General features: G+C 64.1%; 51 protein-coding genes (2 of these 51 running past the window's edge). 26 read left to right on the plus strand and 25 right to left on the minus strand.

Features of this window, described 5'->3' with window-relative positions; all coding sequences use genetic code 11:
- Window positions 1-226, minus strand: the beginning of a protein-coding gene (locus tag I6F37_RS23770; protein ID WP_036021046.1) for an LLM class flavin-dependent oxidoreductase. The gene continues 1154 nt to the left of window position 1, outside the view; 226 of the gene's 1380 nt are visible here — the first part of the coding sequence; its start codon is at window positions 224-226; its stop codon lies off the left edge, out of view.
- Window positions 227-535: 309 nt separating this feature from the next.
- Here I6F37_RS23770 and I6F37_RS23775 point away from each other — a divergent pair, with 309 nt between their 5' ends.
- From I6F37_RS23775 to I6F37_RS23800, 6 genes are all read left to right on the plus strand, one after another.
- A complete protein-coding gene (locus I6F37_RS23775) occupies window positions 536-1933 on the plus strand; it encodes a M20 family metallopeptidase (protein WP_035997274.1) in 1398 nt (465 codons plus the stop codon).
- Window positions 1934-2020: 87 nt separating this feature from the next.
- A complete protein-coding gene (locus tag I6F37_RS23780; RefSeq protein WP_035997336.1) occupies window positions 2021-2932 on the plus strand; it encodes an amino acid ABC transporter substrate-binding protein in 912 nt (303 codons plus the stop codon).
- Window positions 2933-3061: 129 nt separating this feature from the next.
- A complete protein-coding gene (locus I6F37_RS23785) occupies window positions 3062-3793 on the plus strand; it encodes an amino acid ABC transporter permease (RefSeq protein ID WP_035997279.1) in 732 nt (243 codons plus the stop codon).
- A gap of 3 nt (window positions 3794-3796) precedes the next feature.
- The gene (locus I6F37_RS23790) at window positions 3797-4489 is read left to right on the plus strand and encodes an amino acid ABC transporter permease (RefSeq protein ID WP_035997282.1); all 693 of its coding nucleotides are present in this window, start codon (window positions 3797-3799) and stop codon (window positions 4487-4489) included.
- A gap of 12 nt (window positions 4490-4501) precedes the next feature.
- Window positions 4502-5233: an amino acid ABC transporter ATP-binding protein gene (locus I6F37_RS23795; RefSeq protein WP_035997285.1), complete on the plus strand. Its 732-nt coding sequence runs from the start codon at window positions 4502-4504 to the stop codon at window positions 5231-5233.
- Between the two features lie 186 nt (window positions 5234-5419).
- A complete protein-coding gene (locus I6F37_RS23800; RefSeq protein ID WP_035997288.1) occupies window positions 5420-6280 on the plus strand; it encodes a D-amino-acid transaminase in 861 nt (286 codons plus the stop codon).
- A 132-nt stretch (window positions 6281-6412) separates the two neighbouring features.
- Here the strand turns inward: I6F37_RS23800 and I6F37_RS23805 are convergent, their stop codons facing one another.
- The 3 genes from I6F37_RS23805 to I6F37_RS23815 form a co-directional block, all read right to left on the minus strand.
- Window positions 6413-6874 (minus strand): carboxymuconolactone decarboxylase family protein, encoded by a 462-nt coding sequence (locus I6F37_RS23805; RefSeq protein ID WP_035997291.1) that lies wholly within the window; start codon window positions 6872-6874, stop codon window positions 6413-6415.
- 25 nt (window positions 6875-6899) lie between these two features.
- The gene (locus I6F37_RS23810; RefSeq protein WP_035997294.1) at window positions 6900-8507 is read right to left on the minus strand and encodes a DHA2 family efflux MFS transporter permease subunit; all 1608 of its coding nucleotides are present in this window, start codon (window positions 8505-8507) and stop codon (window positions 6900-6902) included.
- Between the two features lie 117 nt (window positions 8508-8624).
- Complete coding sequence (locus tag I6F37_RS23815; protein ID WP_035997296.1) at window positions 8625-9806, minus strand: HlyD family secretion protein; 1182 nt, start codon at window positions 9804-9806, stop codon at window positions 8625-8627.
- A gap of 204 nt (window positions 9807-10010) precedes the next feature.
- Between I6F37_RS23815 and I6F37_RS23820 the strand changes: the two genes are divergently transcribed.
- The gene (locus tag I6F37_RS23820; RefSeq protein WP_035997299.1) at window positions 10011-10922 is read left to right on the plus strand and encodes a LysR family transcriptional regulator; all 912 of its coding nucleotides are present in this window, start codon (window positions 10011-10013) and stop codon (window positions 10920-10922) included.
- Here I6F37_RS23820 and I6F37_RS23825 read toward each other — a convergent pair.
- The gene (locus I6F37_RS23825) at window positions 10906-11142 is read right to left on the minus strand and encodes a hypothetical protein (RefSeq protein ID WP_225152852.1); all 237 of its coding nucleotides are present in this window, start codon (window positions 11140-11142) and stop codon (window positions 10906-10908) included. The two genes, I6F37_RS23820 and I6F37_RS23825, sit on opposite strands and share 17 nt — an antisense overlap.
- A 100-nt stretch (window positions 11143-11242) precedes the next feature.
- Between I6F37_RS23825 and I6F37_RS23830 the strand changes: the two genes are divergently transcribed.
- Window positions 11243-12262 carry a DUF3616 domain-containing protein gene (locus I6F37_RS23830; protein ID WP_157783951.1) on the plus strand — a complete coding sequence of 340 codons (1020 nt, stop codon included), beginning with the start codon at window positions 11243-11245 and terminating at the stop codon, window positions 12260-12262.
- An 81-nt stretch (window positions 12263-12343) separates the two neighbouring features.
- On the opposite strand, the gene iaaH is transcribed toward I6F37_RS23830, so the two are convergent.
- Entirely contained in the window at window positions 12344-13765 is a 1422-nt protein-coding gene (gene iaaH, locus I6F37_RS23835) for an indoleacetamide hydrolase (RefSeq protein WP_035997304.1), read from the minus strand.
- A gap of 75 nt (window positions 13766-13840) precedes the next feature.
- Complete coding sequence (locus I6F37_RS23840; RefSeq protein WP_225152854.1) at window positions 13841-17290, minus strand: indolepyruvate ferredoxin oxidoreductase family protein; 3450 nt, start codon at window positions 17288-17290, stop codon at window positions 13841-13843.
- Window positions 17291-17442: 152 nt separating this feature from the next.
- On the opposite strand from I6F37_RS23840, the gene I6F37_RS23845 reads away from it, so the two are divergent.
- Complete coding sequence (locus I6F37_RS23845; RefSeq protein ID WP_035997339.1) at window positions 17443-17898, plus strand: Lrp/AsnC family transcriptional regulator; 456 nt, start codon at window positions 17443-17445, stop codon at window positions 17896-17898.
- 244 nt (window positions 17899-18142) lie between these two features.
- A complete protein-coding gene (locus I6F37_RS23850) occupies window positions 18143-22249 on the plus strand; it encodes a GAF domain-containing protein (protein ID WP_225152855.1) in 4107 nt (1368 codons plus the stop codon).
- Here I6F37_RS23850 and I6F37_RS23855 read toward each other — a convergent pair.
- The 5 genes from I6F37_RS23855 to I6F37_RS23875 all read right to left on the minus strand — a co-directional run bounded on the left by I6F37_RS23855 (window position 22223) and on the right by I6F37_RS23875 (window position 28064).
- Window positions 22223-22564, minus strand: a complete 342-nt coding sequence (locus tag I6F37_RS23855) for a hypothetical protein (protein WP_035997356.1) — start codon at window positions 22562-22564, stop codon at window positions 22223-22225. The genes I6F37_RS23850 and I6F37_RS23855 overlap by 27 nt on opposite strands.
- Window positions 22565-22788: 224 nt before the next feature.
- Window positions 22789-23781, minus strand: coding sequence for a UDP-glucose 4-epimerase GalE (gene galE, locus I6F37_RS23860; RefSeq protein WP_035997363.1), 993 nt, complete (start codon window positions 23779-23781; stop codon window positions 22789-22791).
- A 19-nt stretch (window positions 23782-23800) separates the two neighbouring features.
- Entirely contained in the window at window positions 23801-24604 is an 804-nt protein-coding gene (locus I6F37_RS23865) for a WecB/TagA/CpsF family glycosyltransferase (protein WP_035997366.1), read from the minus strand.
- Window positions 24597-26972 carry a Wzz/FepE/Etk N-terminal domain-containing protein gene (locus tag I6F37_RS23870; RefSeq protein ID WP_225152859.1) on the minus strand — a complete coding sequence of 792 codons (2376 nt, stop codon included), beginning with the start codon at window positions 26970-26972 and terminating at the stop codon, window positions 24597-24599. The genes I6F37_RS23865 and I6F37_RS23870 overlap by 8 nt, the downstream gene beginning before the upstream one ends.
- Window positions 26973-27263: 291 nt before the next feature.
- Window positions 27264-28064: a bifunctional 2-polyprenyl-6-hydroxyphenol methylase/3-demethylubiquinol 3-O-methyltransferase UbiG gene (locus tag I6F37_RS23875; RefSeq protein WP_109142329.1), complete on the minus strand. Its 801-nt coding sequence runs from the start codon at window positions 28062-28064 to the stop codon at window positions 27264-27266.
- A 322-nt stretch (window positions 28065-28386) separates the two neighbouring features.
- On the opposite strand from I6F37_RS23875, the gene I6F37_RS23880 reads away from it, so the two are divergent.
- Window positions 28387-29415 (plus strand): glycosyltransferase family 2 protein, encoded by a 1029-nt coding sequence (locus I6F37_RS23880; RefSeq protein ID WP_035997377.1) that lies wholly within the window; start codon window positions 28387-28389, stop codon window positions 29413-29415.
- 11 nt (window positions 29416-29426) lie between these two features.
- Here the strand turns inward: I6F37_RS23880 and I6F37_RS23885 are convergent, their stop codons facing one another.
- Window positions 29427-30413, minus strand: a complete 987-nt coding sequence (locus tag I6F37_RS23885) for a glycosyltransferase (RefSeq protein ID WP_225152861.1) — start codon at window positions 30411-30413, stop codon at window positions 29427-29429.
- Window positions 30414-30663: 250 nt separating this feature from the next.
- Here I6F37_RS23885 and I6F37_RS23890 point away from each other — a divergent pair, with 250 nt between their 5' ends.
- From I6F37_RS23890 to I6F37_RS23900, 3 genes are read left to right on the plus strand one after another with little or no spacing between them, the layout of a single operon-like run.
- Window positions 30664-31767: a glycosyltransferase family 1 protein gene (locus I6F37_RS23890; protein ID WP_225152863.1), complete on the plus strand. Its 1104-nt coding sequence runs from the start codon at window positions 30664-30666 to the stop codon at window positions 31765-31767.
- A gap of 3 nt (window positions 31768-31770) precedes the next feature.
- A complete protein-coding gene (locus tag I6F37_RS23895) occupies window positions 31771-33123 on the plus strand; it encodes an O-antigen ligase (protein ID WP_225152864.1) in 1353 nt (450 codons plus the stop codon).
- The gene (locus I6F37_RS23900; protein ID WP_225152866.1) at window positions 33120-34265 is read left to right on the plus strand and encodes a GNAT family N-acetyltransferase; all 1146 of its coding nucleotides are present in this window, start codon (window positions 33120-33122) and stop codon (window positions 34263-34265) included. The genes I6F37_RS23895 and I6F37_RS23900 overlap by 4 nt, the downstream gene beginning before the upstream one ends.
- Before the next feature lie 21 nt (window positions 34266-34286).
- On the opposite strand, the gene I6F37_RS23905 is transcribed toward I6F37_RS23900, so the two are convergent.
- Window positions 34287-34826, minus strand: coding sequence for an alpha/beta hydrolase (locus I6F37_RS23905; protein WP_225152868.1), 540 nt, complete (start codon window positions 34824-34826; stop codon window positions 34287-34289).
- Window positions 34827-34949: 123 nt separating this feature from the next.
- On the opposite strand from I6F37_RS23905, the gene I6F37_RS23910 reads away from it, so the two are divergent.
- On the plus strand, window positions 34950-35426 hold the full coding sequence (locus tag I6F37_RS23910) for an Lrp/AsnC family transcriptional regulator (protein ID WP_225152870.1): 477 nt from the start codon (window positions 34950-34952) through the stop codon (window positions 35424-35426).
- Between the two features lie 102 nt (window positions 35427-35528).
- Complete coding sequence (locus I6F37_RS23915; protein WP_225152872.1) at window positions 35529-36413, plus strand: protein-L-isoaspartate O-methyltransferase; 885 nt, start codon at window positions 35529-35531, stop codon at window positions 36411-36413.
- A gap of 66 nt (window positions 36414-36479) precedes the next feature.
- Here the strand turns inward: I6F37_RS23915 and wrbA are convergent, their stop codons facing one another.
- Both wrbA and I6F37_RS23925 read right to left on the minus strand, forming a co-directional pair.
- On the minus strand, window positions 36480-37079 hold the full coding sequence (gene wrbA, locus I6F37_RS23920; RefSeq protein ID WP_225152873.1) for an NAD(P)H:quinone oxidoreductase: 600 nt from the start codon (window positions 37077-37079) through the stop codon (window positions 36480-36482).
- A gap of 46 nt (window positions 37080-37125) precedes the next feature.
- A complete protein-coding gene (locus I6F37_RS23925) occupies window positions 37126-37824 on the minus strand; it encodes a pirin family protein (protein WP_225111576.1) in 699 nt (232 codons plus the stop codon).
- Between the two features lie 115 nt (window positions 37825-37939).
- Here I6F37_RS23925 and I6F37_RS23930 point away from each other — a divergent pair, with 115 nt between their 5' ends.
- Window positions 37940-38875: a LysR family transcriptional regulator gene (locus tag I6F37_RS23930; RefSeq protein WP_035997402.1), complete on the plus strand. Its 936-nt coding sequence runs from the start codon at window positions 37940-37942 to the stop codon at window positions 38873-38875.
- A 114-nt stretch (window positions 38876-38989) separates the two neighbouring features.
- On the opposite strand, the gene I6F37_RS23935 is transcribed toward I6F37_RS23930, so the two are convergent.
- Entirely contained in the window at window positions 38990-39247 is a 258-nt protein-coding gene (locus tag I6F37_RS23935; RefSeq protein WP_036021169.1) for a hypothetical protein, read from the minus strand.
- A gap of 255 nt (window positions 39248-39502) precedes the next feature.
- On the opposite strand from I6F37_RS23935, the gene I6F37_RS23940 reads away from it, so the two are divergent.
- Complete coding sequence (locus I6F37_RS23940) at window positions 39503-40348, plus strand: hypothetical protein (RefSeq protein ID WP_146207665.1); 846 nt, start codon at window positions 39503-39505, stop codon at window positions 40346-40348.
- Between the two features lie 134 nt (window positions 40349-40482).
- Entirely contained in the window at window positions 40483-41472 is a 990-nt protein-coding gene (locus I6F37_RS23945) for a tripartite tricarboxylate transporter substrate binding protein (RefSeq protein ID WP_225152875.1), read from the plus strand.
- 6 nt (window positions 41473-41478) lie between these two features.
- Here the strand turns inward: I6F37_RS23945 and I6F37_RS23950 are convergent, their stop codons facing one another.
- A complete protein-coding gene (locus tag I6F37_RS23950) occupies window positions 41479-44094 on the minus strand; it encodes an autotransporter domain-containing protein (protein WP_225152877.1) in 2616 nt (871 codons plus the stop codon).
- 252 nt (window positions 44095-44346) lie between these two features.
- On the opposite strand from I6F37_RS23950, the gene I6F37_RS23955 reads away from it, so the two are divergent.
- On the plus strand, window positions 44347-44685 hold the full coding sequence (locus I6F37_RS23955; protein ID WP_035997417.1) for a hypothetical protein: 339 nt from the start codon (window positions 44347-44349) through the stop codon (window positions 44683-44685).
- Window positions 44686-44691: 6 nt separating this feature from the next.
- Here the strand turns inward: I6F37_RS23955 and I6F37_RS23960 are convergent, their stop codons facing one another.
- On the minus strand, window positions 44692-45159 hold the full coding sequence (locus tag I6F37_RS23960; protein WP_035997420.1) for a YbaK/EbsC family protein: 468 nt from the start codon (window positions 45157-45159) through the stop codon (window positions 44692-44694).
- 41 nt (window positions 45160-45200) lie between these two features.
- The gene (locus tag I6F37_RS23965) at window positions 45201-45932 is read right to left on the minus strand and encodes a haloacid dehalogenase type II (protein ID WP_225139382.1); all 732 of its coding nucleotides are present in this window, start codon (window positions 45930-45932) and stop codon (window positions 45201-45203) included.
- Between the two features lie 799 nt (window positions 45933-46731).
- Between I6F37_RS23965 and I6F37_RS23970 the strand changes: the two genes are divergently transcribed.
- Together I6F37_RS23970 and I6F37_RS23975 are read left to right on the plus strand one after the other, a co-directional pair.
- Window positions 46732-46965: a hypothetical protein gene (locus tag I6F37_RS23970; protein ID WP_225139381.1), complete on the plus strand. Its 234-nt coding sequence runs from the start codon at window positions 46732-46734 to the stop codon at window positions 46963-46965.
- Between the two features lie 19 nt (window positions 46966-46984).
- On the plus strand, window positions 46985-47650 hold the full coding sequence (locus tag I6F37_RS23975; protein WP_225152879.1) for a CPBP family intramembrane glutamic endopeptidase: 666 nt from the start codon (window positions 46985-46987) through the stop codon (window positions 47648-47650).
- A 220-nt stretch (window positions 47651-47870) separates the two neighbouring features.
- Here I6F37_RS23975 and I6F37_RS23980 read toward each other — a convergent pair whose 3' ends face one another.
- Together I6F37_RS23980 and I6F37_RS23985 are read right to left on the minus strand one after the other, a co-directional pair.
- The gene (locus tag I6F37_RS23980; protein ID WP_225152881.1) at window positions 47871-48872 is read right to left on the minus strand and encodes a tetratricopeptide repeat protein; all 1002 of its coding nucleotides are present in this window, start codon (window positions 48870-48872) and stop codon (window positions 47871-47873) included.
- Between the two features lie 121 nt (window positions 48873-48993).
- Complete coding sequence (locus tag I6F37_RS23985) at window positions 48994-49365, minus strand: helix-turn-helix domain-containing protein (RefSeq protein WP_036021178.1); 372 nt, start codon at window positions 49363-49365, stop codon at window positions 48994-48996.
- Between the two features lie 160 nt (window positions 49366-49525).
- Here I6F37_RS23985 and I6F37_RS23990 point away from each other — a divergent pair, with 160 nt between their 5' ends.
- Window positions 49526-50260, plus strand: coding sequence for an SDR family NAD(P)-dependent oxidoreductase (locus tag I6F37_RS23990; RefSeq protein WP_225146305.1), 735 nt, complete (start codon window positions 49526-49528; stop codon window positions 50258-50260).
- Window positions 50261-50671: 411 nt separating this feature from the next.
- Here I6F37_RS23990 and I6F37_RS23995 read toward each other — a convergent pair whose 3' ends face one another.
- Together I6F37_RS23995 and I6F37_RS24000 are read right to left on the minus strand one after the other, a co-directional pair.
- Window positions 50672-53203: an NAD-dependent epimerase/dehydratase family protein gene (locus I6F37_RS23995; RefSeq protein WP_225152883.1), complete on the minus strand. Its 2532-nt coding sequence runs from the start codon at window positions 53201-53203 to the stop codon at window positions 50672-50674.
- Window positions 53204-53603: 400 nt separating this feature from the next.
- A complete protein-coding gene (locus tag I6F37_RS24000; protein ID WP_036021159.1) occupies window positions 53604-54488 on the minus strand; it encodes an amidohydrolase family protein in 885 nt (294 codons plus the stop codon).
- A 342-nt stretch (window positions 54489-54830) separates the two neighbouring features.
- Here I6F37_RS24000 and ykgO point away from each other — a divergent pair, with 342 nt between their 5' ends.
- The 3 genes from ykgO (at window position 54831) to I6F37_RS24015 (ending at window position 56096) form a co-directional block, all read left to right on the plus strand.
- Entirely contained in the window at window positions 54831-54956 is a 126-nt protein-coding gene (gene ykgO, locus I6F37_RS24005) for a type B 50S ribosomal protein L36 (RefSeq protein WP_006611362.1), read from the plus strand.
- A gap of 119 nt (window positions 54957-55075) precedes the next feature.
- A complete protein-coding gene (locus tag I6F37_RS24010) occupies window positions 55076-55711 on the plus strand; it encodes a tetratricopeptide repeat protein (RefSeq protein ID WP_035997462.1) in 636 nt (211 codons plus the stop codon).
- A 124-nt stretch (window positions 55712-55835) separates the two neighbouring features.
- The gene (locus I6F37_RS24015) at window positions 55836-56096 is read left to right on the plus strand and encodes a hypothetical protein (RefSeq protein WP_035997474.1); all 261 of its coding nucleotides are present in this window, start codon (window positions 55836-55838) and stop codon (window positions 56094-56096) included.
- A gap of 7 nt (window positions 56097-56103) precedes the next feature.
- Here the strand turns inward: I6F37_RS24015 and I6F37_RS24020 are convergent, their stop codons facing one another.
- Window positions 56104-56268, minus strand: the 3' portion of a protein-coding gene (locus I6F37_RS24020; RefSeq protein ID WP_028180446.1) for a hypothetical protein. Its footprint extends 18 nt past the window's final position; 165 of the gene's 183 nt are visible here — the last part of the coding sequence; its start codon lies off the right edge, out of view — the gene reads right to left on this strand; it ends in the stop codon at window positions 56104-56106.

The raw sequence follows: 56268 nt of genomic DNA on the forward strand, positions 1-56268 counted from the left end.
TGCGCAAGGCTGCGTCAGGGCTGTTGCCATACACGTCATAGACGCCAAGCACGTCGGCCAGGAACAGCCCGTCGAAACGGCCGCGCTCCAGCGTCTTGGCGAGATCGATCCAGTAGGACAGGCGGTTATACTCGGCGGTACGGTCGCGCGGATGGGTCCACAGGCCCGGTGATTGGTGTGCGACGCAATTCATCGCAAAGGCGTTGAGCCTGATCTCTTTGGCCATGCTGGTCCCTCGGCGCCCTGTACTGATCGCTCTTCGAATGATAGATGTGCGCCCCAACTTGGCGAAGTTCTTGCATATAATTGGCCCTTGGCAAGGGCCAAGATAGAAGGCTTGCGCTTGGCAAGGCCAAAGTCAGCGTCGCAGCTGTGCCTGGCAAGCCAGTCTCAAGGAAGCAAGAACGAAATCCCAAGAGGACCACGAGAAGAGACCTACAAGAAGCGAACTACAAGAACTATCCGAGTCCCCGCCACTTTCGAAGGCCGACCCGCCTCAGGTAAGGTCCTTCGTCTCACATCTCGAAAAGCAAGTATGACCAGAGCCGACGCCATCGCCCGCGCCCGTGAGGATTTCAACTCCGGCGCGTTCCTCGCTGAACTCGATCGCCGCGTCGCCTACAAGACCGAGAGCCAGAATCCGCAGCGCGGCCCCGAGCTGCGCGCCTATCTGGAGCAGGAGATGCAGCCGGCTTTCGCCGCGCTCGATTTTTCCAGCCGCCTCGTCGAATCCCCGAGCGGCAAGGCGCCGTTCCTGTTCGCCGAGCATCACGAGAGCGCGTCTGCGCCGACCGTGCTGGTCTATGGCCATGGCGATGTCGTCGACGGCATGGAAGGCGAGTGGCGTGATGGCCGGGATCCCTGGCGCACCAATGCTTCCGGGACGCGCCTCTATGGCCGCGGCACCGCCGACAACAAGGGGCAGCACAGCATCAATATGGCCGCGCTGCGTGCGGTGCGCGAGGCGCGCGGCGGTAAGCTCGGCTTCAACGCCAAGTTCATCATCGAGATGGGCGAGGAGATCGGCTCGCCCGATCTCGGCAAGGTCTGCGATCTCCATCGCGACGCGCTCAAGGCCGACCTGTTCATGGCCTCCGACGGGCCGCGCCTCTCGGCCGATCGGCCGACGCTGTTTCTCGGCTGTCGTGGAGGCATCCGCATCCATCTCGACGTGAACTTGCGCGACGGCGGTCACCATTCCGGCAATTGGGGCGGCGTGCTCGCCAACCCCGCGACCATCCTGGTCAACGCGATCTCCACCCTGGTCGACGGCCACGGCCGTCTCCAGCTTGATGCCTTGAAGCCGCCGCGGCTGACCAACCAGATCCGCTCCTATCTCGCCGACGTCGAGGTGGTGCCGACTGCCGACGAGCCGGCGCTGGCCGAAAATTGGGGCGAGGAGGGGCTTTCGGCTGCTGAACGGCTCTACGCCTGGAACACGCTGGAAGTGCTGGCGATGTCCTCAGGCAATATCGAGAAGCCGGCCAACGCGATCCCCGGCCAGGCCAGTGCCGTGCTGCAACTGCGTTTCGTGGTTGGGACCAAGGTTGAAGGGCTGATCGACGCTGTCCGCGCACATCTGGTCGGACGCGGCTTTCCGATGGTCGAGGTGCGCGCGGCACAGAGTTTTGCTGCATCGCGCACCGATTTCGACAGTCCGTGGATCAAATGGGCGGCGGATTCGGTGCGAGCGACCACCGGCAAGGCGCCGGCCGTCCTGCCGAATTTCGGCGGTTCGCTGCCCAATGACGTGTTCTCCGGGATCCTGGGACTGCCGACGATCTGGGTGCCGCACTCCTATCCCGGCTGCTCCCAGCATGCGCCCAATGAGCACATCCTGCTGCCATTGACCGAAGAGGCCTTGACGGTGATGGCCGGGCTGTTCTGGGATCTCGGAGAGTTGCCAAAGCCACTGACAGGCCCGTTAACCTGAGCCGACGATCCAGCCGAAAGTTACATTCTAATCCGGCCCGATTTGTGCTTGCATCCGGGCCGCATCATCCGAAAGGGGAAGAAAAACGTGAAACATTTCCGTCACATCGGGCTCGCGCTCGCCGCGACCTTCGTCGTCAGCCAAGCCGGGGCCCAGGAGCTGACCGGCACGCTGAAGAACATCAAGGACACCGGCGCGATCACGCTCGGCTTCCGCGATTCCTCGATCCCGTTCTCCTATCTCGACGACAACCAGAAGCCCGTCGGGTTCGCGATGGACATCTGCTACAAGATCGTCGAGGCCGTGAAGAAGGAGCTCAAGCTCGACAAGCTCGAGGTCAAGCTCAACCCGGTGACGTCGGCGACGCGTATCCCGCTGATGGCCAACGGCACCATCGACCTCGAATGCGGCTCGACCACCAACAATGCCGAGCGCCAGAAGCAGGTCGCCTTCACCAACACCCACTACCTGACCGCCAGCCGCTATGTCTTCAAGAAGTCGAGCGGCCTGAAGTCGATCGATGACCTCAAGGGCAAGACCGTGGTCTCGACCGCCGGCACCACCAACATCAAGCAGCTCACCGAAGCCAACGCCGCCAAGGGCCTCGGCGCCAACATCATTCCGGCCAAGGATCACGCCGAAGCCTTCTTGATGGTCGAGACCGACCGCGCGGTCGCCTTCGTCATGGACGACATCTTGCTGGCGAGCCTCGTCGCCGGTTCGAAGAACCCGGGCGACTACGTTATCTCCAAGGATGCGTTCTCCAAGCCGGAGCCCTACGGCATCATGCTGCGCAAGGACGATCCCGCGTTCAAGAAGGTCGTCGATGCGGCCACGGCTGCGCTCTACACCTCCGGCGAGGCCCAGAAGATCTACGACAAGTGGTTCACCCAGAAGATCCCGCCGAAGGGCCTGAACCTCAACACGCCGATCTCGGCCGAGCTGAAGAACGAGTTCGCCAAGCCGACGGACTCGCCGAACCCGGACGACTACAAGTAAGATAAAACCTCGATCTTTCGATCGGAATCATGTCCGGCCACTCTTGACACCAGAGTGGCCGGACATTTGCATAGGCCTGAGACTTTCTCTGAAGACGTCCAATGACGGGCGCGTTCGCGCGGGGGACACGTGAACTACAACTGGAACTGGGGAATCTTCTTCCAGCCGAACCCGATGGGGACCGGCACCTACCTCGACATGCTGCTGTCGGGGCTGGCGCTGACCCTCAAGACCGCGGCGCTGGCCTGGGTGATCGCGCTGATCACGGGCTCGATTGTCGGCGTCATGCGCACGCTGCCGTCGAAGGGCGCCAATTGGTTCGGCTTCGCCTACGTCGAATTCTTCCGCAACATGCCGCTTCTGGTGCAGCTCTTCCTGTGGTTCTTCGTGCTGCCGGAGATCCTGCCGAGAGCCGCGGGCCTGTGGCTGAAGCAATTGCCGAACGCGCCGTTCTGGACGGCTGCGATCGGCGTCGGCTTTTTCATGTCGGCGCGCGTGGCCGTGCAGCTGCAGGCCGGCATCTCCTCGCTGCCGCGCGGGCAGAAGATGGCGGCGACTGCGCTCGGCCTGACCACCGTGCAGGGCTATCGCTACGTGCTGCTGCCGATGGCCTTCCGCATCATCCTGCCGCCGCTGACGTCTGAATTCCTCAACACCATCAAGAACACCGCGGTCGCCATCACCATCGGCCTGCTCGAGCTGACCGGACAGGCGCGCTCGATGCAGGAATTCTCTTTCCAGGTGTTCGAGGCCTTCACCGCCGCGACCATCCTCTATCTCCTCGTCAACGCCGTCGTCGTGACCGCGATGCGCTTCCTCGAGCGCTGGGTTGCGATCCCCGGCTACATCACGGGGAAATAAGCGATGCTCGGCAATCTCGATTTCGACGTCATCCGCCGCGCGCTGCCGTATCTGTTCTACGAGGGCATGACGTTCACGCTGACGCTGACCTTCCTCGCAGCTCTCGGCGGCCTAGTCTTCGGTACGGCGCTCGCCCTGATGCGCCTGTCCGGATTCAAGATTCTGGGCCGCATCGCCGGCATCTATGTCGACTTCATGCGCTCCCTGCCGCTGGTGCTGGTGATCTTCTGGTTCTACTTCCTGGTGCCCTATATCGGGCAGTGGGTGACAGGCGCCTCGCGTCCGATCAGCGTCGGCGCGTTCACGTCCTCGCTCGTCACTTTCATCATGTTCGAGGCGGCATATTTCTCCGAGATCATGCGCGCCGGCATCCAGTCGATCTCGCGCGGCCAGCCGGCCGCGGCGAGTGCGCTGGGGCTGACCTACGCCCAGAGCATGCGCTACGTCGTGCTGCCGCAGGCCTTCCGCAACATGCTGCCGGTGCTGATAACGCAAACCATCGTGCTGTTCCAGGACACCTCGCTGGTCTACGTCCTGTCGATCACCGACTTCCTGGGCGCGGCGAGCAAGGTGGCGCAGCGTGACGGCCGCCTGGTCGAAATGTATCTGTTCGCCGCCGTGGTCTACTTCACCATCTCCTGTATCGCGTCCTACGGCGTCCGCCGCCTCCAGGCGCGCATCGCCATCATTCGCTAGGGCTCCCCGCTCATGATCGAAATCAGCCACGTCAACAAATGGTACAGCCCCACCTTCCAGGTGCTGACCGACTGCACCACCAATGTCACCAAGGGCGAGGTCGTCGTGGTCTGCGGCCCCTCCGGCTCGGGCAAGTCGACGCTGATCAAATGCGTCAATGCGCTGGAGCCGTTCCAGAGCGGCGACATCCTCGTTGACGGCACCAAGGTCAACGACCCCAAAACCGATCTGCCGAAGCTGCGCTCGCGCGTCGGCATGGTGTTCCAGCATTTCGAGCTGTTTCCGCACCTCAAGATCATCGACAATCTCTGCTTGGCGCAGGAGAAGGTGCTGGGCAGGGGGCATGACAAGGCGCAGGCCAAAGGCATGCAGCTGCTCGAGCGCGTCGGCTTGAAGGAGCAGGCGCAGAAATTCCCGGCGCAGCTCTCCGGCGGCCAGCAGCAGCGCGTCGCCATCGCTCGCGCGCTCGCGATGGATCCGATCGTGATGCTGTTCGACGAGCCGACCTCGGCGCTCGATCCGGAAATGGTCAGCGAGGTGCTCGACGTCATGGTCGATCTCGCCCGCGAGGGCATGACCATGATGGTCGTCACCCACGAGATGGGTTTTGCCCGCAAAGTCGCCAACCGCGTCATCTTCATGGACCGCGGCGAGATCGTCGAGGACGCAGCGAAGGACGATTTCTTCGGCAAACCCCGCAGCGACCGCGCGCAGAAGTTCTTGTCGAAGATTCTGTCGCATTAACCCGTCGTCATCCCGGGGCGCGCGTAGCGCGAGCCCGGGATCCATCAAGCGGGGCAGTACCGCGGTGAGATGGATTCCGGGCTCATTCGCCTTGCGAATGCCCCGGAATGACGGATCGTGGGTTTATCCAGCCCGCCAAATCTCCTATACCGGTGGCCAAATCCCTTCCCTCCCAGGAGACCTGCCTTGGACTCGATCGCCTACGTCAACGGCTCATTCGTCCCGCTCTCGGAAGCCAAGATCTCGGTGCTCGATCGCGGCTTCCTGTTCGCCGACGGCATCTACGAGGTCTCGGCCGTGCTCGACGGCAAGCTGGTCGACAATGCTTCGCATCTGGCGCGGCTGGAGCGGTCCGTCGGCGAGATCAAGTTGAAGCTGCCGGAGACCATCGAGCGCATCACCGAGCTGCAGAAGGAGCTGATCGCGCGCAACAAGCTCGTGAACGGCCTCGTCTATCTCCAGGTGACGCGCGGTGCCGACAAGGGGCGCGACTTCCCGTTTCCCAAGGCCGACGTGAAGTCGAGCCTGGTGATGTTCACGTCGGAGAAGGACATCATCAACGCCGCGGTGGCCAAGACCGGCATCAATGTCATCACGGTGCCCGACATCCGCTGGGAGCGGCGCGACATCAAAAGCGTGGCGCTGCTGGCGCAGGTGCTGGCAAAGCAGGCCGCTGCGGAAGCCGGCGCCGGCGAAGCCTGGATGCTGCAGGACGGCTATGTGACCGAAGGCGGCTCGTCCACGGCATTCATCCTGACCAAGGACGACGTCATCGTCACCCGCCAGAACTCCAACGCGATCCTGCCCGGCTGCACCCGCAAGGCCGTGATTGCGCTTGCCGAGGAGCGTCAACTGCGCGTCGAGGAGCGCTCCTTCACGGTCGCCGAAGCGCTCGCCGCCAAGGAAGCGTTCATCACCAGCGCATCCTCTTTCGTGCAGCCGGTGATCGCCATCGACGGCAAGACGATCGGCGACGGCAAGCCCGGCCCGATGGCGACGCGCCTGCGCGAGATCTACGTGGACTTCGCCAAGGCGACGGCGGTGTAAGCGGCATAGGTAGCTGTCGTAGGGTGAGCAAAGGCGCGCTTGCGCCGTGCCCACGCCTTCTCACGTTTTTGCTGAAGAATGGGGGCACGCTTACGCTTTGCCCACCCTACGAGACCGTCCGTTGCCGTCGGTTTAAGCCACTGACGCCTTCACCTTCACCGGATGCACGGCGCGGAATGCGATCGCGATCCTGTTCCAGGCATTGATGGCACCGATCAGCATGGTCAGGTTCACCGTCTCCTCCTCGGAGAACTGCGCGCGGACCTGTTCGTAAGTCTCGTCGGGCGCATGCGTCTCTGAGATCAGCGTCACCGCTTCGGTCCAGGCGAGCGCGGCGCGCTCGCGGTCGGAATAGAGCGGGGATTCGCGCCAGGCATTGAGCAGGTAGATGCGCTGCTCGGTCTCGCCGCGCTTGCGGGCGTCCTCGGTGTGCATGTTGATGCAGAAGGCGCAGCCATTGATCTGCGAGGCCCGGATCTTGACCAACTCGATCAGCGATTTCTCGAGGCCCGTCGACTGGATCTGCGCCTCCAGCGCCATCAGCGCTTTGATCGTATCGGGTGCGGCCTGATAGTAGTTCATGCGGGGCTTCATAGTCGTTCTCCTTTTCGTTGGTTGATCAGTGGGCTCCGCCGGCCGAGACTTGGCCGGGCCTCTTCAGAAAGAATACGGCGATGAGAGCGACGATCAGCGCCATTCCGAGCAGGTAGAACGTGTCGCTGAAGGCGAAGATGAAGGCCTGCTTCTGTACGGTATGGCCGATCGCGACATAGGCGCGATGCGCGGCGTCCGCACGGTCGAGAACGCCGTGATTGACGAAATATTGCGTGAGCTGCTCGAGCCGCGTTCGTGTGGCCTCCTCGAACACAGAGACCGACTGCATCAGCACGTTGGAGTGATATTGCTCGCGCTTGGACAGCACGGTTTGCAGCAGCGCGATGCCGACGGCGCCGCCGAGATTGCGCATCATGTTGAACAGGCCGGAGGCCGAGCCCGCATTCTCCGCTTCGATGCCTGCGGTCGCGACCGCCGACAACGGCGCCATCACCAGCGCCTGGCCGATGGCGCGCACGATATTGGGCCACAGCAGCTGGTCGGCGGCATAGTCGTTGGTCATGTTGATGTTCATGAAGTTGGATGCTGCGAACAGAACGAAGCCGACGCCGATGATGATCCGCGCATCGAACTTCTGCATCAGGCGCGGCACCAGCGGGATCAGCACGAGTTGCGGCAGCCCGGTCCAGGCCAGCACCATGCCGATCTGCTCGGCATTGTAGCCCTGAATACGCGCCAGATATTGCGGCAGGATGAACACGGAGCCGTAGAGTGCAATGCCGAGCAAGAAGTTCGCGAGCATGCCGAAGCCGAAATTGCGACGCACGAGCAGACGCAGATTGAGCAGTGGCTTCTTCACCGTGAGCTCGATGATCAGGAATGCCGTCAGCGCAACAGCGGCGATGATCGAGAGCTTGAGGATGAACGGCGAGCCGAACCAGTCGTCCTTGTTGCCTTCCTCCAGCACGGTCTGGAGCGCGGACAGGCCGATCGCCATGGTGATGATGCCGGCCCAGTCGCCCTCGCGAAGCAGCGCCAGCTTCATCGGCTTGGGCTCGAGCGCATACCAGAGCATGCCGACCATGATCGCGCCGGGAACCAGGTTGACGTAGAAGATGTATTGCCAGCCGAAATTCTCGGTGAGATAGCCGCCGATGGTCGGGCCGATCGCCGGCGCGAAAGTCGCCGACAGCGCGAACAGCGCAAGGCCGACCGGCTGCTTGGCGCGCGGCAGCAGCATGATGATCAGCGTGAAGGCCATCGGGATCAGCACGCCGCCGGTGAAGCCCTGGATAGCGCGCAGCACGATCATCTGCGACAGATCCTGCGCCAGTGCGCAGGCCGCGGACAGAACCAGGAACAGGATCGCGTTGGTGAGCAGATAGATGCGGATCGAGAACACCTGCGCGAGCCAGCCCGACAGCGGGATGACCACGATCTCGGCGATCAAATAGGAGGTCGAGATCCAGCCGCCGTCGTCGATGCCGGCGCCGATCGCGCCCTGAATGTCCGCGAGCGAGGCGTTGACGATCTGGATGTTCAGCACCGCCATGAAGGCGCCGAGGGTGGCGCCGATCACCGCAATCCAGGTCTTTGTGGACACCGCCGTGGGCGCAGCAGCGGCGGGGAGATTGGCGGAGGTAGCGTTGAGGGCCGGTTGGAGCGTGCTCATGGAAGCCTCGTCTCGGGTACGGAGACAGGATGCGTCAGGCGGATGGTTTTGATCATCGCGGAAGTTCTGGAAGGATCATCCGGACGGATTTGAGTGTCCGGCCGGAGCCTTCCGGCTTCAGCCTCCGTTTGGGTGCGGTACGTTGTCAGCCAGCCGCTTTGCGCTGTCGCGCTCGGCCAGCACCGCCTGTTTGGTGTCGACGGTCGGCACCGCGGACATGCCGGGCCGCAGCAAGCCGGTGAGGCTGTGGTCGTCGAGGACGATCTTCACCGGAACGCGCTGCACGATCTTGGTGAAATTGCCGGTGGCGTTGTCGGGCGGCAGCAGCGCGAATTCGAGCCCGCTCGCCGGCGACAGGCTGTCGACATGGCCGCGCAGGCTGATGTTGCGGAAGCTGTCGACGTGCAGCTCGACCGGCTGGCCCGGCCGCACATGGGTGAGCTGGGTCTCCTTGAAATTGGCGACGACGTAGACGGCGTCGAGCGGCACCACCGCCATCAATTGCGTGCCGGCCTGCACGTATTGGCCGACACGCAAGCTGCGGGCGCCGACCGTGCCGTCCACCGGCGCGGTGATCTCGGTATAGGACAGGTTCAGCGCCGCCTGCTGCGCGACCGCGCGGGCGCGTTCGAGCTGGGCGGTGGCCTGGGCGCGCTGGGTGGTGAGCACGTCGACCTTGCGCTGCGCGGCGACGAGGCCGGACTTGGCATGCTGCAATTGCGCACTGCTGGCGCGCAGCGCCGCGTCGGTCTGCTGCGCGCGCTGGATCGTGCCGGAGCCCGACTTCATGAGGTCGTCGTAGCGGACGCGCTCCTCCTGCGCGAATTTCAGATTGGCTTCTGCAGCTGCGACGTCGGCGGTGCTCTGTTCGATGATCGGCTGCTGCAGTTCGAGCTGGGCGTCGATGTTGCGGACCGAGGCTTCGCCGGCGGCGACGTCGGCTTTCGCCTGGTCGAGCGCCGCCTTGAAATCGCGGTCGTCGATCTTGGCCAGCAGCTGGCCCGCCCGAACCTTCTCATTGTCGCCGACCAGCACCTTGGCGATGTAGCCGGAGACTTTCGGCGCGACGATCGTGGAGTCCGCCTTCACATAGGCGTCGTCGGTGGATTCGAGGTAGCGGCCGTTGGTCCAGTAATCGTGTCCGTAGTAGGCCATGGTCGCAGTGCCTGCGAGCAGCGCGAGCACCAAGGCCGCGCGCCGGACCCTGTTCCGCGCCGGGATAGCGGACGGCGCCTTGGCGTAATCGCGCGTGATTTCAGTGGCTTGCTGGAAGGTCTCAGTGCGGGGCATTTCGGACATTGCAGTCTCCTGTCGGCTCGCTGAGACTATCGGTCTTGCTGGCCCGAATGATAATCGGCTAGATTCTGGAAGGATTATCCATTCAGGGTGGATAATCTGAGCGGTCACCCTGGTTCGTGATGTCTACCGGGTCAGGCGAGCGGCTACGCCAGCGCGATTGCCGCGCGATTGCTGCTGAGGCGCACATCCCAGTCAAGGAAAGCCATGGATCGATTGACCAGCCTCGAAGTGTTCAGCCGGGTGGTCGAGACCGGCGGCTTCTCCGCAGCAGCCCGCAAGCTCAACATGTCGACCACCATGGTGAGCAATCACGTGCAGGCATTGGAAGACCGGCTCGGGGTGCGGCTGCTTCACCGCACCACGCGCAAGGTCAATCTGACCGAGATCGGGAAGGCCTATTACGACCGCTGCGTGCAGATTCTCGCCGACATCGAACAGGCCGACGACATCGCGAGCGAATTGCAGTCGGTGCCGCGCGGCACGCTGCGCATTCACGTCGCCACGCACATGGTGCCGTTCGTCGCGCCGATTGCGGCCAAACTGCTGTCGACCTATCCGGAGCTCAAGATCGATCTGCGCATGGGCGAGGCCGAGGTCGACCTCATCGAGGAAGGCTATGACGTTGCCCTGCGCATGACACAGCCACCGGATTCAAGCCTGATCGTGCGCAGCCTTGCCACCTGGCGCCACGTGCTGTGCTGCTCCCACGATTACATCGAGAAGCACGGCCGGGTGCAGAAGCTCGACGAGCTCACCGGGCACAATTGTGGTCGGCACTTGAACTATCCGTTCGGCGACGAATGGCGCTTCCTCGATCGCAAGGGCACGCCGGCCTCGGTGCGCGTCTCCGGCAGCTTCGTCACCAATAGCGGAGAAGCGCTGCGCGAGGTCGCGCTGGAGGGCGCCGCAATCTGCCTGATGGCGGGGTTCCTCATTCAGGATGATCTCGAAGCTGGCCGCCTCGTGCGCCTGTTGCCGGAATATCGGACGGTCGAGCTCTCCATGAACGCGGTCTATCCGCATCGTCATCATCTGTCGGCGAAAGTGAGGACCTTCATCGACCTGCTCGTGCACCACAGCGCCGAGCAGCAGAAGCTGATCAACCCGTATTCATGAGACCTTTCACCGCCGGCTCCACGTGCGGCAGAAAGCGTGTTGACAACGCCGAGTTGTCTGCAACAATACAACCTGAGATATGAATGATGTATTTGAGACCGAGGCATTCGGTTCGATTCTTTTTTGATACGACGTTTCGTCCAGGCCGGCTTTCTAGCTTCTCCTCTTCCATCTGTTGCTCTTCCATGTTTGACGGATCGACCGGCGGCAAGCCGGTCAACGTTCGCTTGCGTGAGAGCTTCGCAAGGGATTGGCGGCATCATCCTGTGATGGAGCTGGATGGCTTGGTCTGGCCCGACTGCGGCTCTAGGGAGGCTTCGATGACCATTGCCAGAACAGGATGGATTGCGACTTTGCTGCTCGGCCTCGTGATGGCGGGTGGCGTGCAGCCTTCTCCTGCTGCGGCCGACGATGCGTGGCCGGTCAAGAACAAGCTGATCGGCAAGGACGGAGGCAAGTCGAAGGATGTCAGCGGCATCGCCTGCACGACCGCTGATGGGTTTCCCCGTTCGTGCCTCGTTATCGACGACAATCTCCAGGGCGCTCAATTCATCGAATTGACCGACGGCAAGCTCGTCGCCGGCAGCCCCGTGAAGTTGATCAACAACACGTTCAATGGCAAGGCGCTCGAACTTGATGGCGAGGGCGTCGCCTTCTCCAAACGGCAGTATTACGTCATCGGCTCGCATGGCCATCCGCGGGACAAGGACCACAAGCTCGACCCCAAGAAAGATGCCGATAAGATTCGGGCGAGGATTGCCGCAAGCAGCCAGATCGTTCGGTTCCGCACGACGGGGGCAGATGGCAATGCGTCGGGCCTCGAGCGTACGGGGCAATTGCGAGAGGTCATCGCGGCCGAACCTGCGCTTCTCGAGTTCATGGATATCAGGCTGGAGAAGAACGGCTTGACCATCGAGGGCGTGGCGATCAAGGACGATCGGACGTTGCTCGCGGGATTCCGGGGCCCCGTCTTGAACGACAATCGCGCCGTCGTCCTGTCGGTAGAGATAGACGCGCTGTTCGGTGATCGAAAAAGCACGACTCACCGGCTGTTCCGACTTCCGCTCGGTGACAACAGGGGTGTACGCGATCTCGCCGCGTTCGGCGATCGCACCCTCATCCTGGCCGGTCCTGCTGCGGACGGGCCGGGAGCCTACGCAATATATTCTTGGGACGGAGCGTCCGAGACCGTACGGCTATTGAAGGAACTCCCGTTCGATCCAAAGCGAAAGCCGGAGGGACTGCTGCCGTTGGGCGCGACTTCCGCCGGACTGCGGGTCCTGATCGTATTCGACAGCGATAAGGAAGGTACGCCCACCCCCATCGAAATACCACGATGAACGGGATCGGACCTCCCCTCGCCTTGTCCAGCCGGCCGAACGAACGAGGCGCCACCTTCCAGCATTTCCGGAGGGAGTCCGTCAGCGAGCCGGTGGCGGCAAGCGCCCGAACGCAGCCTCGAGCGCCATGCCGATCGCGAGCAGGCGGGGATCGCTGCCGACGGGGCCATCGAGCTCAAGCCCGATCGGCAATCTGCTGCTGGCGCCGAGCGCGATCGGGATCTGGATGCCGGGAATCCCGGCATTGCTGCCTGGGTCCGTGTTCTGAATGAACAGGCCGAAATTCTCGAGGCTGCTGGACTCCGGATTGGAGGGAATGGCGACGCGCGGCGTGGTCGGGAAGGCGATCGCATCGAGCCGGTTGTCGGCAAAGCTCCTGGCGTACAGCGCCTGCAGCGCGGGGCGCGCAATCTCGATCGCGGCGTCGTAGATCGGCTTGGCGTCGACCAGGGTGCCGTCGGGACCAGGCAGCTTGCGCGGGATCACCAAGCCGTCATAGGTGCCCTTCACATCGGCGCTGGCGATCTGCTCCGCCAGTGCCGCGATGGAGAGGCCGGTGCCGGTGTGCCTGAGATAGGCGACCAGATCGTCATAGGCCTCGTACAGCGCGACGGGAAAGCTGACCTGGGCGTCGAGCTCTGCCAGTTGCGGCATCTCGATCCCGACGACCGTGACGCCTTGCACCTTCATTTTCGCGACGGCTTCCTGGAACGCGGCCTCGGTGTCGGCATCGAGATTGGCCAGCATCGATCTCGCGAGGCCGACGCGGACCTGCGTCAGATCCGCCGGCGCAAGCGCATCGCCACCGGCGATGACGCGGTCGAGCAGCGCGACATCCGCCATGGTCGCAGCCATCGGGCCTGCGGTATCGCGGGTGTGCGAGATCGGCGCGATGCCGTCTTGCGGGTAGCGCCCGACCGTCGGGCGCAGCGAGGCGCATCCGTTCAGGGCGGCAGGCACCCGCACCGATCCGCCGGTGTCCGTGCCGAGCCCGCCGGCGACGATCCGCGCGCCAATCGCCGCGCCCGTGCCTGACGAGGAGCCGCCGGCGATCAAAGTGCGATCATAGGCGTTGCGCACGCCATACTCGGCGCCGGTCTTGAACGCGGTGTTGTAGCCGGAGATGCCGAAGGCGAGCTCGTGCATGCTGGTCTTGCCGATGATGACCGCCCCGGCATCGCGCAGCTTTGTCACGACAGGCGCGTCGGCCTTCGGAATGTAATCCTTCAGCGCCGGTGTGCCGGCGCTGCAGGGCAGTCCCGCGACCTCGATATTGTCCTTGATCACGATAGGTACGCCGCCGAGCGGCTTTGTCTTATCGCCTGCCGCGTCGAACGCGGCCGCGGCCTTCAAGGCGCCGGCTTCGTCCAGGGTGACAAAGACATTGAGTTCGGCGTTGGCCTTGGCGCGGGCCAGGGCTTCCCGGGTGAGTGCGGTGCTCGTGAATGTCCCGGCGGCGAGGCCGGCCGCGGCCTCGGTCAGTGTCAACTGGTCGAAATCCATGATGCATCACCCGATCGCAGGAGGCCATCAGAGCGTCCCTTAAGGAGCAGAGGCTGAAGCGTCCGCGGCGCCGCGTCAACCGGTGGCGTGCATCCTTGCCGGCGATGGCGTGTCCAGTTCGGCGAGCAGCCGCTCGACGTCGGCCTTCACCTTCAAAATCGCGATGTCCTTCACCGGGCCATAGCCGCGGATATCCATCGGGCCTTTGGCGATCGCCACGAGATTTGGCAGATGCGCCGCATCGAGCTCGCCCAGCATCCGTTCGATCAGGCCTTCATACCAGGCGATCAATTCACGCTCCGCGCGCCGTTCCGCGGTGTAGCCGAACGGATCGAACGGCGTTCCGCGCAGTGCTTTCAAGCGCGCGAGCATAGCCAGAGGCACCTGAATCCACTGGCCGAAGGCGCGTTTGCGCGGACGTCCCCGTGCATCGCGCCGCGACTTCAGGAACGGCGGGGCGAGGTGGTACTGGATGCTGAAGCCGTCCTCGAATTCACGCTTCAGCTCGTCGAGAAAGCCGCTTCGCATGTGCAGCCGCGCCACCTCATACTCGTCCTTGTAGGCCATCAGCTTGAACAGGCCGCGAGCGACCGCCTCGGTCAGCGCCTCACTGTTCAGCTTGGCCTCGGCATTGCGGACCTTTCCGACCATCGCCCGGTAGCGCGCCGCGTAGGCGTTGTTCTGATAGGCCGCGAGGAACTCGGCGCGCCGGGCAATGATCTGGTCGAGCGTCTCGGCTTCAGGTGCCTTGTCCGAGTTCGGCAGAAAATCCGGATCGGCAGCGGCGATCCGGCCCCAGGCAAAGGCCTGCTTGTTGCGTTCGATCGCGACGCCGTTGAGCTCGATCGCGCGGAGCAGCGCCTGCAGCGAAACAGGGACGAGACCGCGCTGCCAGGCAAAGCCGAGCATGATGATGTTGGCGTAGACGGCATCGCCGAGCAGGCGTTCGGCCAGCGCATTGGCATTGAACGTGTCGAGATTGTGCTCGCCGATGACCTGACCGATTGCGCGCAGGCGGCTTGGCGCAGCGAGATCGGCGTCGCGGAAGCGGACCACGTCGCCGGTCGGCATTTCCGCGGTGTTGACGGCGGCACGGGTGCCGCGGCGATATGTGCCTGAGGCTTTGGGCGAGGAGCTGACGACGAGGTCGCAGCCGATCAGCGCATCGGCCGCGCCCTGGTCGATGCGAACCTGGTGCAGCGCCTCGGGGCTCGCGGCCAGGCGAATGTAGCTCAGCACAGGCCCGAATTTCTGCGCAAAGCCGGTGAAGTCGAGCACCGAAACGCCGCGGTGTTCCAGATGCGCGGCCATGCCGATCAGCGCGCCGACGGTGATCACGCCGGTGCCGCCGACGCCGGTCACCAAGAGATCGTAGGGCCGCTCGAGCGTTGCGGGCGCGGGCAGGGGTAGTGTGGCGGCGCGGCCGGCCACATCGATCCGGCTCGCGCTCTTCTTCCGCCGCGTCGCGCCTTCGACTGTGACAAAGCTCGGACAGAAGCCGTTGAGGCAGGAAAAATCCTTGTTGCAGGCCGACAGATTGATCTGTCGCTTGCGCCCGAACGGCGTCTCCTTCGGCTCGACGCTGAGGCAGTTGGATTCGACCGAGCAGTCGCCGCAGCCTTCGCAGACGAGGTCGTTGATGTAGGCGAAGCGCTTGGGATCGGCCATCTGCCCGCGCTTGCGCCGGCGCCGCTTCTCGGTGGCGCAGGTCTGCTGGTAGATCAGCACCGAGACGCCGGGAACCTCGCGCAGCTCGCGCTGCACGGCATCCATCTCCTCACGCGGATGGATGGTCACGCCGGATGGCAGGTCGGCCGGCCTGAATTGCGCGGGATCGTCCGACACCAGGGCGATGCGCTCGACACCTTCGGCGCGGACGCTGTGGGCGATGGCATGGACGCTGACGGGCCCGTCGACCGGCTGGCCGCCGGTCATGGCGACCGCGTCGTTGAACAGGACCTTATAGGTGATGTTGGCCTTGGCCGCGATCGCCTGCCGGATCGCCATCGAGCCGGAGTGATAATAGGTGCCTTCGCCGAGATTCTGGAACACGTGCTTGCGGCCGGTAAATCGCGATGAAGCAGCCCAGTTCACGCCCTCGCCGCCCATCTGGATCAGCGAGGAGGTCTCGCGGTCCATCCAGCTCGCCATGAAGTGACAGCCGATGCCGGCGAGCGCCTTCGATCCTTCCGGCACTTTGGTCGAGGTGTTGTGCGGACATCCCGAGCAGAAATAGGGCGTGCGCGTCGCGCCGCTGACATTGATCGTGCGCGCGGCTTCCGGCATCAGGGCGGCCGCGCGCGCGGCGAGATTGAGACCCGGAAACATCGGATCGAGCCGGCGCGCGAGCACGTTCGCGAGCGCGCGAGGCGACAATTCGCCGATCCAGGAGATCAGCCGTGCGCCGGTTTCGTCGTGCTTGCCGACCATGCGCTCGGGCTTGCTGCCGGGATAATCGTAAAAATACTCCTTGAACTGGCTCTCGATGATGCCGCGCTTCTCCTCGACCACCAGGATCTCGCGCTTGCCTCTCACGAACTCCATCGCGTCGTGCAGCGCCAGCGGCCAAACCATCCCGACCTTGTAGACGTCGATGCCGAGGCGGCGGCAGGCGGCTTCATCGAGGCCCATCAGCCGCAGGGCTTCCATCAGGTCGAGATGCGCCTTGCCGGTGGTGACGATGCCGTAGGTGGCGCTGGGGATATCGTAGATGTGCCGGTCGATCGGGTTGGCCTTGGCAAAGGCGTAGACCGCGTGCTTCTTCGCTTCCAGCCGTTCCTCGATCTGCGGGCCGGGCAAATCGCGCCAGCGATAGTGCAGGCCGCCCGGCGGCGGCGTGAAGTCTGGCGTGCGGAAGACGCGCGGCGGGCGTAGCGCGATGGATGCGCCCGATTCCACGATCTCGGAGATCGCCTTGAAGCCGACCCACATGCCGGAGAAGCGGCTCAGCGCGTAGCCATATTCGCCGAACGCCAGATATTCGCCGACGTCCGAGGGGTGCAGCGTCGGCATGAACCAGCTCATGAAGGCGACGTCGGACTGGTGCGGCATCGAGGAGGAGACGCAGCCATGGTCGTCGCCGGCGACCACCAGCACGCCGCCATGCGGCGAGGAGCCATAAGCGTTGCCGTGCTTGAGCGCATCGCCGGACCGATCGACGCCCGGGCCCTTGCCGTACCAGAGCCCGAACACGCCATCGACCTCGCGGTCGCCTTGCGTCTCGACCTGTTGCGAGCCGAGTACAGCTGTCGCCGCGAGGTCCTCGTTCACGGCGGGAAGGAATTCGATGCGGTCCTGCTTGAGCCGCTGCTGGATGCGCCAGAGCTCGAGATCGATGCCACCGAGCGGCGAGCCGCGATAGCCGGAGATGAAGCCGGCGGTGTTGAGCCCGGCCGCACGGTCTCGTCGCGCCTGGTCGAGTGCGATGCGGACGATGGCCTGCGTGCCCGTGAGGAAGACGCGGCCCTCCTCGCGCTCATAGCGATCGGCGAGCTCGTACGTGTCGATTGACGGAATGGCGTCCATGGCGGACCTCGCGCGGCATCCTGCCCAGTGCTGGAAGGTTATGCCCGGGCCGCTGGTAGGTCTTACCTATTTATCCCTTCTGTTATGGAAATCCGGTAGAATTTTGCATGCAGGCGCCCAATCTGGTAGATCTGCTCGAATCGGAGCCTCCCATGATCGAAGAGCAGGACACCCGCATTCTCGCCCATCTCCAGCGAGATGGCCGCGCCACCAATCAGCAACTCGCCGACGGGGTCGGCATGTCCACCTCGGCCTGCTGGCGGCGGGTGCGCGCGCTGGAGGAGAGCGGCGTCATCCAGGGCTATGCGGCGCTGGTCGCGCGCGAGCAGGCGGGCTTTGCGATGTCCGCCATCCTCCACGTCTCGCTGGAGCGGCACGATGCGAAGTTCGTCGATGAATTCGTGGCGAGGGTCACCAAGCGCCGCGAGGTGCTGGAGTGTTTTGCGACCACCGGGGACGCCGATTATCATTTGCGCGTCATCGTGCAGGACATGGCGGCCTACAACCGCTTCCTCGACGAGTTCATGTTCCGCATCCCCGGCATCCGCTACGTCCGCAGCAACGTGGTGCTGAAGGAGATCAAGACCAGCGTGGCGCTGCCGTTTTGAAGGAGGTGCTACGGCACCGCGATATCAACCTCCCGTAAACCAACACAGGCTGCAAAGTGGTAACTGAACATGCCATTCGTAGGCGGTTCGGCGTCGCAGCGGTATTCCGGTCAGTTTTGTCGCGCTCGTTCGCAGCTCGTTCACTTTGATCGACGGTTTGCGCCGCGCAATAACGACGACTTAGGCGATCGCCGCGCATAAAGGTCCCGGGATAAATAGGCAGAAATGCCTGGGAGCTGAGATCGTGCCGACGACACTCGCGCGCACCTTTGCGGCGTTGAGCGCCATCAATGAAGCGATCCTGTACGCGAGATCGCCGGAGGAGCTGTACCAGAAGGTCTGCGACGCCGGGTTTTCGAGCGGGGATTTTCTGGCCGTTGCCGTTTTCCTGGTCGAGCCGGACGGCCGAAGGCTGCGCTACGCGGCCGGTTGTGGCGATGACGTTGCGCGGCTCCGCTCGATCGTGATCACGACGGAAGCCGGGACGCCTGAAGGATCCGGCGTCGGCGGCGAGGCGTTTCGCGATCAGAAGCTGTGCGTCAGCAACGACTATCTGAACGATCCGCGCTCGCTGGCGTGGCGCGAAGGCGCCGCCAAGGCGCATATCGGTGCGGCCGCGGCGCTGCCGCTGCTCTGCAATGGCAAGAGCGTCGGCGTATTGTATGTGACGCGGAGCGAGGCCAACTCGCTGAACGAGCAGATGGTGTCACTGTTCGAGCGCATGTCGGCGAACATTTCCTACGCGCTGGACAATTTCGCCCGTGAGACCGCGCGGCAGACCAGCGAGCGGGCGACGCGGCGGCTCAACCGCATGTTCGGCGCCATCAGCGCCACCAACGAAGCCATCCTGCGCGCCAAGACCGAGCGGGAGCTATACCAGCTCGTGTGCGACGCTTCGGTCCACAGCGGCAAGTCGCTGGCGACCATCGTGCTGCTTCGCGAGCCGGACTCGCACTGGATGAAGCCTGTCGCCGCCACCGGGCAGAACCTCGATCTCGTCACCCAGGCACGCTATTCGGTCGATCCGGAGAGCCCTTACGGCAAGGGCATATCGGGCGAGGTGTTCCGGACGCAGAAAGCCATCGTCGAGGACGATCTCGCCAGCCGCACCAGGGGCACGCCGTGGGAGCAGGCCAACGTCAACACCGGCGTCGCCGCCTGCGTGGTCGCGCCGTTGATCAGGCACGGCGAGAGCGTCGGCGTGCTGCTGTTCTTCATCAGCCGGTCCTGGGCCAAAGACGAGGAGATCGTCGCGCTGCTGCTGCGCATGGCCGAGAACGTCTCCTTCGCGATCGAGAATTTCGGCCGCGAGGCCGAGAAAGCCCGGATCTCCGCCGAAGAAGAGTGCCTGGCGCGCATGTATGCAGCGCTCAGCGCCACCAACGAGGCGATCCTGCGGGCACGGTCGCGGGCTGAGCTGTTCGACCTCGTCTGCGAGGCGACCGCAACGGGAGCAAAGTTCACCTCAGCCACCGTCGCGCTGGTCGACGATCGGACCGGGCTGCTGCGCGTCGTCGCCTGCTACGGCCCGAATGCGGATCAGGTTCGCAACTTCACGTTCTCCACCTCCGACCAGGTGCCCGAAGGGCGCGGCTTGACCGGCACCGCGTTTCGCACGCGCCAGCCCGCCGTCAGCAACGACGTGCTCGCCGACGACCGCATTGCGCCCTGGCAGGCCAGCGCCCGCCGCACCGGCATCGCATCCTCCGCGGCCTTGCCGCTGTTCAACGGCGACCGGGTCGAGGGCGTCTTTCTGTTCAACTCCCCGGAGCGCGGCACCTTCACGCCGGAGCTCGTCGAGCTGCTGCGCAAGCTTCAGGCCAACGTCGCCTTCGCGCTCGAAAGCTTCGACCGTGCCGATGAGAAGGCGCGGGCGGACAAGCAGCGCAATCGTCTGAGCGGAATGTTCGAGGCGCTGAGCGCGACCAACGAAGCCATCATGCGCGCCAAGACGCGCGAGGAGTTGTTCGACGCGGCCTGCCAGGCGGCCGTGCTCGGCGATCTGTTCGCCTCGGCGACGATCGGCATCATCGACGAAGCACGCGAACTCGTCCGCGTCGTTGCCGTCAAGGGACGCTTGCAGGAGCGCATGAGCGGGCGTACCTGCATCATTTCCGCCGACCATCCCGAGGGCCAGGGCATCATCGGCACCTCGCTGCGGACGTGCCGGCCCAGTGTGATGAACGATTATCTGAACGAGCCGCGCTCCGCATATTGGCGCGCGCAGGCCATCGAGGATGGAACGCGGGCTGCGGCGAGCTTCCCGCTTCTGAGAGCGGGACGGGAACCGGTCGGCATTCTGCTCTTCCTCGCACCGGAAGAGAATACGTTCACGCCCGATCTGGTCGAGCTGCTCGGGCGGCTCGCGGAGAACGTCTCCTTCGCACTCGACAATTTCGAGCGCGCCGAGGAGAAGGCCCGCACCGAAGCGCAGAAGGAGCGCCTGACGCGCATGTTCGCGGCGCTGAGCGCGACCAACGAGGCGATCATGCGCGCGAAGTCGCGGGCCGAGCTGTTCGACCTCGTCTGCCTTGCGGCGTCGAACGGCGCCAAGTTCACTTCGACCACGATTGCCCTGGCCAGACCCGGCACGGACCAGCTCGAGATCGTCGCCGCCGCAGGTCCCTCCGCCGGCACCACGCGCAATGTCCGTCTTTCCGTCGATCCCGAACGGCCGGAAGGGCGCGGCATGAGCGGCACGGCGTTCCGCACGCGCCAGCCCTGCATCAGCAACGATTATCTCAACGACGACCGCGTCCGTGTCTTCCACCCCATCGTGCGCGCGGACGGCGCGCGGTCGGGCGCCGCGTTTCCGCTCATCGTGCACGACCAGGCGGTCGGCGTCATGATCTACATGTCGACCGAACCGGCGACCTTCACGCCCGAATTCGTCGAGCTGTTGCAGCGCCTCGCCGACAACGTCTCCTTCGCGATGGAGAACTTCGATCGCGCCGACGAGAAGAACAAGGCTGACGAGCGCATCGAATACCTCGCCTCGCACGACAGCCTGACCGATCTGCCGAACCGCGAGACCTTCAACGCCCTGCTGCGCGAGGCGATCGATGCGGCGCAACGCCACGATCACCGCTTTGCGGTGCTGTTCATCGACCTTGACCGCTTCAAGGTCATCAACGATTCGCTGGGTCACGAGGCGGGCGACCTGCTCCTGCTCGAGGTGGCGAACCGTCTGCGCGGCGCCCTGCGGGCGAGCGACGTGGTCGCGCGGCTCGGCGGCGACGAGTTCGTGGTGATCCTCGACCAGTGTGGCGAGATCGAGAACGTCCAGCGCATCGCCACCGGGCTGCTCGCCGCGCTCGCCGAGCCCATGCAGCTGGCCGGCCACGAGTGCCATTCCACCGCCTCGATCGGCATCGCGATGTATCCAGCCAACGGCTCCGACGCGCAGACGCTGACCAAGAACGCCGACATGGCGATGTACCTCGCCAAGGAGGACGGCAAGAACGGCTATCGCTTCTTCTCCAACGAGGTGAAGACGCAGTCGATCGAGCGGCTGTCGCTGGAGAGCGCGCTGCGCCGCGCGCTGGAGCGCGAGCAGTTCTCGCTCAACTACCAGCCCAAGGTGGACATGGCGACGGGTCAGATCACGGGCGTCGAGGCGCTACTGCGCTGGGCGCACCCCGATCTCGGCAACGTCTCGCCGGCACAGTTCATTCCGCTCGCGGAGGAAACCGGGCTGATCGTGCCAATCGGCCGCTGGGTGCTGAAAGAGGCCTGCGCGCAGGCCATGGCCTGGCAGCGCCGCGGCCTGCTGCCGCTGTCGATGGCGGTCAACCTGTCGCCGCGGCAGTTTGCCGACGAGCATCTGTTGCAGGACGTCGACGAGGCGCTGGCGGCCTCCGGCATGTCGCCGGTGCTGCTCCAGCTCGAGGTCACCGAGAGCATGATGATGCGCAATGTCGGCCGCGCGCTCAAGGTGCTCGACTCCATCCAGAGCCGCGGCATCCGTCTCGCCATCGACGATTTCGGCACCGGCTATTCGTCGATGTCGCTGATGAAGCACTTCCCGATCGACACGATCAAGATCGACCGCTCCTTCGTGCGCGACCTGCCGCAGGATTCGGAGGATCAGGCCATCGCGCAGGCGATCATCAGCATGGGCAAGGCCCTCGGCATGACCGTCGTCGCCGAAGGCGTCGAGAACGCCGAGCAGGAGGCCTTCCTGCGCGCCCATGGCTGCGACGAGATGCAGGGCTTCCTGATCTCCAAGCCGCTGCCGGGGCGGCAGATGGGCGAGCTGCTGCGGCCCATGGCGCTGCCCGTCGCGCCGCCGCTCCAGCCGGAAGTGGCCGACGAAGACGCAGGCTCAGGGCTGAAACGCGCTGTCGTCTGACGGCTGCGGGTGCAGCTCGCGCACCTCGTGCTCTTCCCCCTCGGCCTTGCTCGGAAAGTCCTGGGGACCGGTCAGTGACGTCTGCTCGGTGAACAGCGCGAGAATGGCGCGCGCGCCCTCGGCGAAGCTCGTCCCTTCGCTCACGTTCAACGCGCAGCAGCTTGTTGCGCTCATCGGCTCCTGGTCGTCGACCACGGCCATCGCGGGCCCCCACCACCAGGCGGGCGCGGGCGAACGCTCGTTCTCCGGCACCACATGCCAGCGGACGAACTCCTCCATCACGCGCTCGAATTCCAGGCGGGCAGCCTGATGCATGTGGTCGATGCTCCCGGAATCGCGTCCGACGACGGGTCGACACGCTGATTTGATCGTCACGTCGTTCGGGAAAATCGGCTCGTGCAAGCGAGCCGAACCATGCAGGCCGACGTCGTCGTCGGCAATGCGGAACGTGCGGCTGCCGGCAATGAGCCGACGCAGCCGCGACAAGTCATTCTAGCCGCTGCAGGGCACGGCAAGCAAGCGATCGGAGCCGCGATTGCCTAACGCGGCCTGAACGGATGCGCCTTCTGATGCCAGGCCCAGGCCGTGCGGACGATCGTCGGTAGGTCGGAGTGACGCGGAACGAAGTTCAGCACCTTTCTTGCAGCAGAGGGATCGGCGACCAGAAAGGTGGGATCGCCGGCGCGGCGCGGCTTGATCGTGTGCGGCACCTCGCGCCCGGTCTCCTGCCTGATGGCGTCGAGGATCTCGCGCACGGAAAAGCCGGAGCCGGTGCCGAGATTGAAGCTGCCGCCGGCATGGCCTTGCTCCAAGAGCCTCAAGGCCGCCACATGCGCCGCCGCAAGGTCCGTGACATGGATGTAGTCGCGGATCGCGGTGCCGTCGGGCGTGTCGTAATCGTCGCCGAACACCGCGAACTCGACATGGCCCTGAAGCGCCATCATCGCGCGGGGGATGAGGTGGGTTTCGTTGTCGCGCAGCTCGCCGATGCCACCGGCCGGATCGGCGCCGCTGGCGTTGAAATAGCGCAGGCAGAACGCGCCGAAGCCATAGGCCGTGCGGTAATCGGCGAGCATGCGCTCGATCATCAATTTCGACGCGCCGTAAGGATTGATCGGCGCGCAAGGAAAGTCTTCCGGCAGCGCCTTGGAATCGGCGTTACCGTAGACGGCGCCGGTCGAGGAGAACACGATGCGATGGCAGCCCGCGTTGCGCATCGCCTGCAGCAGCGACAGCGTGCCCTGAACGTTGTTGATGTAATATTTCTGCGGGTCGGTCATGGATTCCCCGACGAGGCTCGCCGCCGCGAAATGCATCACCGCCGCGATCTTGTGGTCGGCGAAGGCGCGCGCCAGCGCCGCGCCGTCGAGCAGATCGCCCGTCACCAGCGGGCCGGATACGAAGCTGCGATGACCTGTCGAGAGATTGTCATAAACGACGGGCTGATAGCCGGCGGCGGACAATGCACGGCAGGCATGCGAGCCAATATAGCCAGCGCCCCCGGTGACGAGGACGGTCGGTCGGTCGGTCATGTCGTATTCTGCTCTTCTCTTAACGGAGGGGCCGGTTGCGGCTGAAGAGAAGATAGAGCGCGCGGGGGTTGGTGGTCAAATAACGCCAGAGCAGACGGCGCGGCTCGAGCAAGGTGCGCCAGGCCCATTCGAGCCCGATCTTCTGCATCCATTGCGGCGCGCGGGAACGACTGCCTGACAAGAAGTTGAACAATCCGCCGGATGTCTTGATGACGCCAACATTGGTCAGATGCGGCGTGAATTCCTTCACGAATGCCTGTTCGTTGGGCACACCGAGCGCGACCCACAGATAGTCCGGTGCCAGGGCGTTGATCTCCTCGACCTTGGCACGCAGCGCCTCGCCGCGCAGATAGCCGTGGCTGTGCCCGACGATCTTGAGATGTGGATACATTTTCTGGACGTTCGCGACCGCCGCGGCGTTCTCGGCCTCGCTTGCGCCGAACATGTAGAAGGTGCGGCCGGCGGCTTCGGCCTTGCGCGCGACGACGTGGAACAGGTCCGTGGTTGCGACGCGCTCCGGCAGCGGGAACCAGGATTGCAGCTTTGAAGCGGCGACCAGCGGCTGTCCGTCGGCGTTGATCAAATCGGCGGCACGGAACAGCTGCTCGGTCTGCGGCTCGGTCGAGCAGCGCGCCAGCACCTCGCCATTGGCCGAGGTCAGGAACAGCGGACGGCCGATGCGATGGTCGGGATTCGTCGCCTCGATCATGAAATCGGCGGTCTCTTCCAGGTCGATCGCGGCCATGCGAAGTCCGCCGACGGTGATTCTCGGCACCTCGGCAGTTGCTGCCCGTCCGTCGAGGTTGACGCGGCGCTCAAGCATATTGTCTGCCTCGCTGGCGCGTTTGCATTGCAGGGGTGAGCTCGTCGAGCACGACGCCGACGAGCTTGCGCTCGGCCGGGCCGAGGGCGGTCAGGATCTCTTCCAGGCTGTCGTTGACGTCGAGGCTGGTCGGCAGCACGGCCACCAGCGAGTCGATGTCGTCGAGCAGCTTGCGCCCGCCGGTCGCGAGCGGAATGGCCGGGCCGTCGAGGATCACGAGATCATAGCCTCCCGCGGAACGGGCCTGCGCAATCGCCTTGTGGATGGCATCGGCGGCCTTGCCGGCGTCGCCTTCCGCGGCCGGCAGCACCGAGATGCCGTTTACCGTCTTGATCTCGCGCGCGTCCTTGCTGCCGATCGAGAGCCAGCCGAGCCTGCTCGGCTCGCTCTTGCCGGGACGGATGACCCTGTTCGAGAGCGAGCGCGCCTGATGGTCGGCATCGATCATCAGCACGCGGGCGCCGTCGCGTGCGGCCGCCAGCGCGAAGTTCAGCGCGGCCACGCTGCGGCCGCTGGTCTTACCGGTGCCGACGAGCGCGACGACCGGCATCGCCTTGCCGCCGGCGCGCCGCGTCAACGCGGCGCGCATGTCGCGCCAGGCGTTGAGCAAGCTCGTCATGGGAAAGCCGGGGCGCAGCGTCGGCCAACCCAGCCGTGTGAGATCGACGCCGCCGCCGGTGGGAAGTATGGCGCCGAGCGTATGGATGACGTCGGCCTCCTGGAAGCGTGCGATCAGCGGCTTCTCGATCATTGGTTGCTCGACCATCGAAGGCTGCAGCGGGGGCGCGGCGAGCTCCGGCATCGACGGCGCAGCTTCAGGAGCGCGCGGGGCCTGGCGCGGCTGAGCAACCTCTGCAGCGCGCGGGAGCTCTGGTGCTCGGGACGCCTGCGGCGCTGGCGAGCGCTCACGCCGGGCGGGTGTCGGCGTTGCGGGCGCGGCTGCACCGGCGAAAAGCAAATCTGCCACGACGAACCAGCTCGACGCCGCGATCGCCCCGAAGATGAAGCCGATCATGGCGAACAGGCTCATGGCCGGCGGGAACGAGCGCCGCTGCGGCACAGTCGCCTCGCCGATGACGCGGGCGGCCGAGGTGTTCAGGCTCTCCTGCTCCTCGGTCTCGCGGGAGCGCTTGAGAAAGGATTGATAGACGTCACGGCTTGCGTCGGCCTCGCGCTCGAGCTCGCGCAGGCGCACGGCGGCCTGGCTGAGCTGAACGCTCTGCCGCTTCTGCGCTTCCAGCGCGCGGTTGAGCGAGGCCTCGAAGTCGCGGGCGCGCGTCAGATCGTTCTTGGCGGACTGGGCGAAGCGGTCGATCTCCTCGTTGATGGTGCGCTTGAGGTCCTCGACCTGCTTCTCGGTCTGGCGCAGCGCCGGATGGCGCGGGCCGAGCTCACCGGCCTGCTCCGCATATTTCTTCCGGGCGTCGGCATATTGCGCGCGCAAATTCGCAATGGTCGGCGATTGCAGCGCCTCCGGAATCGCGCCGGCATCGGCAGCGGTGCGGCGGCTCGCCTCGATCTGGTCGAGCCGCGCCTGCGCGTCCATCGTCGCCGCGCGGGCCGCGGAAAGCCGCTGGTTGCTGGCGGAGAGCTGCTGATCGCTGATCAGCGCATCCTGCGTGCCGACGAAATTGTTCTGGGCCTTGTAGGTCGCCAGCGCGGTCTCGGCGTTACGCAGCCGGTCGCGCAGCTCCTTCAGGCGGCTGGAGAGATCGTTGGTGGCGCGCCGTGCCGCCGAAGCCTGCGACTTGCGGGATTCGGAGAGATAGGCATTGGTCAGCGTGTTGGCGAGCATCGCAGCCTTGGCGGGATCCGTCGACCAGACCTCGATGTCGACGATGAAGCTCTTCTCGGTTTTGCGGATCGCGATGTGCTTGTTCAACGCATCGAGCGCCGCGAGCTCCACTTCCCTCTTCTCCGCAGCGGAGGGCGCGCGCGGTTGCAGGCCGATCAGGCCGAGCAGCGACGACATCAGGCTCCCAGCCTCGCCGCCTCCGAATTCCGGATCCTTGTCGAGGCCGGCCTGCTGGATCACCTGGAGCAGCACGCTGTTGGAGGTGATCAGGCGCGCCTGGCTCTCCACCACCATGGCCATGCCGGTGACGTCCTGGGCCCGGGGCGTGAGCTCGCGGTCGACGAGCTGAAGCTCGCGCGGGTCGACATAGAGCTGAGCGGTGGCGGTGTAGCGGGGCGTCACGCTCTTGCCGATCGTGACGGCAAGCGCCGCACCGAGCAGGGCGGCCGCGGCGATCGCGACCTTCCGCCGCCAGAGCAGATTGGCGAGCTCCAGCACGTTGAAGCCGGCCTGAGGCTTCCGTTGCGCGGCCTCCGGTCTGGCTCGATCGATCGGCTGGCTATAATCAAGCATGATCCCCAGCTTTCATTCCAAGTGCCGCGGGCTGAGGGGTTACTCTTCGCTTTACGCCACGCACCCGGGATATAGGTGCCCAATCAACGCAACAGGGAAAATTAACCATACTCATTGAGGGACTATTCACCGAAATGGCAAACAAAGCGTTTAAGCGCATGCCATCCCTTGGCGCGTCCCTATGACGCCCGCGATACCCGCCGCTTCCAGGAATTAACGGTTCGTTACCGCGCGCAGCATGGCTGCGAGCCGTCGTTTTTCCGTTGATGGGCCGCGCACGTGCCATCGCCGTCAGATCCTCCGAAGGATGACGTGATAGTCGCCGCGGCGGACGTCGGTGCCGCGCGGCAGCACGGCGTTGAGCACCGCGGCCCCGGCGTCGACCAGGGCCGCAAACAGCGGCTTGCGCCGGCGCATCTCGGGATAGCGCGGACTCTCGACCTCACGACGATAGATCATCTCAAGGCCGTTGGCGGCCGCGAATGCTTCCAGCCGCGGCAACGTCACCAAGGGATGGAAGAACGTCGGGAACGGCGGCTCGCCCGGCAGGCCGGCGTCCTTGATGCCGCGGATGTGCCGGTAGAACCAGACGTGAAACCAGTGCGGCGAATATTTGGTGACGAACCCGGAGAGCGAGCGCGGATTCGGTGCGCCGATCAGGATCATCCCGCCGCGCCTCAGCGCATCGCGGAAGTTCAAGAGCGCGGCGTCGACATGGGGCAAGTGCTCGATCACGTTGTAGCAGATCACGAGATCGAAGGTCTCGCGGGCGAAGCTGTAGGTCTGGACGTCGCCGAGGATCGCCTCGTCGGCGTAGGTGTTGTTGCGGACCTGGTCCTCGTCGATGTCGACCACGGTGACCTTGCTGCGGCTCAGCAATTCCGGTGGCAGAACGCTGCACGAGCCGCCGCCCGCCTCATAGATCGCGAGGCGGCCCTGCGGCAGCTCGCGGCACAGCACGTCGTGGACGGCGAGCAGGCTGTCGCGGGCTTCGCCCGGAACGAGATCATGGAGCGCCTCGGCATATGGTGCAGCCGCGGGGAATTGGATCGCCGTGGCTGTCGCGAAATCGATCGGGGCTGGCTTGTTCATGGATTCTGACCGCGCTTGTTCTATTCAAATTTACAGGAAAAAATGCGCCTGCCCGAAGAGCAAATCCGATGCCGCACCGTCTCACCGGTCGCAGTGCTTACGGCCCGGTTAATGCGCATGCGCATTAACTACGGTATTGTTCATGTTGGAGCGTTGTCGGCGCATGGACCGCCAATTGCAGCACGACGCGCGGCGAACTTGGTGGCTATGTGCCGCGCGGCAGCCGTTCATTTTGAAACGCATCTGTCCCGCGGCGATGTGCCGTCGTGGGACGCGCGATCGAAGCAGGGATTCTTCAATACATCTCGGACATCTAGATCTCATGACATTGATCCCGACAGACCTGTCTGCGGCCCGGATCGCGGATGCCGTGCGCGATCCCAACCGGGAGATCGTGGCGAGCTCTCGCGTCATCGACCTGTCGGTCGGCATCGTCGTCTGCGTTCCATGCTTCCGTCGTCCGCAACACCTGCGCCTGACGCTGGAGTCGCTCGCGAACCAGCGCACCCCGCGTTCCTTTGCCGTCGTCATGGTCGAGAACGATGCGGTGCGGCGCGAAAGCGCGCCGGTTGCCGCGGAGTTCTTGGCCGATGGGAGGCTTCAGGGCGTCTGCCTGATCGAGAAGCGACAGGGAAATTGCCAGGCGATCAATGCTGCCTTCGAGACGGCGCAGCAGCTGTTTCCCGCCGCCACCCGTTTCCTGATGATCGACGACGACGAGATCGCATCAAGCGACTGGCTCGAACTGATGGTCCGCACCGCGGAGGCGACCGGCGCCGAAGTGGTTGGCGGGCCGGTGCTGCCGGTCTTCGACGACGACAGCAAGCCCTGGCTTTCGCGTCATCCCGCCTTCTGTCCCGCCTACGACTACAGCGGTGCGGTGCCGCTGATCTACGGCTGCGGCAATTGCCTGATCACGCGGGCCGCCTTCGAGCGGTTCGACCGTCCCGCGTTCGACCTGCGCTTCAATTTTCTTGGCGGCGGCGATTGTGATTTCTTCGTGCGGTGCCGTGACGCCGGTATGCTGTTCCACTGGACGGCGGAGGCCGTCATCACCGAGACCGTGCCGCGTAGCCGCACCAGCCTCGGCTGGATCGCAAAGCGCGGCTTGCGCATCGGCGCGATCAATTATCGTGTGCAGTACAAAGCCGCCCCGAGCGCAGCAGCGCGGGCGCGGGTGTTTGCGCAGATGCTGGGCCGCTTGCCGCTGTCGCTGCTTCGCGCCGCCGCCTTGTTGCCGTCGTCGAAAGCCGTCGTCGCGATGCATCCCGTGATGGTTGCGTTTGGCGCCGCCCTGGCGGCCCTCGGCCTCGAGCCGAAGCCTTACGAGGCCTCGAAGATCGCGTCCTGACGCGGCGAGGATTAGATACCGAAACGGGCGAGGGCGACCCGGATTGCCGAGCGTGGCAGCGATTTGAGCGACTGCCGGCCGATCATCGCGAGATAAGCGAACGCCTGGCGATACCTGCCGAAGCGGACCGCTTGCATCGCCGAGTAGGTGACGAGATGAATCTCGGCGGCAAGGCGCAGCCCGGCTGTCATGTGCTCGGGCAATCTCGCCAGGATCAATCCGTCATCGAACACCCGCGCGATGGCCGGGAAGAAGTCCTTCGGCGTCCGGATCGCGGCGTTCATGGTGTTGGTGGTGTGAAGACGATAATCGAGCAACAGCTCTGGCGCGAACGCGAACTCCCCGATCGCAGCGAGGCGGCACCAGCAATGCCAGTCCTCGCAATATTTGAGGGACGTATCGAAGCCGCCGATGGCGCGGAAAGCTTCCGCGCGTGCGAGCGCGATGCCGCCATTGACGATGAAATTGCCGGCGGCGAGCCGCGTCAGCACGTCTCCGGACGGCTTCCGGCGCCCCTTCAAGAGGCCGCGCCGGCCGATCTGGCGGCCTTCGCTGTCGATCGTGTTGTAATCGCCATAGACGAGGACGGCGCGCGGCGCGCTACGCGCTGCAGCGAGCAGCGCCGCTACCGCGCCGGGGCGCAGGCGGTCGTCGGCATCGAGGAAGAGCAACCACTCGCCGCTTGCCTGTCTTGCGCCGAGATTGCGTGCGGCCGATACGCCCGCGGAATCGTTGTGGAACAAGTGCAGCCGCGGGTCACGCATGCCGCGGACGATCGCAACGGTTTCGTCGTCCGAGCCGTCGTCCACGACGATCACCTCGGTCACCTCGCGCTGCGCCAGAGCGCTGGCAAGCGTTTCGCCGACATAGGCCGCAACGTTCTTGGCCGGAATGACGACCGATACCGGTGTGGTCGAGCCGACCTGAAGCGGCAAGCGCGCCGGCGCTGCCGCGCGGGAGGCGGCTGGCAGTTCGAGAACCTCTTCGGCGGTGATCAAGCTACGGCTCGCCTTTAATGATCCGTTAACCAGGACCGCATGTGCCGCGCTGGTAACGCTGGCGATCTGCAAGTCCGGCGTGCGCGCATGATACTCGCATTCCGCTCGAACCGTTGCCGAGAAGGGCCGTGTGCCGCCGGTTTCGTAGAATAACGTTAAGCCGCTGGCATTAAGCCTGTGGCAAATTTGGAAGAGTGCGGCGGACTGCCTCGTGCGAGAATGCGCATCGGACTGCCGCGGATGGAATCCCGTGCCCGCAAACACGTTCGAACACGCCCCCGATACGATGATCCTGAACCTCTTTTACGAGGACAAGGATGACCGCTGGTTTCCGGGCGACAGGCATCTGCGTCGCATCGCCCGCCGGTTGTTGCTCGGCGAGCCGCGCATGAGTGGCCAGCTGCGCGTGTTCCTCAATCTCTGTGCGGGGCTCGACCGGCTCGGCATCCGCTACCGCGTCAACGATTACGGTTACATCGCGGAACATCCCCACGAGCTTGCCTGTATCGTCGGGCGCACGTTCCTGCTCGACAAGTTCCTATGGAAGAACCCGATCCTGCTCGGCGCTGCCGTCCACAATCATCCGCTCGACGACCCTGATCTATTCAAGCGTCTGCCAGTGAAGAAGGTCGTGGTGCCCGGTCCCTGGTACGTCGATATGTACCGGCCATATTGGCCCGAGACCGAGGCCTGGCCTGTCGGCATCGACACGAATCTCTGGGCGCCGTCGGCTCGAGCGCAAAAGACCGTCGATGTCTTGATCTACGACAAGGTCCACTGGGACCGCGAGCGCTACACGTCGGAGATGATTGAGCCCGTGCGCGCCCGGCTCGTTAAGGAAGGCCGCTCGTTCACGGAGCTGCGCTACGGCAGCTACAAGGAAGCCGATTTTCAGGCGGCGCTCGCGCGTTCGCGCGCGATGATCTTCCTGTGCCAAAGCGAGAGCCAGGGCATCGCCTATCAGCAGGCCTTGTCCTGCGGCGTGCCGGTGTTTGCCTGGGATCCGGGCGGGCCATGGCGCGACCCCGACTATTATCCGCATCGCGTGCAGTTCGCGCCGGTGTCGTCGGTGCCGTACTGGGACGAACGCTGCGGGGTCAAGTTCACCGACATCGCCGGCTTCGAGACGGGCTGGGACAATTTCTGGGCCGGGTGCACCGCGGGCGCGTTCGATCCGCGCGGCTACATCCTGGACAATCTCACGCTGGAGCAACGGGCGCTGCAATATTGCGAGATCGCGCGGAGCATCATGCGGCAGCCCGCGATGTCGCAGACCTCCGCAAGACCCGTTGACGAAGCCTCGGAAGGGTTGAGCCGCGACCCCAAGCTTCACTGGCGTTACCGAATGTCTTGAGCCATGGACCGCAGTGCCGCCAACATGACCGACGTCGGGGCCCGATCGTTCGGCCATATCCTGCGTGATCGCCTCGCAGGGCTCGATGCCGTGCAGGTGGCGCGCTGCCTCGTCGCGGTCGGGGCGCTGCTGCTGGTGCTGGTGACACTCGATCCGTTCCCGGACCTGCGCAATCCCGACGTCACCATGATCGTCGGCGGACGAATGGCGCTGACCTATATCGCCTGGGGTCTGCTGGCTGCGTTCGCTATACTGTGTGTCGCTGCCACCGATGCGCTCGCGCTGAAGAGCCTGGTGACGCCGCTGCATCTCTGCCTGCTGGTCTGGCTTGTGATCAACATCGTGTTCTCCGAAAGCCGCGGCGTTTCGATGCAGCGATTCGTGCTCACCGTTAGCGTGACGTCGCTCGCCATCGTGTTGCCGTTGCTGCCGCCGACGCGGCGCAGCTTCAACCTTTGCCTGGGCGGCTCCGCGCTCGTGCTGCTCGCGCTGTGCTATCTCGGCGTCCTCCTCGCGCCGCAATATGCGGTCCACACGGCGCTCGACGTCACCGAGCCGCAGCTTGCCGGCGACTGGCGCGGCAGCTTCGGCCACAAGAATATCGCCTCCGCCGTGATGACCATCCTGGTCTATGTCGGCATCTACCTGTCCGCCGTCGGCTCGTTCGTGATGGGGCCTGTGATCGCCGTGCTGGCCGGCACCTTCCTGATCTTCACCGGCGGCAAGACGTCCTCGGTGCTGTGCCTTGCGATCTACGTGCTCGCTTCGCTGGTCTATGTCACGCCAAGCCTGTGGCTGAAGCGGCTCATCTGCTTCGTGCCGCTGGTTGCGATGAACCTGTTGACCGTCGGCAGTGTCGTCAGTCCGGTGCTGGCGGCGATGACACGGCTGCTTCCGCTCGATCCCACCTTCACCGGACGCTCCGCGATCTGGGACTTCGCGCTCGCGGCCGTCTCGGAGAAGCCGATCATCGGCCACGGCTATTCTGCGTTCTGGGACGACGTGAGTGCGCGGGCCACCGCGGAAGGAGCCGAATGGGCGACATCGGCGGCGCACAGCCACAATAGCTACCTCGATCTCGCGGTCACGATCGGTCTGCCGGGGCTGCTGCTGGTGATCCTCATCTTCGTGCTCGCCCCGCTCCGCAATTTCCAGACGGCGCAGGCTCACAGCCGCAGTGGCGCACTGGCCAAGCTGTTCCTGACCGTGTGGCTGTTCGGCCTGTACTACGGTGCCACCGAGACCTTCCTGCTCGAACGACAGAATCCGATCTGGTTCATGTTCGCGCTGGCGGTGGCCGGCCTGCACTTCCTGGCGAGGTTCCAATGCATCGAGCAGACCGAGCCCCGCGCATGACCTTCCTCAGCGTTGATCAGCCCGACGATCTTGCGTCCAGCGCGTCGGCCATCGCGGTCGATTTCCTGCGTGACTGGCGGCACGCGGCCTCGCGCCTGAGCGCCGGGCACCGCACCGCCTTCCAGCATGCTAACTGGCTCGGCGCCTGGTACGAGTCGTTTCACGACGTCGCGCCACTGATCGCCGTGATCTCCGATGCTGCCACCGGCAAGGACATCGCAATCGTGCCGATGATCAGCCATGTCAGGCGCGGCATCCGCATCGTCGAGTTCGCGGACCTCGGCGTCTCCGACAACAACGCACCGATCCTGGCGCTCGATGCCGCGTTGGATGCGGGCGCGACGGACGCGATCAACACGGCGCTGATCGGCGCGCTACGCGCTCTGCCCGACCGTTTCGATCTGCTCCGCCTGAAGAAGATGCCGGCGGAGGTCGGCGGCAAGCGGAACCCGCTGGTATCGCTCGGCCGGATCGGATCCTCCTCGCTCAACGGCAATCTCGTGTTGATGGGCGACGACTATGGCGGCTATCAGGCCGCGATCAAGCGCCTGCAGATGCCGCGCTGCTGGCGGGTCTTCAGCCGTCTTGCCGGTGCGCGGTTCGAGATCGCCGCCGATGTCGGGCGTGCGCACGAGCTGTTGGACGTGATGGATCTCCAGCAGCAGGCACGCATGCAAAAGCTCGGCTCGCGGTTCGTTCTCAACGACGAGACTCATGCGCGATTCTATCGCGAGGTCGTCCGCCGGGGCCTCGCGGGAGGTCATGCCATGGTCTCGGCACTGGTGTGCGAGGAAGGCATTGTCGCCACCGCGCTCGGCGTCAAGCATGGCGCGACCTATGTCCTGCTGCGCATCAGCCATGGCGGCGATCAATGGTCGAGCTGCTCGCCGGGTCTGCTCGTCACCGAGCGCACCCTGGCGGCGCTGCATGCGCAAGGCCTGCGCCGTTTCGACCTCAGCATCGGCAATCAGGACTACAAGCGGCGCCTCGGCGCCGAGAGGGTGCCGCTGACCGATGTCAGCGTCGCGCTGTCCTGGCGCGGTCTGCCCTTCGCCTGGCGCGATCACGCCGCGCAGGGCCTTCGGCGCTATCCGAAGCTCGCCTCCCTCGCGGCGAGGGCGATGGGCAAGAGAGTGCGCTGACGGGCGCCGTCTGTTTCGCCATCACCTCGGAAGGCCCGCCCGGAAAGCATCCAGCAACGCGCGTCCTTGCGGCCAGTCGCCGAGCCCGCTCGCGGCATTGATGTGGCCGAGCGCGCCCGGCACGATCAGGCCGGACTGCCAGTCCTGCGCCCGCCGCCGTGTCACCTCGAGCGCTCCATATGGATCATTCGTGCTCGAGATGATCAGCGCGGGAAAGCGCAACGCGCGGCCGGGGACCGGCTTGAACGCTGCGGCCTCCGCGGGAAAATGGCCGCCATCAGGATCGGGCACGGCGACCAGAAAGGCGCCCGCAATCGCGGAAGGGAAGCGCGCGGCCCAGTGCGCCACCAAAAGGCAGGCGAGGCTGTGTGCGACCAGGACGGGCGGCCTGGCGCAGCGCGCGACCGCGTGCTCCAGGGCTTGCTCCCAGTCGTCGAGCTCCGGCTGGTCCCAGTTCGCCGGCTGGAATCGCGTGAAGCGCGCATCAGCGCGCTCCCATATCGTCTGCCAGTGGGTATCTCCGGAGCCGCCGAGCCCGGGCAATGTGATGATGTCGTGCATGAACGTCCCGTGATATCTGAGGTGACGCCGCAGTGTGACCGATCGCGGTCCTGCATCACATGGCAAGTCATCGGCGAAATCGACCATCTGCCGATGATCTCAAGGTGGAACGGAGAATTGAGTTTGGATCGCTTCGGGAGCATCGATGCCAAGGATTTGAAGATCCTCGAGGCGCTGCAGGCCAATGCGCGCGTGCCGTTGTCCGAGCTCGGCCGCTCCGTCGGGCTGTCCCAGCCGGCCGTGTCCGAACGCGTCAAGCGGCTCGAGGAAGCCGGCATCATCGAGGGCTATGGCGCCCGCATCAACCCGCGCGCTCTCGGGCTCGGCCTGATGGCGCTGGTGCGCCTGCGCACCTCGCACGAGCACATCAAGAACTGCCTCAAGCGGTTCAGCGAAATCCCTCACATCATCGAAGTCCATCGCGTCACGGGCGATGACTGTTTCGTGCTCAAGGTGCTCGTTCCGGCGCCGGAGGATCTCGAGACCATCGTGGATCGCATTGCAGGTTTCGGCGCTGTGACGACCTCGCTGGTGCTACGGAGCGAACCCGTGCGGCCGATCGGCAAGGACCTCGTCAGGAAGAAAATGGAACGGAGTTGAGGCGTGGCTACGTCACGGCGCCGTCACAAAGGCCGTGATTGCGCAAGCCTTCCGATGATCGTCCTCGTTGTGTTATCGTCGCTTCCTTTCCCCGGAGGCGACATGGAAGACCGTTCGGCAAAATATCGTGCGTTCTATGCGCAGTTGATTTGCGGTGCTGCGAAGGCTGCAGACCCCCGCCTCGAGCAGGCGTTTCGGACCGTCAGGCGCGAGCCGTTCGCCGGGCCCGGGCCGTGGTCGATCTGTCTCGGCGGTCATCCCTATGTGGCCACGCCTGACGATGATCCCGCCTTCCTCTATCAGAACGCGCTGTTGGCGCTGAACCCGGCGCGCGGTCTCAACATCGGCATGCCCGGCGCGCACGCCTACTGGCTCAGCGGCTGCGCGGTGAAGGAAGGCGAGACCGTGGTCCAGATCGGCGCCGGCAGCGGCTATTACACCGCAATTCTCGCGCATCTCGTCGGTCCCGGCGGCCGCGTTCACGCCTATGAGATCGATGAACGTCTGGCGGGACTTGCGCGCGACAATCTGAAGGACATCGCCCATGTAGACGTGCGCGGACGCTCGGGCATCGCGGCGGATCTGCCGGAGGCCGACGTGATCTATGTCTGCGCGGGCGCGGCGCAGCCGGCGGCGGAATGGCTCGATGCGCTGCGGCCCGGCGGGCGGCTGGTGTTTCCGCTCGCGCCCGAAGGCATGTACGGCGGCATGTTGATGATCACGCGGCCGGATGACGGTGAAATCTGGCCGGCGAAATTCCTCAGTCGCGCCCAATTCATCGGCTGCGCGGGATTGCAGGATGCCGAGGCCGGCCGGCGATTGGGCGAGGCGTTCACGAAAGGTTGGGAAGGGGTGCAGTCGTTGCGGAGAGAGGGCGTCCCCGACGAGACATGCTGGTTTGCCGGCGAGGGCTGGTGGCTTTCGACGGCGCCCGCACCTCTACCGACGGAGCCGGTTCGGCCTCACGCCGACATCACGCAGATTTAATGGTGACCGTATCCCAATCCCGGATTGGGGAGGCATTCCCGGCTGAGAATGCCGCCCGGGGTCGCATCAGCCATGCAGCTTTTTGGCGGTCTCCGCGATCTGGCGGCCCTGATAGCGCGCGCCGGCGAGCTCGTTGGCGCTGGGCTGGCGGCTGCCGTCGCCGCCGGTGATCGTGGTGGCGCCATAGGGCGCACCGCCCGTGACCTCGTCGAGCTTCATCTGGCCGGCAAAGCCGTAGTTCATGCCAGCCACAACCATGCCGAAATGCAGCAAGTTGGTGATGATCGAGAACAGCGTGGTCTCCTGGCCGCCGTGCTGGGTCGCGGTGGCCGTGAAGGCGCCGCCGACCTTGCCGTGCAGCGCGCCCTTGGCCCAGAGGCCGCCGGCCTGGTCGAGGAAGTTCGCCATCTGCGAGGCCATGCGGCCGAAGCGGGTGCCGGTGCCGACGATGATCGCGTCGTAATTGGCGAGGTCCTCGATCTTGGCGACCGGCGCGGCCTGGTCGAGCTTGTAATAGGAGGCTTTCGCGACCTCGGCCGGCACCAGCTCGGGCACGCGCTTGATGTCAACGGTCGCGCCGGCCTCGCGCGCGCCTTCGGCGACGGCATTGGCCATCGCCTCGATATGGCCATAGGCGGAATAATAGAGGACGAGAACTTTGGTCATGGTGGTCTCCGTTGGGATTGGGTGAGGGTGATTGGTTGCTTGATCGTCACGCCGCGTCGACGAGCACGAGCTCGGAATCTTCGAGCGCCGTGATCTTCAGCTTGGCCTCGTCGCGGATCGCGGCGCCGTCGCGGGCATTGACGCGGACGCCGTTGATCTCGACAACGCCTGCCGCCGGCACCAGGTAGAGATGCCGCGACGTCTGCGGCTCATACTCCGCGCTCTCGCCCGCCTTCAGCGTGGTGGCGAGCACCCGGGCATCGGCGCGGATCGGCAGTGCGTCCGTGTCGCCCGCAAAGCCGCTCGCGATGGTGACGAGCCTGCCGGAGCGGTCTGCCTTTGGAAACGGCTTCGAGCCCCAGGTCGGCTGTCCGCCGCGCATCGCCGGCTCGATCCAGATCTGGAAGATCCGCGTCCTGGTCGGCTCGAGATTGTACTCGGAGTGGCGGATGCCGCTGCCGGCGCTCATCACCTGCACGTCGCCCGCTTCGGTGCGGCCCTCGTTGCCGAGGCTGTCCTGATGGGTGATCGCGCCCTCGCGCACATAGGTGATGATCTCCATGTTGGCGTGGGGATGGGCGGGAAAGCCGGTGTTCGGCGCGATCTCGTCGTCATTCCACACCCGCAAGGCGCCGTGGCCCATGTTGTTCGGGTCGTAATGGCCAGCGAACGAGAAATGATGCTTGGCCTTGAGCCAGCCGTGATCGGCGCCGCCGAGCTTCGCGAAAGGTCTGAGTTCGATCATCTGTGCAATTCCTTGATGTCGGATTGACCTGTTGGATAAGCCTTCGCCTGTGGTATAGAAATAGAAACTGTCGAAACGCATTGTTTCCTTAAATGCCCCATCAGGACCGGCTGCCATGGCAAAACTTCCAGATTTCGAAGCGCTCGCGATCTTCGCCAAAGTCGTGGAGCTGCGATCATTTGCGGGGGCTGCGAGCGAGCTCGGAATGTCAAAGGCCACGGTGTCCAAGGCGGTCACGCGATTGGAGGAGCGGCTCGGCGCGCGGCTGTTCAACCGCACCTCGCGCCGGCTCGCGCTGACCGATGCCGGCCACAAGCTGGCCGAACGCGCGACGCGCCTCTTGGCCGACGGCGAGGCCGCCGAAAACGAGGCGTTGGCGCAGTCGGTGGCGCCGCGCGGCCTGGTGCGGCTCGCCGTCCCCATGACGTTCGGCATCAAGGCGGTGGCGCCGCTGCTGCCCGAGTTCTTCCAGGCCTATCCGGAAGTCTCCGTCGATCTGCATTTGAGCGATGCGACCGTCGACCTGATCGGCGAAGGTTTCGACATGGCGGTTCGGATCGCGCGGCTGCCGGACTCTTCGCTGATCGCGCGGCGTCTCTTCACCATGCCGCGGTACACGGTCGCCGCGCCGTCCTATCTCAAGAAGCACGGCCGGCCGACGCACCCGATGCATCTCGCCGCGCACAAATGCTTCAGCTACGCCTATCTCTCCACGCCCAACGCCTGGCACTACACCAATTCGGCCGGCGAGCAGGCCAGCGTGCGCCCGGGCGGCCAGCTTCGCGTCAACAACGGCGAAGCCGTGATGCCGGCGTTGATCGCAGGCCTCGGCATCGCCGAGCTGCCGGAATTCATCGTCGGTGAGGCGATCTCGTCGGGCGAGGTCGAAGTCATCCTGAAGGACTGGAAGCAGGCCGAAGGCGCCGTGCACCTCGTCACCCCGCCCGGCGGCCCCCGCCCCGCGCGCGTCGAAGCGCTCGCCGATTTCCTCGCAGCCAAGCTGCCGGGCACGTGCAAGCGCCGGCCGCGCGGGAAAAGCAAAGCGTCGTAGGAGCGCGCGCGGCTTCAACGCTCTCCGTCATTGCGAGCGTAGCGAAGCAATCCAGCATGTCTCCTCGGAGAGTTTCTGGATTGCTTCGTCGCAAGAGCTCCTCGCAATGACGAACTACGACACCTTCACGCCATGGATCGCGACGACGCGCAGGCTTGGCTTCAGCGTCCCCTCCAATTGCGCCTTCAATTCGTGAACGCGTGGGTCGCTCGACCGCGCCGCACACACACCATATTGATGGACGGATCGCGCCAGCGCGCGCCGCGCTTCCGGCGTTCCCGTCAATTCGGGCGTCGAAAGCCGCAACACGATCGCTGCGAGATTCACCAGCATCTCGTCCAGCGCAACGTCGATAGTCGCCAGATTCCGCATCATCCACTCTCCCTGGGAAGGCAACAGCGGGCCCGGACATGCGTTCCTGAAGGAGCCCGATATGGCTAACGCTTCGTAAACGTCTTGTTCTTGCCGCCTGGCGCGTTAGCCTGGCAGCGAAACAAGAAAATCAGGCGAGGGCAAATCATGGATCGACGCGGTCTCTTGCGTGCGGCTGCGGCATTGCCGCTGACGGAGTTTTTGCCCAGGCAGTTTGCCAAGTTGAAGAAACGCTAGGGCCCTCGCGTTGCGGTCATGAACTTTGTTGTCTATACCCGCGCCGCGTTCTGTTTCCTGCTTCCCGTTTCTCAACAACCCGACGACCGCTACATGATGCTTCGTCTTATTTGCCTCTTCCTCTTCGCACTGTGCCTGGCCGGCCCCGCGCAGGCGCAAACCAACCAGCCGGCGACGGTTGCCAAGCCGGCAAAGAACGCGCCTCCCAAGCCGGCACCTGCTTCGCAGTCCACGCCGCAAGCTGCAGGACCGTGCGTCGGCGTGATATCGCTGCTGGGCGATCGCTTCATCGTGAAGAAGATCGGCGTGACCGTGTTCGGCAACGAGAACAAGGAGGTTCCGGTCGACGGTTTCGGGCTCGATGACCTCGTTGTCGAACGTGTGAGGGCCGCGGTCGGCTCTGGTTTTGTCGTCCGCAGGATCGCTGCCGATAGATCCGCATTCAGTTCCTACGATCCGGGGCTTGGCATGTTCGTTCGCAGCGACAAGGCCGGCGCCATCGTCCGCCAAGTTGCCGGTCAGGCCGGATGCAAACGCTATGTCGTCGTGATCAAGGGAATACGCCAGGGTGGATTCTTCGGCATCGGTGTCATGAAGGTCAGCCCGCTGTACGACATCGCCGACATCTACGCGGTCATACGGATCTACGTTCATGACGGGCAAAGCTTCGATATTCTGAAGAGCGGCGAAGGCTCGATCAGCGGAAGCAACTTTATGACCGGGCCGCCGACCCTGCGTATCGATTGGGCGCAGTGGCCAGAACCGCCGGAAGCCGCCAACAATCCAGTGATGCGCGCGTCGACGCGGCAACTGCTCGGCAACGTCCTCGACAAGAGCCTGCCCACCCTGTTGCAGTCGCAGTAGTTGGGGAGATGCGGCCAACCGGCCGCCCCCTCCAGGCCCCGCCGGGGAGGGTGCAAGCGCACGGCTATCGCAACACAATCCATTCCGGTTAGGCTGCCTCCCAATCACGAAAACAATCGGGGAGGTACCCACCAATGAACCGCCGCGAACTTCTGAAGGCCGCTGCCGTGCTGCCCCTCGCACAGGCCGCTTGCTCTCGATCAAGCTTTGCCCAAGCTCTTTACCCCTCGCGCAACATCACCATGATCGTTCCGTTCCCGGCCGGCGGACAGGCCGATCTCGCTGCGCGACCGGTCGCGACGGCGTTGGAGCGAATTCTCGGCAAGCCTGTGATCGTCGACAACCGGGCGGGAGGCGGCGGCGGATCGGTCGGCAATGCCGCGGCCGCGCGTGCCGAGCCCGACGGTTACACGCTGCTGATGACGCTGTCCTCGCTCGCGGTGCTCCCTGAGGCCGACCGGCTGTTCGACCGACCCGTCGCCTACGAGGTCTCGCAGTTCATGCCGATCGCGCGCGTGCTCGCCGATCCCACGCTGCTCGCGGTGCCGGCCTCGGCGCCCTGGAGAACCGCGCAGGATTTCGTCGAGGATGCGAAGAAGCGGCCGGGCCAGATCGCCTATGGCTCGTCCGGGCCGTACGGCACGCTGCATGTGGCCATGGAGATGTTCGCGAGCAGCGCCGGCATCAAGCTGCTGCACGTGCCGTTCCGCGGCGCAGGTCCTGCGCTGACTGCGATCCTCGGCGGCACCGTGCAGGCGATCGCCGCCGCACCCGGCACGCTGAAACCGCAGGTCGACGATGGCAAGCTGCGCGTGCTCGGCAATTGCGGCGCGCAGCGCATCGCGAGCTTCCCTGATGTGCCGACATTCCAGGAGCTCGGCTACAAGGATGTCGAGTTTTACATCTGGGCCGGGCTGTTCGCGCAGAGCGCTCTCCCTGCGCCGATCGCGATCCGCCTGCGCGAGGCGATGGCACAGGTGATGGCGAGTCCTGATGTGCTCAAGGCATTCGAGACCTCGGGCAGCCTCGTCGCCTATCAGGACGCGCCGGCCTTCTCTGAGTTCGTCGCGACCGACAGCAAGCGGCTGATCGCGGCGGTGAAGAAGATTGGCAAGGTGGAGTAGGGCCGCTCAGAATTCGCTGCGGACCAGGCCGCGCAGCGTGTGACGGTCGTATCCCGGCGCGAACGCGCCCTCGTACGAGGCCTTGAACGATGTCGCGGTCGTCAGGTCCCACCGGATTTCGGCGCCGGCAAGCGCCACCGTGCGCGCGCGCTCGACGCCGGTGATCGCGAACGGAATGCCGGGTGCGCCTTCCAGCGCCGCCGTCGTGGTCGCCGCGCTGCCGGTAAACTCATGACGAACGGCAATGGTCGCGCCGAACTGTGCCGCGTGGCCATTCGGCATCATCATGCGCTGGCTGCCGCGCAGGCCGGCCGTGCCATAGCCGAGGTCGAAACTGCCGCCTCGCACCAGCTGATTGACCCCCGGCGCACCGGCCTCTGAAAGACTGCCCTGGTGTGTCGCGTACCAATCAGCCTTGGCAAAGGGCTCGGCGACAAGACCCCATCCGGTCTGGAACGGCCGCGAGATGCCCAGCGAAGCGGCAAAGGTGTTTGCGCGCGAGGCGGCAGTTGCCGTCTCGCCGAGGAACGCGATCGTGCGCGAGGAGTCGAGCGCCGCAAAGGAATAGCTGATCGCCGATGCGAGATTGAAGCCGCCGGCCTCGCTGCGTGCGTAGACGCCGGCATGCCCGGCATTGGCCTCGATTCGCTCGCCGCGGCCGGCCATTCGCAGCTGGCCGGTCGATGCGCCGACCGCGAGGCCAGCCGTAAAGCCCGGCATGTGCCAGAGGTCGGCGCCGAGCGCGGCGCCGGCGATGGTTGAATTGGTTCCGAAGGCAATGTCGCTTGCGGCCACCTTGTCCCAATTGCCATAGCCGCCAAACCAGACGCTCTGCATCGGCGCCGCGCGGCGGCGGTTCAGCGCCTTGCCGATCGGGTCCGTGGGCTCCGGCGCATAGGCGGACGCGGTCATCCGAACGGTCTCGCCGCGCGATTGCGTTCCGGCATTCCACATGAAGCTCTGGAACATGTCGGCTTGATCCGCGACGAAGCGGCGTCCATCGGCGTGGATTTGACCGGCCAGGTCGTCGAGGCCGGCCTTGACGCCCGGCGTATTGAGCGCGGCGAGCGTGTTGATCGCAGTAGCCAGCGATCCCGATGCGCCGCCGAGCTGTGCCTGGTCGAGTGCGCCGGCCACCGCGGCCTGGTTCGGCGTCAGCCCCGACAACGTTCCGAAGCCGCCGATCTGCTGCAGCAGGAAGTAGACGTTGTTGGCGTCATAGCTGAGCTGCCCTGTGACTAGCGGGCTGCCAGAGCTCGTGAGCGCGGCGAACGTGCCGCTGACGTCGCCCGCCGCCGTGAGGATGGTGTATTGCGTATTGGCGATAAAGCCTGCGCCAAGCGGCACGATCTGCACCGTGCCGCCGTTGAGCGTGGCGGTCCCGGTCGCTGCGATCCTGTCGGACTGGCCGCCGGGGTTGATCTCGACCTGGAAGGTCGAGCCGGCATTGAAGGCGACGTTGCCGTTGACGTTGAGCGTCCCGATCGAATTGCCGGGCGCGACCATGCCGCCATTGTTGACGACGATTCCGCCGACGGTGCCGGTGCCGCCGAGATAGCCGCCATTGATCGTGACGACCGAGGGCAATGTGCCGTTCACGATCAGCCCGCCCGCGTCCACTGTCGTCGCGCCGTTGAAGGCGGTGGTGCCGGTCAGCGTCCAGACGGAGTTGCCGTTCTTCTTCAGTTGCTCGAACTCGTCATATTGCAGGCCGGGGCCGAGATTGCCGAGGTCGAACGTGGCGCTGCCAATGCTGCCGAAGTTCAGCGTGTCGGTACCGCTCCCGCCGCGAACATTCCCGGTGATCGTCGCGCCCGGCGCGAGGCCGAGCTGATCATCGCCGCCATTCAGCTCGATCGCTCCGCTGCCGCCGCCCGAGATGGTGCCGGCGTTGAAGATGGTGTCGCTGCCGGAAGAGCCCTGGATGGCGAGGAAGAACCCGCCGGAGATCGTGCCGCCATTGACGAGCGAATTGCCGCCGGCGATGAATTGCACGCCGGTATGGCCGCCGCCGATCGATCCGCTGTCATAGACGAGGACGACATTGCCGCTCGACGTCCCGCTGATCCGGAGTCCCGTCGTGTTTGCGCCGGTGCCGACGGCCGCCCCGCGAATGTTGACGAGATTGTCATTCGAATTGTCGATGACGATGGCTGCTTCGGCGTTGCCCGTACCCTCCGCGATCCCGCCGGCCGCGATCGTTACATTGTTGTGGGTCGATCCGTTGGAGAGCAGAACCGCTCCGCTGGAGGTCGAGGCTGTCGCCTGATTGTTGACGGTGATGTGCGAGCCGATGGTGCCGTCGAAAACGACCGCAGGTATGCCTGCGCCCGGCAGCAGCGACGTCATGGTGCCGTCACCGACATTCACCGTGACGTTGCTGCCGCCGGTGGCGTTGATGTGATCGGTGTTGCCGAGGCCGGTGCAGGTTGCGACATCGCCCGAATTGAGTGCGCCGATCGTGCCGGTGCCGGCCACGGTGCAGGCGGCGCGCGCCGGGCTGGACGTCAGGACCGGGAAGGCCAGCACGAGGGGCGCCAGCGCGGTGGTGACCAGCAGCTTGCGGCGAAAGATTGCGGCCGTGGCGACGTTTTGCGCACAGACCGGTCTTGCAGTCGGCATCGACATTCCCCTCATTGCAGCCCATTGCTAGCGGGAGCGCCGTGATGATTCTTGGCGTCAGGCGAAATGCCTTATGGCGAAAGGCGCAAGAGGCCGGTTTGCTTCTGCCCTGTTGCTGGGGCGCCACGGACCAAGGCGTCAGCGGGAGCTGCCATGGTTCCAGTCGCGCTTTTCACATTTTGTTGTTGGTCCAGAACAAGCTCGCGTCTCATTGATTGAAGAGAATTCGAGAGACTTGGGAAGGATCTGGACATGCGAACAGAGCGGATCGCGCTAGGTGTGGCGCTTGCGGTCGGCGGCATCATGGCGCACAGCGCTGCATCCGCGCAGGAATACCGCGGCACGATGGAACAGCAGATGGCCTGCACACCTGATGTGTGGCGCCTGTGCAGCGATCAGATTCCCGACGTGAACCGCATCGTGGCCTGCTTGCAGCAGAATACGCCACAGCTCTCGAGCGGCTGCCGTGCGGTGTTCCAGTCCAGCAACCAGATGCCGCCGCAGCAACAGGTTCCGCGCGGTCGCGCCGCGCCACCACCACGCTACATTGCTCCGCCGCCTCCACAGCGGCCTTACGACGAGGACGAATAGCCCCGCTCAGGGCCTGTGCTCGCAGACGTCGACCCATTCGGCCGCGGTCAGCTCGGCCATCCGCTCCGGTGTGATGCGCACCGCGCTATGGGTCGAGCCGGCAGCCGGCACCACGACATCGAAGGCCTTCAGCGAGATGTCGCAATAGATCGGCAGCGGCGACTTCAGGCCGAACGGGCAGACGCCGCCGACCTCGTGTCCCGTGATGTCGGCGACTTCCTCCAGACCCAGCATCTTCGGCTTGCCGCCGAACTGCGCCTTGACCTTCTTGTTGTCCATGCGCGAGGTGCCGGCCGCGACGATCAGGATCACGCGCTCGCCGATCCGCAAGCTCAGCGTCTTGGCGATCATTCCGGGCTCGACACCATAGGCTTCGGCCGCCAGCGCCACGGTCGCGGAGCTGATCGGGGATTCGATGACGGAAATGTCGGGGGCTTTCTCGGCGAAGAAGGCGCGAACGGATTCCAGGCTCATTCCGGGCAGCTCATTCCAATCTTACAGGCGGGCGACGACCCTTAAGTGATTCCCGGCAACTCGGAGAGGGCGCGGACGCGATGATCCGGCTCAAAGCCGAGCTCGTCCATCTGGGTGCGGATCGCCTTGAACATGGTGAGCGGTGCCACGAGTTCGTTCTCGACGCAAGCCAGCGCCATCGCTTCGGGCGTCACCCGCTCGATCCAGGCAACCTTCAGTCCGAACGATTTTGCCCCGGCGGCGTCCCAGGGATTGGAGGAGACGAACAGAACCTCATCAGGCGCGGTGCCGAGCACCTCGCCGATCCGCTCATAGGCCTGTGGGCTCGGCTTGAAGATCTTTTTCGCGTCGACGCTGATGGTGGCATCGAGCAGGCGGTCGAGCCCGGAATTGCGTACCAGCGCATTGAGCATGTCCGGGCTGCCGTTGGAGAGGATGGCGAGCTTGCGCGGTCTTAAGGCCGCAAGCGTTTCGGCCGCATCCGGATAGAGATCGAGATGCAGATATTTCTCGATGACGCGCTCGAATGCCTCGCTCTCATAGGCGAGTCCGAGCACACGCAGCGTATAGGCGAGCGAGTCGCGCGTGACCGCGTCAAAATCCTGGTAAGCTTGCATCAGCGAGCGCAGCCAGGTGTATTCAAGCTGCTTGATGCGCCAGACCTGCGTGATGATCTCGCCGTAGCCGGGAAACGCATCCTCAGTGACGTCAGCGACCGACTGGATGTCGTAGAGTGTGCCATAGGCGTCGAAGACGACGGCTTTGATGGGCATTGGCTGTCCTTCCGGGGTTGTGGTCACAGGAACTCCCATTGGGGCGTGCGCATAATTCGTCAGCTTACCAGAGCAAAGCGGACGTCTGCCACTGCAGGTGTGATCGGCAGCTTGTGACCCAAGACAGACATTGCCGGGTAGTCGCTATAATTTGAACTCTATTCTTCATGCGGGCGTGCTTAGCTATTGTAGTTGTAGGGCAATAAGGCGCTTCGTCCCATGCCGAAATGGCTTGTTGTACTTGTCGCTCTCCTCGCGGCTACGGCCTACGTCCCTCAGGTCCGCCACAGTGTGATCAACTGGCTTAAGACGCACCCTGCGCTCATTGGACCAGCTCTGACCGTCGCCGGAATACTGGCAGTCTTGTATCTGTTCATCGATCCTACCACGGTCCTGTTCTTGGCGGTTGTCGCTGTCGTCTCCGCTCTCGCTGCATTCTTTGACCCAAGAACCTATTCGAGCCGATGAGACCCTCGTATGAACGACAGCTCGCGGCCCTTGAAGCTTCGTACAGGGAGTTGCTTCTGTCGGCACTACAGGGGTGCGCTAAGGGACAGTGGGGACTCTTCGGCTCGTACGAACGAGTTGGTTTGCGCGACCCCGCACGGGAGGAGCTCCTTGAATTAGGCTCCAAAATCGAGCGCCTGCGCCACAAGTGCGGCATTGAACCCTTCCAGCTCCACGAGCGGTTCCTGCAGATGGGCTCTCGCCTTTCAAACACTCCGGGTGAGCCGAAATTGGCTCAGCGGTGGTTGGACGAACTGATGTAAGCAATCACGCGGTTATGGCCCTTACACAAATGCGCACAGTTTTCCTGCTCTGGCATAGCTATCCGCGCGAAGATGCTCTGGATGAGAATGATACCGAAGATAAACTCGTCGGGGTCTATAGCAGCGCGGCCGAAGCAGATGCAGCAAGACTGCGCAAGCTGCGCTTTGAGGGCTTTCGCGACTATCCCGATAATTTCCAAGTCAGCGAGATGGAAATCGACAAGGACGCGTGGAGTGAAGGATTCGTCACCGTGACAACGTAAAGCGAATATCTCATCGAGCATGGAAGAGCACTCCTTCGTCGTGCCTAAAGAGCGTGAGAGCAATCGCTCCGATACGCGCCTGTTGATTTGGTGGTTCGTCCTCGCCCTTATAGCGCTAGTTGCGTCGCAAGTTATGCGGCTGCATCAACATCAAGCGGCAAGTTGGCTTCTCTGGGACTATGTGGGTCGGATCACTGCTCTCACCATTTTGGCGGCCGTGCCTTCCGCTCGGATCGCTGCATTTCGAACAGGTGGACGTCAAATTTCACTTTTTGAGATTGTCCTTTGGATCGTCGGAATTTGCTTGCTAGATCGCTTTGTCCAGTTGCCGCAATCTTTCCTCAATGCGGCATTCCCTACAACCGTTCTCGGCGCATATCCGCACCCGACCGGATGGCTAAAAGCGTTCGATCTTTTTTTAGGCTTAGCCTTGGTAGCTATCAGCGAAGAAGTCATATTTCGCCGATACATCCGGCTAGCATTCCAGCCTTATCTGGGTGACGGCATTTTTGCCGTTCTCACGACGTCAGTTTTGTTCGGCGCAATTCATTGGTGGGCCGGCCTTGGTAATGTCCTTTCTGCGGCTACTGTTGGCCTTTTCCTCATGTTAATGCTGCGGCGGTCGGGTGTGCTATGGCCGGTGGCGCTCGCGCATTACCTGCTAGATTTGATCAATTTCGCCTAACGCGCCTTGCAGGTTCGGAAGTCATACGACTGCTCCTGGCCCGAAGGGGCCGACGCGATACCTCCGTCGGATGTCGGCTGCTCGGGGTGTAACGGACCCGATATGCTCGACCTGAGTTCTTCCGGGCGTGACCCGAAGCGGACCTAATGCTTTCAGTTTCCGAGGCCACTCGAGCAGCCATATCCGAGGCAATAGTTGTAGATCAGGCGACCTTTGATCCCTAGTTCGCGCGGAGCCTCTGCAGCCGCTTCACGGCAAATTCGTCGCCTGGATTTAGTCTTAAGACGGTCTCGTAGTCGCGATACGCACGATCAAGCTCACCTGCCCGTTCATAGGCTAGCCCTCGGTACCTGAGGGCTGTAGTCGAATTGGGGTCGAGTTCGACAGCCTTATCCAAGCTTTCGATCGCGGCCTTCTCATTCTTCAATGTGATCTGAGCGACTCCGACGCCCACGCGAAGTCGATAGGTATCGCTTCGCGTGAGATGTCCGAGTGCCAACGCCTTGTCGTAATCCTCCAGCGCGGTTTGCGGTCGGCCCGAACGATTGTAGGCCTCGGCCCTTCCAAGCATGAATAGACCTGATGTCGGCTCAAGCTTTATCGCTTCGTCAAACCGTGTGATCGCTTCGTCAAATTTGCCCTGCTCCATAAGCGCCAGCCCCTGACCGTTGGGGAAAGCTCCGTTATCCGGGAACAGCCTCGCCGCAGCGGTGTAGTCGGCCAGCGCAAGCTCGAAGTGACCTCGGTGGTGATAGAAAAAGCCGCGGTCCCGATAAGCGCGCTGGTCGGTAGAGCCGACCATTTCGACGGCCGCGGTAAAATCGGCTTCGGCTTGGTCCCATCTTTTTGCCAGCTGAGCGGTTACACCCCTCATCAGCAGCAGCTCCGCCCGGTCCTTGAGACTGAATGGCTGCTCGAGCCCTTTGGAGTAGATTTGAATGGCTCGGTCAAAGTCCAGCTTGCTTACGGCAACGGCAGCAGCCGTCTGGTGAGTCTCGGCGTCAGACGCAATTGCCGCAGAACAGAAGGGCCAGAGCACGGACAGGAAAGCAATCCCGCGCAGGACCCGCCTTAGCTCTAAACCCACTTTCATTTGCTGCTCCGGGCTGAAAGACGCTCTTGCCGATGGTAACTCAATCGGCAGCAAGGCCCCATGGAGCACTGCAACGTTAACGCGGATTTCGGTTAAACAATCGTCAAGCGAGTAGAGGCTATTCGCCATTGCGAAGCTGGATAGCGTGGCCTTCGCATGTCATTTGTTGGCCCAAGTCGGACGCAAGTCGAGTTGCGGCAACGCGCTGCTATCAGGGGCGGAGCAGACTTCGGACGACGAGTAGCGCGAGCTAGCCGGTCGGCTGACGTCCTGGCCGCGTCCAGGTCGCCCGCTCTGCGAACACCCGGCTGACCTCCGCCATGTGCTCGGTGCCCCACGTGCAGAGCGGCACCAGCGCTTCGGCGAGGCTCTGGCCCAGAGGCGTGAGGCTGTAGTCCACCCGCGGCGGCACCTCCTTGTAGTCGGTCCGCTTCACGAGGCCATCGGCCTCCAGCTCCTTGAGCTGCTGGATCAGCACTTTGTCGCTGACGTCGCGTATGGCGCGCCGAAGCTCGCCGTAACGGGTCGGTCCGTCCTGGGCGACAAAGTACAGGATCAGCGGCTTCCACTTGCCCGAGACGACCCGCAAGGTCGCATCCAAGCCGCAGGTGAAGCCGGGCAGGTTCGGCGTGCAACGTTGGACGTCTGCTTGGGCTTGCGCCGGCGGGGAGATGAGGTCTGTACGATCTGACGACATTTTTTGGGTACTTACCAAAAGGTGCATACTTGTGGTCAGGTAGGTAGGCCGCCAGCTCAGTGCAACCTCAATGAAGGAGCACATCATGAGCAGACTACAAGGCAAGACGGCGGTGGTGACGGGCGGTGGAACGGGCATCGGGCTCGGAGCCGCGAAACGGTTCGTCGATGAGGGCGCATTCGTCTACATCTTCGGGCGACGGCAGGAGCCACTCGACGCCGCGCTCGCGCAGCTGGGGTCCTCGGCGCGCGCAGTCAGGGGATCGGTCACCGACTTGTCCGACCTCGACCGACTGTATGCGACGGTGAAGGCCGAACGCGGCAATGTCGACGTCCTGTTCGCCAATGCCGGGACCGGCGCGTTTGCGCCGCTCGGCCAGATCACCCCCGAGCACTACGATCAGATCTTCGATGTCAATGTGAGGGGGCTGGTGTTCACCGTGCAGACAGCCCTGCCGTTGATGCGGAGGGGATCGTCGATCATCCTGACCGGCTCGAGCACGGGCGTGATGGGGACGCCGCAGTTCAGCATCTACAGCGCGACCAAGGCCGCAATCCGCAATCTGGCGCGCAGCTGGGCGCTGGACCTGCGCGGCACGGGCATCCGCGTCAACGTGCTGTCGCCGGGGCCGACCAAGACGGAGCTGGCGCTGGAGGTCGTGGGCGAGGAAGCCTTCGATGCACTCGGCAGCGCCACGCCCATCGGGCGCGTCGGCGACCCCAGCGAGACCGGCGCGGTGGCCGCATTCCTGGCGTCCTCGGACAGCAGCTACATGACCGGCGGCGAGGTCTTTGTCGATGGAGGCTTGGCTCAAGTCTGAAGCCTTCGTCTGAGTGCGAGGGCTTTGGTCAATGGGATCGAAGCCCTCATGCGCTGCGATGAGGATACGATTAGAGCGAAATGGCTTTAGGTTGAATTGATCGGTGGGGCTCGTTCACCTCTCCCGCTTGCGGAGAGGCATAGGCGGCCTCTGGCCGCCGTTCTCTAAGACGCCGATGCTTCGCATCGGCTATGGCGCCGGGTGAGGGCTTTGTCCTCTTGGGGATTGTCCCTTTGCGGAAGCACCCTCTCCCGACTCGCTCCCGCAAGCCTGCGGGAGAGAGGGCACCTCTGTTGTTGCAGCGATAAAGCACTCGGCGAGCCATACGTGATGCCGCTGTCCGATCAGATGCGTCATGAGAAAGCTCCCCGCATCATCTTCGGTGGCGCCCACGCAGAGCCCGCCGTTGCATCATACTATTGCGTGGTCCCATCCGCCGTAATGGGCGGCGCTACGGGTGCCGCGTGGCAGGCTCAGCCCGATGAGGAGGACACCGGTTGCAACGTTGGCTATCGTCGCCGTTGTCGTGGCGCCGTCGAGGACAAAGGGGGAGATTGCCACCCATGCTCCGAGCGCGACGTTGGCGAACCGCGCGGCACGCGCCACCTCCGCCATCGCCGTAACGGCGACGAGGATGACAAGGCAGCCGGTGATATGGTCGCTGAAGTAGAGGATCGGGCTCGTGCCGAAGGCAAGCGGCGTGATCATCAGCAGCATTCCAAGGAAAGAGCTCGCGACCAGCGTCCAGGGAAAATTGACGCCGCCGGTGACTATGTCGCGCAGCACCGCCGATAACGGGCGGTCGAGATCGGGCGTCGGCGCCTGCTTCTCGGAGAGCGCCGGGCCACCGCGCCAGAAAGTGCGCCAGAACGGCTGGCCCGCCTGCTTCGCGCCCCAAAGATACTGACAGCTCGCCAGTACCTCATCTATCGAATAGGGGATGAGCACTATCGTGATCGCGGCCTGGATGATGCAGAGCGTACACAGTGCACCGATCAAAGGGGGCTGGATAATGATGAAGCTGACGCTCACGAGCCCGAGCGGGATAACCAGTAGGCCGAACAGAATCACCATCCATGGCATTGTGCGCCAGCGGCGACGGTCGCCGATCGCGCCTGCCAGGGCATCTAGCGCGTAGGCGAAGGCGCCAAACCCGGCATCGGCGACCGGAAAGCCCTTCGAGACCCAGGAGGTCACCACCGCCTCGCTGCCATTGGCGACCGCTGCATCACCTGGGCCGAAGAAAGGATCCCACAAGCCGTCGATATGACCGAGTTGATAGGCGGCGAGATAGCGCGAGACGAACAGGCCGACAAAGGCCAGAGCAATGATGTGGAGGCGCTGGCTGAATGTGGATGGCGAGTAGGTCCAGCCGAGGGGGCGATCATCGTCGGCGGCGAGGGCTTGGCGGCTGATGCCCGGTGTTGGAGGAACCATCACCGCGAGCGTCACGATCAGCATGCCAGCAAGCGTATCGGTGGCGTAGGCTCCAGCGCTCGTGGTCCAGAACACGAGAGGTGCGAACATGACCCATATGCCGACGGCAGCGGTGAGCCACTGCAACCAGCGCCAGCGCCGACGCATGCCGATGAGTGCGAACGCGACGACAAGAATGCCGGACACGATCTCGCTGATGCCGAGCCTGCCGTCACGTGTCTCGGGCGAAGCGATCTCATGTCCCAGCGCCGATGGAATTGGCGCCGCGGATGGATCGAAGAGACCAAGCGTGACAGGCGAGGCGACGAGCCACAGTCCAATCGCTGCATTGGTCAGCGGCGCCCAGAGCGTGCGCGCCCGATGCCGTTCCGTCTCGGCCTCAACCTCATCTTTCGAAGGCTCCACCGATTGCCGCAGTCTCTCCGCGGCCTGGTCGAGCTCGGGTTCGGAAGCGGCGACCGTCGCAGGATGAAGTTTGTTCGTCTCGTACCAGTCCGTCGGGTCGACCTTAAGCCGCCGGATCATTTCGGGCAGCGTGGCGGTCAGACTGTGTCGGGGTTTCCACCCCAAGAGGCTCCTCGCTCGCGAAGTATCGATCTCATAATGGTCGTCGGCATTCTCGATCATCCACGACTTGATGTCGGTATCCTGATCGAGAACCTTCTCCTGCATCCAAGTGCCGAGCTTCGTCATCTCTTTCGGGAGGGACATCGTCCGCCATCTCTCCCCATGCACAAGCTGGCCAATCCGCCTCTGCATCTCGTCGTAACTCGGCGTTTCCTCTTCGCCAATGAGCAGTGTCGTTTCATCAGCAAGATCATTGCGTCGATCGACCACGCGTACCACGGCCTCGACGAGGTCGTTCTTGTGGAGATAGGGCTGGCCAGTGGTGATGTCGCCGGTGAAGAGATAAGCGGTCGGCAAGCGCTCGAAGATGCGGGCGATCTGCTGCGCGATGAATGCCGCACGGCAATCCTCGTCATAGACACCTGCAAGCCTCAGGATCGCGACCTTGATGTTGCCATGCTCGTTCAGGATCAGGGTCTCGGTCTTCGCCTTTGACTGCGGATAGGCCCAAGCTGGTTCGATCGGCGAATCTTCATCGATCTTTCTTCCCTTTGCCGAGCTAGGAGCATGCACGAGCAGCGTGCTCGAGAAGACGAACTGCTCCGTGTCGAATGCCTGAAGGGCCGCCAGCAGTCGGCGCGTTCCCTGAACGGTGACGGCATCGTATCTCGGGTTGTCCTCGCCGGTCGTGTCGTAATAGGCGGCAAGGTGAATGACCGAGGCGATCCGACGGCCTGTTCGCGCACGAACCTGGTCCAGCGCCTTCGCCACGATTGCATCCGAGGTGAGGTCGATCTCAATCGTCTCGATGCCGGACAACGGCTTCTTAGGGCGGCTGACATCGAGGCCGATGACCTGGTAACGATCCATCAAGCCGCGCGCGATCGCCTGGCCGAGAAAGCCGCTGCTGCCGGTGATCAGGACGGTGGGGCGAGACATGGCATTCGCTGCTCAACGTGTCTTAGCGAACGACCCGGGTACCCGAAAGTTTCCCTCCAACCTGCTTTTGCGTCCTGGATCGCCGGAGTATCACGCGCCCCATCCACCTACTTCGACGCCGCTGGTGAGCAGCCCAAGCTTGAATCGGGTGGAATCACACAACGTCGTGAGGTCGATGTGGACCGCGGCCCGGCCGCCAGCCTGAAAGAACTGTGGGTACGATGTCGGTCGCTCTGACGTACCCAGAGGATCCGGAGCAGGCGGCGCGCGTCGTGTTCGAGGTACTCTACGCGCCGTCCGAATCCGGACCAGAGATGGAAGGGATACGCTAGGCTACGCCAGCCGAGATGTACCCCGTGGCCAAACCTAGTTGCATGCCGGTTTCATGGAAGCGGATCGTCTAGATCCCCAGCAGCTTGCGCGCGTTCGCCTTCAACACCTTCGGCCGGATTTCGTCGCGGATCTCGATCTTGGCGAAATCGGACAGCCAGCGGTCCGGCGTGATCACCGGCCAGTCCGAGCCGAACAGCATCTTGTCCTGGAGAATCGAGTTGATGTAGCGCACCAGGATCGGCGGGAAATACTTTGGCGACCAGCCCGACAGGTCGATGTAGACGTTCGGCTTGTGGGTCGCGACCGAGAGCGCCTCTTCCTGCCAGGGGAAGGATGGGTGGGCGAGAATGATCTTGAGGTCGGGGAAATCGGCCGCGACATCGTCCATGTACATCGGGTTGGAATATTTCAGCCGCATGCCCATGCCGCCGGGCATGCCGGAGCCGACGCCGGTCTGGCCGGTGTGGAACAGCGCGATCGCGCCGCCATTGTTGATCTCTTCGTAGAGCGGATAGGCCATGCGGTCGTTGGCGTAGAAGCCTTGCATGGTCGGATGAAATTTGAAGCCGCGTACGCCGTATTCCTCGATCAGCTTGCGCGCCTCGCGGGCCCCGAGCTTGCCCTTGTGCGGGTCGATCGAGACGAAGGGGATGAGCACGTCGAGATGCTCGGAGGCGATCTCCAGCATCTCCTCGTTCTTGTAGCGGCGGAAGCCGGTCTCGCGCTCGGCATCAACAGGGAAGATCACCGCGGCGATGTTCTTGGAGCGGTAATAGGCCGCGGTCTCCGGCACGGTCGGCGGATGCTTGTGCGGCGACTTGAAATACTCCGCCATCTGCGCCTGGAAATCGTCGTAGCCGTCGTCGGGATGGGTGCCGCAGGGCTCCTCGGCATGGGTGTGGATGTCGATGGCGACGACTTTGTCGATATCAGGCAGCTTCAGCTTCGGCATGGGTGTCCTCCCGACGGGTTGCCGAATTGATTATAGGATATAACGAATTTGGCAAGGCGCTGGTGGCGGCGAAAGCGCAGGTAGCGACAGTCTTTGCCGGGCCTGACCTCCAATGGGCCGGATCGGGCCGATCCGGCCGCTTCTACTGTGCATGGGGTTGTTTTCGCGATTTTGCTCGTTGGGAGCCTGGCAGTTAACATTGACATGACCTCCCGCCATGCCTTAAGAACCGCTCCGTCCCGGGCGGTCGGTCCGCCAGCGGGAAAAATCTCATTTTGCCACATTCGCGCGTGCCGAAACGGTAGTGCCGAACACGGCCTTTCGAACGTTCAGGATTCTGCCATGAAGGTCCGTAACTCGCTGAAATCGCTGCGCGGTCGCCATCGCGCCAACCGCCTGGTCCGCCGCAAGGGCCGGGTCTATGTGATCAACAAGGTGCAGCGCCGCTTCAAGGCGCGCCAGGGCTGATCTGAGCGGCTGATCACGCCCTGCCGGGAGCCTTCGCGCGCCCCGCAAGATCCGGTCTCACACGAGTTTGACGCCGCCTTTGCTTTGCAAGGGCGGCTTTGCGCGTTTAGACTTCCACCATGGCAGTGAGATTCCGTTTCGCGCGCAACCTGTGTCTGGCCCTCGTGCTGGGAACCGCCGGCCTTGCGCCGGCCGCCCTGGCCCAGCAGGTCGAGCCGCCCGGCAAGCAGAAGAAACTGCCCGAGGCGCCGTCAAAGCTGCCGAAGGTCGACCGCAGCAAGAATCTCGATTTCCTGTTCGGCGCGCTGAAAGCGGCGCCCGACGAGGCCAGCGCCAAGCACGTCGAGGCGCGGATCTGGGCGATCTGGCTGCAGACCCCGAGCGACACCGCCGCGCTCCTGATGTCGCGCGCCAAGACCGCCGTCGATGCGAAGAAGATCGACGTCGCGATCAAGCTCCTGGATTCGATCATCAAGCTCAGGCCCGATTACATCGAAGCCTGGAACCGGCGTGCGACGCTCTATTACATGCAGAACGATTATGGCCGCTCGCTCGCGGACATTCAGCAAGTGCTGATCCGAGAGCCCCGCCATTTCGGCGCGCTCGCCGGCCTCGGCATGATCATGCAGGAGGTCGGGGACGAGAGGCGCGCGCTCGAGGCCTACCGCAAGGCGCTCGCCGTCAATCCGCACCTGGAAAAGATCCCCGACCAGGTCAAGGCGCTGACCGAGAAGGTCGAAGGCCGCGACATCTAGCTACAACTCGATCATTTCTTGAGCGATCGCGGCCGGCGCGGATTAACCACGATCCGAGCCGGGGCGTTGCAAGGACTATTGCGGGGCCTGTTGCAGGCCTACCTGCATGGCAGGAGCGAAAGCCATGAAGCATTTGATGGTCGCAGCGACGTTGCTGCTCGCGTCGGGGACGGTGAGCTTCGCCGACGGACTGTTCTGGGTGGTCGGCAACCGTGCCACCGGCAAATGCGCCATCGTGACCAGCAATCCAGTCATCATTGGCGACATCTGGTTCGGCGACGGTCCCTACAAGTCCAGGGCCGATGCCAAGCTTGCGCGCTCGACGATTCGCGTCTGTCCCCCGGTCACGCCCGAGGAAGAAAAGCAGGAGGAGGGGGCGAACTAGGCTGCGCTTAATGCAGCACGCTGCTGCCGCGCTCGACCAGGCCGCGGTCGGCGGCTGCGGCGTAGGCCTTTGCCAGCTCGGTCTCGAGATGCTCGTTGATCAGGAGCAGCGCCCGCACCGCACCGCGCAGGTCGCCGTTGCAGCTCGCGACGATTTCGTCGATTGCAGTATC

The sequence above is a fragment of the Bradyrhizobium sp. NBAIM08 genome, from assembly GCF_020193935.1.
Taxonomy (GTDB): Bacteria; Pseudomonadota; Alphaproteobacteria; order Rhizobiales; family Xanthobacteraceae; genus Bradyrhizobium; species Bradyrhizobium yuanmingense.

Coding starts and splice junctions, on each gene's coding strand:
- I6F37_RS23940 (WP_146207665.1), top strand. CDS start 39,503: ATGAACTTTGTTGTCTATACCCGCGCCGCGTTCTGTTTCCTGCTTCCC.
- I6F37_RS23980 (WP_225152881.1), bottom strand. CDS start 48,872: ATGGCGAATAGCCTCTACTCGCTTGACGATTGTTTAACCGAAATCCGC.
- I6F37_RS23870 (WP_225152859.1), bottom strand. CDS start 26,972: ATGCTTGATTATAGCCAGCCGATCGATCGAGCCAGACCGGAGGCCGCG.
- I6F37_RS23795 (WP_035997285.1), top strand. CDS start 4,502: ATGATCGAAATCAGCCACGTCAACAAATGGTACAGCCCCACCTTCCAG.
- I6F37_RS23875 (WP_109142329.1), bottom strand. CDS start 28,064: ATGAACAAGCCAGCCCCGATCGATTTCGCGACAGCCACGGCGATCCAA.
- wrbA (WP_225152873.1), bottom strand. CDS start 37,079: ATGACCAAAGTTCTCGTCCTCTATTATTCCGCCTATGGCCATATCGAG.
- ykgO (WP_006611362.1), top strand. CDS start 54,831: ATGAAGGTCCGTAACTCGCTGAAATCGCTGCGCGGTCGCCATCGCGCC.
- I6F37_RS24000 (WP_036021159.1), bottom strand. CDS start 54,488: ATGCCGAAGCTGAAGCTGCCTGATATCGACAAAGTCGTCGCCATCGAC.
- I6F37_RS23935 (WP_036021169.1), bottom strand. CDS start 39,247: ATGCGGAATCTGGCGACTATCGACGTTGCGCTGGACGAGATGCTGGTG.
- I6F37_RS23900 (WP_225152866.1), top strand. CDS start 33,120: ATGACCTTCCTCAGCGTTGATCAGCCCGACGATCTTGCGTCCAGCGCG.
- I6F37_RS23990 (WP_225146305.1), top strand. CDS start 49,526: ATGAGCAGACTACAAGGCAAGACGGCGGTGGTGACGGGCGGTGGAACG.
- I6F37_RS23925 (WP_225111576.1), bottom strand. CDS start 37,824: ATGATCGAACTCAGACCTTTCGCGAAGCTCGGCGGCGCCGATCACGGC.
- I6F37_RS23880 (WP_035997377.1), top strand. CDS start 28,387: ATGACATTGATCCCGACAGACCTGTCTGCGGCCCGGATCGCGGATGCC.
- I6F37_RS23975 (WP_225152879.1), top strand. CDS start 46,985: ATGGAAGAGCACTCCTTCGTCGTGCCTAAAGAGCGTGAGAGCAATCGC.
- iaaH (WP_035997304.1), bottom strand. CDS start 13,765: ATGGATTTCGACCAGTTGACACTGACCGAGGCCGCGGCCGGCCTCGCC.
- I6F37_RS23830 (WP_157783951.1), top strand. CDS start 11,243: ATGACCATTGCCAGAACAGGATGGATTGCGACTTTGCTGCTCGGCCTC.
- I6F37_RS23775 (WP_035997274.1), top strand. CDS start 536: ATGACCAGAGCCGACGCCATCGCCCGCGCCCGTGAGGATTTCAACTCC.
- I6F37_RS23855 (WP_035997356.1), bottom strand. CDS start 22,564: ATGCATCAGGCTGCCCGCCTGGAATTCGAGCGCGTGATGGAGGAGTTC.
- I6F37_RS23950 (WP_225152877.1), bottom strand. CDS start 44,094: ATGCCGACTGCAAGACCGGTCTGTGCGCAAAACGTCGCCACGGCCGCA.
- I6F37_RS23930 (WP_035997402.1), top strand. CDS start 37,940: ATGGCAAAACTTCCAGATTTCGAAGCGCTCGCGATCTTCGCCAAAGTC.
- I6F37_RS23815 (WP_035997296.1), bottom strand. CDS start 9,806: ATGTCCGAAATGCCCCGCACTGAGACCTTCCAGCAAGCCACTGAAATC.
- I6F37_RS24015 (WP_035997474.1), top strand. CDS start 55,836: ATGAAGCATTTGATGGTCGCAGCGACGTTGCTGCTCGCGTCGGGGACG.
- I6F37_RS23995 (WP_225152883.1), bottom strand. CDS start 53,203: ATGTCTCGCCCCACCGTCCTGATCACCGGCAGCAGCGGCTTTCTCGGC.
- I6F37_RS23955 (WP_035997417.1), top strand. CDS start 44,347: ATGCGAACAGAGCGGATCGCGCTAGGTGTGGCGCTTGCGGTCGGCGGC.
- I6F37_RS23840 (WP_225152854.1), bottom strand. CDS start 17,290: ATGGACGCCATTCCGTCAATCGACACGTACGAGCTCGCCGATCGCTAT.
- galE (WP_035997363.1), bottom strand. CDS start 23,781: ATGACCGACCGACCGACCGTCCTCGTCACCGGGGGCGCTGGCTATATT.
- I6F37_RS24010 (WP_035997462.1), top strand. CDS start 55,076: ATGGCAGTGAGATTCCGTTTCGCGCGCAACCTGTGTCTGGCCCTCGTG.
- I6F37_RS23865 (WP_035997366.1), bottom strand. CDS start 24,604: ATGCTTGAGCGCCGCGTCAACCTCGACGGACGGGCAGCAACTGCCGAG.
- I6F37_RS23960 (WP_035997420.1), bottom strand. CDS start 45,159: ATGAGCCTGGAATCCGTTCGCGCCTTCTTCGCCGAGAAAGCCCCCGAC.
- I6F37_RS23810 (WP_035997294.1), bottom strand. CDS start 8,507: ATGAGCACGCTCCAACCGGCCCTCAACGCTACCTCCGCCAATCTCCCC.
- I6F37_RS23820 (WP_035997299.1), top strand. CDS start 10,011: ATGGATCGATTGACCAGCCTCGAAGTGTTCAGCCGGGTGGTCGAGACC.
- I6F37_RS23790 (WP_035997282.1), top strand. CDS start 3,797: ATGCTCGGCAATCTCGATTTCGACGTCATCCGCCGCGCGCTGCCGTAT.
- I6F37_RS23905 (WP_225152868.1), bottom strand. CDS start 34,826: ATGCACGACATCATCACATTGCCCGGGCTCGGCGGCTCCGGAGATACC.
- I6F37_RS23970 (WP_225139381.1), top strand. CDS start 46,732: ATGCGCACAGTTTTCCTGCTCTGGCATAGCTATCCGCGCGAAGATGCT.
- I6F37_RS23805 (WP_035997291.1), bottom strand. CDS start 6,874: ATGAAGCCCCGCATGAACTACTATCAGGCCGCACCCGATACGATCAAA.
- I6F37_RS23895 (WP_225152864.1), top strand. CDS start 31,771: ATGGACCGCAGTGCCGCCAACATGACCGACGTCGGGGCCCGATCGTTC.
- I6F37_RS23945 (WP_225152875.1), top strand. CDS start 40,483: ATGAACCGCCGCGAACTTCTGAAGGCCGCTGCCGTGCTGCCCCTCGCA.
- I6F37_RS23965 (WP_225139382.1), bottom strand. CDS start 45,932: ATGCCCATCAAAGCCGTCGTCTTCGACGCCTATGGCACACTCTACGAC.
- I6F37_RS23915 (WP_225152872.1), top strand. CDS start 35,529: ATGGAAGACCGTTCGGCAAAATATCGTGCGTTCTATGCGCAGTTGATT.
- I6F37_RS23845 (WP_035997339.1), top strand. CDS start 17,443: ATGATCGAAGAGCAGGACACCCGCATTCTCGCCCATCTCCAGCGAGAT.